50 protein-coding genes, 1 tRNA gene and 1 riboswitch (2 of these 52 only partly in view) are annotated in these 56,688 nt (G+C 64.4%); of the genes, 20 read left to right on the top strand and 31 right to left on the bottom strand.

The window, feature by feature from the left end; genetic code table 11:
* A protein-coding gene (locus tag FYM52_RS04430; RefSeq protein ID WP_042411598.1) for a Na/Pi cotransporter family protein crosses the window boundary here: on the top strand, positions 1–203 show its final stretch. It extends 1,453 nt beyond the left edge of the window; only the last 203 of its 1,656 coding nucleotides appear in the window; its start codon lies off the left edge, out of view; the stop codon is at positions 201–203.
* A 70-nt stretch (positions 204–273) separates the two neighbouring features.
* Here FYM52_RS04430 and FYM52_RS04435 read toward each other — a convergent pair whose 3' ends face one another.
* Together FYM52_RS04435 and FYM52_RS04440 are read right to left on the bottom strand one after the other, a co-directional pair.
* Positions 274–1,077, bottom strand: coding sequence for an NUDIX domain-containing protein (locus FYM52_RS04435; protein ID WP_238826118.1), 804 nt, complete (start codon positions 1,075–1,077; stop codon positions 274–276).
* A gap of 37 nt (positions 1,078–1,114) precedes the next feature.
* Positions 1,115–2,107, bottom strand: a complete 993-nt coding sequence (locus FYM52_RS04440) for a quinone oxidoreductase (protein WP_154163233.1) — start codon at positions 2,105–2,107, stop codon at positions 1,115–1,117.
* A gap of 98 nt (positions 2,108–2,205) precedes the next feature.
* Between FYM52_RS04440 and FYM52_RS04445 the strand changes: the two genes are divergently transcribed.
* Positions 2,206–3,117 carry a DMT family transporter gene (locus tag FYM52_RS04445; protein ID WP_154163234.1) on the top strand — a complete coding sequence of 304 codons (912 nt, stop codon included), beginning with the start codon at positions 2,206–2,208 and terminating at the stop codon, positions 3,115–3,117.
* A gap of 76 nt (positions 3,118–3,193) precedes the next feature.
* On the opposite strand, the gene FYM52_RS04450 is transcribed toward FYM52_RS04445, so the two are convergent.
* The 11 genes from FYM52_RS04450 to FYM52_RS04500 form a co-directional block, all read right to left on the bottom strand.
* Entirely contained in the window at positions 3,194–4,018 is an 825-nt protein-coding gene (locus FYM52_RS04450) for an SDR family oxidoreductase (protein ID WP_154163235.1), read from the bottom strand.
* A 20-nt stretch (positions 4,019–4,038) separates the two neighbouring features.
* Positions 4,039–4,974, bottom strand: a complete 936-nt coding sequence (locus FYM52_RS04455; RefSeq protein ID WP_162524650.1) for a DMT family transporter — start codon at positions 4,972–4,974, stop codon at positions 4,039–4,041.
* Between the two features lie 56 nt (positions 4,975–5,030).
* Positions 5,031–6,344 (bottom strand): DUF3422 family protein, encoded by a 1,314-nt coding sequence (locus FYM52_RS04460; protein WP_043380225.1) that lies wholly within the window; start codon positions 6,342–6,344, stop codon positions 5,031–5,033.
* A gap of 123 nt (positions 6,345–6,467) precedes the next feature.
* On the bottom strand, positions 6,468–8,207 hold the full coding sequence (locus FYM52_RS19095; protein WP_154163236.1) for a methyl-accepting chemotaxis protein: 1,740 nt from the start codon (positions 8,205–8,207) through the stop codon (positions 6,468–6,470).
* 138 nt (positions 8,208–8,345) lie between these two features.
* Positions 8,346–8,436: riboswitch (cyclic di-GMP riboswitch) on the bottom strand.
* 119 nt (positions 8,437–8,555) lie between these two features.
* Positions 8,556–10,067 carry a tripartite tricarboxylate transporter permease gene (locus FYM52_RS04470; protein ID WP_045267405.1) on the bottom strand — a complete coding sequence of 504 codons (1,512 nt, stop codon included), beginning with the start codon at positions 10,065–10,067 and terminating at the stop codon, positions 8,556–8,558.
* Positions 10,068–10,089: 22 nt separating this feature from the next.
* Positions 10,090–10,578, bottom strand: a complete 489-nt coding sequence (locus tag FYM52_RS04475; RefSeq protein WP_042411623.1) for a tripartite tricarboxylate transporter TctB family protein — start codon at positions 10,576–10,578, stop codon at positions 10,090–10,092.
* A 191-nt stretch (positions 10,579–10,769) separates the two neighbouring features.
* A complete protein-coding gene (locus FYM52_RS04480) occupies positions 10,770–12,581 on the bottom strand; it encodes a GspE/PulE family protein (RefSeq protein WP_154163237.1) in 1,812 nt (603 codons plus the stop codon).
* Positions 12,582–12,647: 66 nt separating this feature from the next.
* Positions 12,648–12,980: a FlxA-like family protein gene (locus FYM52_RS04485; RefSeq protein WP_042411694.1), complete on the bottom strand. Its 333-nt coding sequence runs from the start codon at positions 12,978–12,980 to the stop codon at positions 12,648–12,650.
* A gap of 54 nt (positions 12,981–13,034) precedes the next feature.
* Positions 13,035–13,835, bottom strand: a complete 801-nt coding sequence (locus FYM52_RS04490) for a spermidine synthase (protein WP_042411698.1) — start codon at positions 13,833–13,835, stop codon at positions 13,035–13,037.
* A 3-nt stretch (positions 13,836–13,838) separates the two neighbouring features.
* Complete coding sequence (locus FYM52_RS04495; RefSeq protein WP_238826119.1) at positions 13,839–14,402, bottom strand: DNA-deoxyinosine glycosylase; 564 nt, start codon at positions 14,400–14,402, stop codon at positions 13,839–13,841.
* An 83-nt stretch (positions 14,403–14,485) separates the two neighbouring features.
* Complete coding sequence (locus tag FYM52_RS04500; RefSeq protein WP_154163238.1) at positions 14,486–15,322, bottom strand: TatD family hydrolase; 837 nt, start codon at positions 15,320–15,322, stop codon at positions 14,486–14,488.
* Between the two features lie 144 nt (positions 15,323–15,466).
* Here FYM52_RS04500 and FYM52_RS19165 point away from each other — a divergent pair, with 144 nt between their 5' ends.
* Positions 15,467–16,879, top strand: coding sequence for a PAS domain-containing methyl-accepting chemotaxis protein (locus FYM52_RS19165; protein ID WP_154163239.1), 1,413 nt, complete (start codon positions 15,467–15,469; stop codon positions 16,877–16,879).
* Between the two features lie 34 nt (positions 16,880–16,913).
* Here the strand turns inward: FYM52_RS19165 and lolD are convergent, their stop codons facing one another.
* Together lolD and FYM52_RS04515 are read right to left on the bottom strand one after the other, a co-directional pair.
* Positions 16,914–17,591 carry a lipoprotein-releasing ABC transporter ATP-binding protein LolD gene (gene lolD, locus FYM52_RS04510; RefSeq protein WP_154163240.1) on the bottom strand — a complete coding sequence of 226 codons (678 nt, stop codon included), beginning with the start codon at positions 17,589–17,591 and terminating at the stop codon, positions 16,914–16,916.
* Positions 17,584–18,837, bottom strand: a complete 1,254-nt coding sequence (locus FYM52_RS04515) for a lipoprotein-releasing ABC transporter permease subunit (protein WP_043380208.1) — start codon at positions 18,835–18,837, stop codon at positions 17,584–17,586. Before FYM52_RS04515 ends, lolD begins: the two co-directional genes overlap by 8 nt.
* A gap of 87 nt (positions 18,838–18,924) precedes the next feature.
* Between FYM52_RS04515 and FYM52_RS04520 the strand changes: the two genes are divergently transcribed.
* Positions 18,925–19,926, top strand: coding sequence for a phosphoglycerate mutase (locus FYM52_RS04520; protein ID WP_238826120.1), 1,002 nt, complete (start codon positions 18,925–18,927; stop codon positions 19,924–19,926).
* Entirely contained in the window at positions 19,923–21,632 is a 1,710-nt protein-coding gene (recJ, locus tag FYM52_RS04525; RefSeq protein ID WP_154163241.1) for a single-stranded-DNA-specific exonuclease RecJ, read from the top strand. The genes FYM52_RS04520 and recJ overlap by 4 nt, the downstream gene beginning before the upstream one ends.
* Before the next feature lie 205 nt (positions 21,633–21,837).
* On the opposite strand, the gene FYM52_RS04530 is transcribed toward recJ, so the two are convergent.
* Positions 21,838–23,622 carry a methyl-accepting chemotaxis protein gene (locus FYM52_RS04530; protein ID WP_154163242.1) on the bottom strand — a complete coding sequence of 595 codons (1,785 nt, stop codon included), beginning with the start codon at positions 23,620–23,622 and terminating at the stop codon, positions 21,838–21,840.
* A 184-nt stretch (positions 23,623–23,806) separates the two neighbouring features.
* Entirely contained in the window at positions 23,807–25,564 is a 1,758-nt protein-coding gene (locus tag FYM52_RS04535) for a methyl-accepting chemotaxis protein (RefSeq protein ID WP_154163243.1), read from the bottom strand.
* 237 nt (positions 25,565–25,801) lie between these two features.
* Between FYM52_RS04535 and FYM52_RS04540 the strand changes: the two genes are divergently transcribed.
* From FYM52_RS04540 to FYM52_RS04555, 4 genes are all read left to right on the top strand, one after another.
* Entirely contained in the window at positions 25,802–26,671 is an 870-nt protein-coding gene (locus FYM52_RS04540) for a PHP domain-containing protein (RefSeq protein ID WP_154163244.1), read from the top strand.
* Positions 26,672–26,779: 108 nt separating this feature from the next.
* The gene (locus tag FYM52_RS04545) at positions 26,780–27,415 is read left to right on the top strand and encodes an L-threonylcarbamoyladenylate synthase (RefSeq protein ID WP_154163245.1); all 636 of its coding nucleotides are present in this window, start codon (positions 26,780–26,782) and stop codon (positions 27,413–27,415) included.
* A 42-nt stretch (positions 27,416–27,457) separates the two neighbouring features.
* The gene (locus tag FYM52_RS04550; RefSeq protein WP_042411718.1) at positions 27,458–28,126 is read left to right on the top strand and encodes a site-2 protease family protein; all 669 of its coding nucleotides are present in this window, start codon (positions 27,458–27,460) and stop codon (positions 28,124–28,126) included.
* 62 nt (positions 28,127–28,188) lie between these two features.
* Complete coding sequence (locus FYM52_RS04555) at positions 28,189–29,493, top strand: tryptophan--tRNA ligase (protein WP_154163246.1); 1,305 nt, start codon at positions 28,189–28,191, stop codon at positions 29,491–29,493.
* Positions 29,494–30,069: 576 nt separating this feature from the next.
* Here FYM52_RS04555 and FYM52_RS04560 read toward each other — a convergent pair.
* Positions 30,070–30,146 (bottom strand) — tRNA-Arg (locus tag FYM52_RS04560).
* Positions 30,147–30,347: 201 nt separating this feature from the next.
* Here FYM52_RS04560 and FYM52_RS04565 point away from each other — a divergent pair.
* A complete protein-coding gene (locus FYM52_RS04565; RefSeq protein WP_202981134.1) occupies positions 30,348–31,370 on the top strand; it encodes a DNA/RNA non-specific endonuclease in 1,023 nt (340 codons plus the stop codon).
* Positions 31,371–31,436: 66 nt separating this feature from the next.
* Here the strand turns inward: FYM52_RS04565 and FYM52_RS04570 are convergent, their stop codons facing one another.
* Both FYM52_RS04570 and FYM52_RS04575 read right to left on the bottom strand, forming a co-directional pair.
* A complete protein-coding gene (locus FYM52_RS04570) occupies positions 31,437–31,973 on the bottom strand; it encodes a hypothetical protein (protein WP_154163247.1) in 537 nt (178 codons plus the stop codon).
* A 206-nt stretch (positions 31,974–32,179) separates the two neighbouring features.
* A complete protein-coding gene (locus tag FYM52_RS04575) occupies positions 32,180–32,956 on the bottom strand; it encodes a TOBE domain-containing protein (protein ID WP_154163248.1) in 777 nt (258 codons plus the stop codon).
* 81 nt (positions 32,957–33,037) lie between these two features.
* On the opposite strand from FYM52_RS04575, the gene modA reads away from it, so the two are divergent.
* From modA to fdhD, 4 genes are all read left to right on the top strand, one after another.
* Complete coding sequence (gene modA, locus FYM52_RS04580) at positions 33,038–33,793, top strand: molybdate ABC transporter substrate-binding protein (RefSeq protein WP_154163249.1); 756 nt, start codon at positions 33,038–33,040, stop codon at positions 33,791–33,793.
* A 101-nt stretch (positions 33,794–33,894) separates the two neighbouring features.
* On the top strand, positions 33,895–34,581 hold the full coding sequence (gene modB / locus FYM52_RS04585; protein ID WP_154163250.1) for a molybdate ABC transporter permease subunit: 687 nt from the start codon (positions 33,895–33,897) through the stop codon (positions 34,579–34,581).
* 14 nt (positions 34,582–34,595) lie between these two features.
* Positions 34,596–35,678 carry a molybdenum ABC transporter ATP-binding protein gene (modC, locus tag FYM52_RS04590; RefSeq protein ID WP_154163251.1) on the top strand — a complete coding sequence of 361 codons (1,083 nt, stop codon included), beginning with the start codon at positions 34,596–34,598 and terminating at the stop codon, positions 35,676–35,678.
* Between the two features lie 767 nt (positions 35,679–36,445).
* Positions 36,446–37,333 carry a formate dehydrogenase accessory sulfurtransferase FdhD gene (gene fdhD / locus FYM52_RS04595; protein ID WP_154163252.1) on the top strand — a complete coding sequence of 296 codons (888 nt, stop codon included), beginning with the start codon at positions 36,446–36,448 and terminating at the stop codon, positions 37,331–37,333.
* Between the two features lie 289 nt (positions 37,334–37,622).
* On the opposite strand, the gene FYM52_RS04600 is transcribed toward fdhD, so the two are convergent.
* The gene (locus FYM52_RS04600; RefSeq protein WP_154163253.1) at positions 37,623–38,447 is read right to left on the bottom strand and encodes a helix-turn-helix transcriptional regulator; all 825 of its coding nucleotides are present in this window, start codon (positions 38,445–38,447) and stop codon (positions 37,623–37,625) included.
* 136 nt (positions 38,448–38,583) lie between these two features.
* On the opposite strand from FYM52_RS04600, the gene FYM52_RS04605 reads away from it, so the two are divergent.
* The 3 genes from FYM52_RS04605 (at position 38,584) to miaB (ending at position 41,514) form a co-directional block, all read left to right on the top strand.
* Positions 38,584–39,561 (top strand): bile acid:sodium symporter family protein, encoded by a 978-nt coding sequence (locus FYM52_RS04605; RefSeq protein WP_043380138.1) that lies wholly within the window; start codon positions 38,584–38,586, stop codon positions 39,559–39,561.
* 108 nt (positions 39,562–39,669) lie between these two features.
* A complete protein-coding gene (locus FYM52_RS04610; RefSeq protein ID WP_042411776.1) occupies positions 39,670–40,056 on the top strand; it encodes a hypothetical protein in 387 nt (128 codons plus the stop codon).
* A 129-nt stretch (positions 40,057–40,185) separates the two neighbouring features.
* Positions 40,186–41,514, top strand: coding sequence for a tRNA (N6-isopentenyl adenosine(37)-C2)-methylthiotransferase MiaB (gene miaB, locus FYM52_RS04615; protein WP_042411746.1), 1,329 nt, complete (start codon positions 40,186–40,188; stop codon positions 41,512–41,514).
* A gap of 39 nt (positions 41,515–41,553) precedes the next feature.
* Here the strand turns inward: miaB and FYM52_RS04620 are convergent, their stop codons facing one another.
* Positions 41,554–42,183, bottom strand: a complete 630-nt coding sequence (locus tag FYM52_RS04620) for a sulfite oxidase heme-binding subunit YedZ (protein WP_154163254.1) — start codon at positions 42,181–42,183, stop codon at positions 41,554–41,556.
* A gap of 9 nt (positions 42,184–42,192) precedes the next feature.
* Complete coding sequence (gene msrP, locus FYM52_RS04625) at positions 42,193–43,173, bottom strand: protein-methionine-sulfoxide reductase catalytic subunit MsrP (protein WP_045267425.1); 981 nt, start codon at positions 43,171–43,173, stop codon at positions 42,193–42,195.
* Between the two features lie 349 nt (positions 43,174–43,522).
* Here msrP and FYM52_RS04630 point away from each other — a divergent pair, with 349 nt between their 5' ends.
* The 3 genes from FYM52_RS04630 to FYM52_RS04640 are packed head-to-tail and all read left to right on the top strand — an operon-like array spanning position 43,523 to position 47,729.
* A complete protein-coding gene (locus tag FYM52_RS04630; protein WP_154163255.1) occupies positions 43,523–45,832 on the top strand; it encodes a hypothetical protein in 2,310 nt (769 codons plus the stop codon).
* Positions 45,814–47,028 (top strand): hypothetical protein, encoded by a 1,215-nt coding sequence (locus FYM52_RS04635; RefSeq protein WP_154163330.1) that lies wholly within the window; start codon positions 45,814–45,816, stop codon positions 47,026–47,028. Before FYM52_RS04630 ends, FYM52_RS04635 begins: the two co-directional genes overlap by 19 nt.
* Positions 47,025–47,729, top strand: coding sequence for a DUF1266 domain-containing protein (locus tag FYM52_RS04640; RefSeq protein WP_154163256.1), 705 nt, complete (start codon positions 47,025–47,027; stop codon positions 47,727–47,729). The genes FYM52_RS04635 and FYM52_RS04640 overlap by 4 nt, the downstream gene beginning before the upstream one ends.
* Positions 47,730–48,416: 687 nt before the next feature.
* Here FYM52_RS04640 and FYM52_RS04645 read toward each other — a convergent pair.
* From FYM52_RS04645 to FYM52_RS04680, 8 genes are all read right to left on the bottom strand, one after another.
* On the bottom strand, positions 48,417–50,669 hold the full coding sequence (locus tag FYM52_RS04645; RefSeq protein WP_154163257.1) for a S8 family peptidase: 2,253 nt from the start codon (positions 50,667–50,669) through the stop codon (positions 48,417–48,419).
* Positions 50,670–50,672: 3 nt separating this feature from the next.
* Positions 50,673–51,764 (bottom strand): AAA family ATPase, encoded by a 1,092-nt coding sequence (locus FYM52_RS04650; protein ID WP_238826121.1) that lies wholly within the window; start codon positions 51,762–51,764, stop codon positions 50,673–50,675.
* Between the two features lie 415 nt (positions 51,765–52,179).
* Entirely contained in the window at positions 52,180–52,362 is a 183-nt protein-coding gene (locus FYM52_RS04655) for a hypothetical protein (RefSeq protein ID WP_154163258.1), read from the bottom strand.
* Positions 52,363–52,414: 52 nt separating this feature from the next.
* Complete coding sequence (locus tag FYM52_RS04660; protein WP_238826122.1) at positions 52,415–53,662, bottom strand: type II secretion system protein GspD; 1,248 nt, start codon at positions 53,660–53,662, stop codon at positions 52,415–52,417.
* Positions 53,659–54,732: a zonular occludens toxin domain-containing protein gene (locus FYM52_RS04665; RefSeq protein ID WP_154163259.1), complete on the bottom strand. Its 1,074-nt coding sequence runs from the start codon at positions 54,730–54,732 to the stop codon at positions 53,659–53,661. The genes FYM52_RS04660 and FYM52_RS04665 overlap by 4 nt, the downstream gene beginning before the upstream one ends.
* Before the next feature lie 3 nt (positions 54,733–54,735).
* Positions 54,736–55,023 carry a DUF2523 family protein gene (locus tag FYM52_RS04670; protein ID WP_154163260.1) on the bottom strand — a complete coding sequence of 96 codons (288 nt, stop codon included), beginning with the start codon at positions 55,021–55,023 and terminating at the stop codon, positions 54,736–54,738.
* Between the two features lie 10 nt (positions 55,024–55,033).
* A complete protein-coding gene (locus FYM52_RS04675) occupies positions 55,034–56,362 on the bottom strand; it encodes a hypothetical protein (protein WP_154163261.1) in 1,329 nt (442 codons plus the stop codon).
* Between the two features lie 149 nt (positions 56,363–56,511).
* Positions 56,512–56,688, bottom strand: partial view of a hypothetical protein gene (locus FYM52_RS04680; RefSeq protein WP_154163262.1) — the 3' portion only. 63 nt of this gene lie beyond the right edge of the window; the window shows 177 of its 240 coding nt (coding positions 64–240); its start codon lies off the right edge, out of view; its stop codon occupies positions 56,512–56,514.

Consider the following 56,688-nt stretch of genomic DNA (forward strand, 5'->3'; position numbering starts at 1 on the left):
AGCTGGCCTACTCGGCCAACCACCTGGACCGCCTGTCGGAAAACACGGTGCAGAGCATCGAGACCAGCTCGCTGCACATCGACCTGATCAGCGACCTCAAGCGCATCAACTCGCTGCTGTGCTCGGTCGCCTACCCGATCCTGGAATCGACCGGCGCCCTGGCCCCCAGCCGCCTGCGCGAGCCGGTCGGCACCCCGCACTGAACCGCCCCCCTGCCGCCATGAAAAAAGCCGCTGTCTCAGCGGCTTTTTTGTGGGCCATGCACGCTGCGACTCACAGCTGCAGGTACTGCGCCAGGACCAGGCTGGCCTCGGGCGTGAACTGTCCTTGCACCAGCCACTCCATCAGGGTGGCGCGGTCGATGCACTGGAACTGCTGCACCTCGCCATCCTGGTTGACGGGCTGCAGGTCGGCCGGCACCGTGGCGCTGAACCAGTCGATGCGCTCGCGCATGTAAGCCACGCCGCCGGGCACCTCGTCACTGGGGCAGGCCAGCTGCACCTGGCCACCGTGCTGCACGTGCAGCAGCTGCGCCACGTCCAGGCCAGCTTCCTCCAGGGTTTCGCGGGCCAGGGCCTGCTCCAGGGTGTCGGTGGCCGCCACCATGCCGCCCATCAGCGTGTCCCACTTGCCGGGGTGATTCGGCTTGTGGTCGCTGCGCTGCTGCACCCACATGTGCCCATCGGGCGCCAGGCCCACCAGGTGCACAGCGTGTGTGGCCACGCCCAGCACGCGCACGGCGCCGCGCTCCACCGTGGCCACGCGCTGGCCCTGGGGCGTGCAGACGGCGATCTGCTCATCGCGCCAGGGGCCGCTGAGCCCGGTCTCGCGCAGGCGGTGCGCCAGCGCGTTCAGGCCGAAGCTGGCGTCGGGGGCGGTCACGCTCCAGACCTCCCCCAGGCCGGGGGTCTTCTTCTGGGAGATCACGATGCGCTGGCCCAGCAGGCAGTCCACCCCGACCGTATCCAGAAAACCCTGGGCCACCGTACCGATGACCTGTCCGTTCCACAGCAGTGGCATGCGCGGTTGTGCTGGCGGGCGCTGGGCCTCGTCGCGGAGCTTTTCCAACCAATTCATCATCTCTCCTCGTGGAACTACCAAGGGCGCCGGCGCCTTACAGGGTCAGGATCGTCGACCCCGTGGTCTGCCGGGCTTCCAGCGCCTCGTGCGCCGCGCGCACTTCTTCGAGGGCGTAACGCTGCGCTATGTGAATCTGCACCTTACCGCTGGCCACCACCTCGAACAAGTCGTCCGCCATGGCCTGTGTGGCATCGCGGCCATGGGCGTAGACAAACACGCTGGGACGTGTCACGTACAGGCCCTTGGGCGCCAGCGCCGCCAGGCTGATGGGGGGCACCGGGCCCGAGGCGTTGCCGAAGGAGACCATCAGGCCGAAGCGGCGCAGGCAGGCCAGCGAACCTTCCCAGGTGTCCTTGCCAACGCTGTCGTAGACCACCTTGACACCCTGGCCCCCGGTGATGGACTGCACCTCGGCGGCAAAGTCCTGGCTGCGGTAATTGATAGCATGCGACGCACCATTGGCAAGGGCCAACTGGCATTTTTCATCGGATCCTGCCGTGGCGATCAGTTGCAGGCCCAGGGCCCGGGCCCACTGGCAGGCGATCAGGCCCACGCCGCCGGCGGCGGCATGGAACAGCACATGGTCGCCGGGCTGCAGGCCCTGGGCGGGCAGGCACTGCTTGAGCAGGTACTGCGCTGTCAGCCCCTTGAGCATCATGGCGGCGCCGGTCTCGAAGCTGATGCTGTCGGGCAGCCGGCAGACCTGGGTGGCCGGCATCACGCGGCGCTCGCAGTAGCTGCCGGGCGGGTTGCTGGCGTAGACCACGCGGTCTCCGACTTGGAGATGGGTCACCCCGTCACCCACGGCCTCCACCACGCCCGCGCCTTCCATGCCCAGCTGCAGCGGCAGGGGCAGCGCGTACAGGCCGGAGCGCTGGTAGACATCGATGAAGTTCAGGCCGATGGCATGGTGGCGCAGCAGGATTTCGCCAGCACCGGGCTGGCCCACGTCGCGCTGCACCAGTTGCAGCACGTCGGGGCCGCCGTGGTGGGTGATCTGGATGGCTTTGCTGGTTGTGGTGGTCATGCGGGGTTGTCTCCTGTATCTGTATGCATGCGGGCAAGACACCCATCGTGCCACGTCCGGGACCCAGGTTTGTGACACATGCGCGCTACCATTGGTCGATGAGTTCCCCATTGACATTCAGCACGGTGGCCATGCTGACGCTGGCTCCGCTGTTCTGGGCGGGCAATGCCATTGTTGGTCGCCTGGTCCATGACCTGATCTCCCCCTTCACCCTGAACCTGCTGCGCTGGTGCCTGGCCTTTGTGCTGCTGCTGCCACTGGCTGGCCAGGTGCTACGCAAGAACAGTGCCATCTGGCAGTGCTGGAAGCAGTACGCCCTGCTGGGCATGCTGGGCATCGGCAGCTACAACGCCCTGCTGTACCTGGCGCTCAAGACCTCCTCGCCGATCAACGTCACCCTGGTCAGCTCCAGCATGCCGATCTGGATGCTGCTCATCGGCCGCCTGTGGTTCGGCACGACGATCGGTGGCCGCCAGGCGGCCGGGGCCGTGCTGTCGGTGCTGGGGGTGGCCGTGGTGCTGAGCCGCGGCGATGCCCAGCAACTGCTGGCCCTGCAGTTGGTGCCCGGCGACTGGTTCATGCTGCTGGCCACCATCGTCTGGTCGCTCTACAGCTGGCTGCTGGCCCGCAGCAGCGCGACCATGCCCGGCCAGGAGGCGGTGCGCGGCCACTGGGCGGCGTTCCTGATGGCGCAGATGGTCTTCGGCATCGCCTGGTCGGCCGTGCTGACCGGCGGTGAAGTGGCCCTGGGCGGCTTCGTGCTGCAGCCCAACGCCACGCTGGCCGCGGCCATGCTGTTCATCGTGCTGGGGCCGGCCATCCTGGCCTACCGCTTCTGGGGCGAGGGGGTCAAGCGCGCCGGCCCCGCCACCGCCGGCTTTTTTGCCAACCTGATTCCGCTGTTCACGGCCCTGCTGTCCATCCCCGTGCTGGGCGAGGTGCCGCAGCTCTACCACGCCGTGGCCTTCGTGCTGATCGTGGGCGGCATCGTGGTGTCCTCGCGCCGCTAGCCCGTGGCCACCCCGGCCCTGCGCACAAAAAAAGCAGCCTGCGGGCTGCTTTTTGTTGGGAGGGCGTGATGCCGGCTCAGTAGGTGCCGGGGTACAGGCCACCGTCGGGCAGGATGTTCTGCCCCGTCATGTAGCCCGCCTGCACGCTGCACAGGAAGGCGCAGATGGCGCCGAACTCCTCGGCCGTACCAAAGCGCTTGGCCGGGATCTGCGCGGCCTGCGACTGGCGGATGGCCGCCAGGTCCTTGCCGGTCTTGGTGGCCGCGGCCTGGTGGGTGGCAGCCAGGCGGTCGGTGTCGAACTTGCCGGGCAGGATGCTGTTGATGGTCACGCCCTGGGCGGCAATGCCCGAGCGCGCCAGGCCCGCGACAAAACCGGTCAGGCCGCTGCGCGCGCCGTTGGACAGGCCCAGGATGTCGATGGGCGCCTTGACCGCGCTGGAGGTGATGTTGACGATGCGGCCAAAACCGCGCGCGGCCATGCCGTCCACCGTGGCCTTGATCAGCTCGATGGGGGTCAGCATGTTGGCGTCCACGGCCTTGATCCAGGCGTCGCGGTCCCAGTCGCGGAAGTCGCCAGGGGGCGGGCCACCGGCATTCGTGACCAGGATGTCGAAATCCCGGCCCGGGCCACCGGCCACGCTGAACACGGCCGCGCGCCCCTCGGCGCTGGTGATGTCGCAGGCCACGGCCAGCACTTGGGCCGCTGGTTGGCCGCTGGCCTTTGCACGCTCTGCGCCAATTGCTCTCAATTGTGCAGCAGCCTCCTGCAGCGGTCCGTCGGTGCGCGCGTTGATGACCACGTGCACGCCTTCCTGCACCAGGGCCTTGGCGCAGCCGAAACCCAGGCCCTTGCTGGCCCCGCACACCAGGGCCCATTTACCTTGAATGCCCAAATCCATGTTGTTTGCTCCTTCGCGTTTTACTTCGTCATGCCGGGCTTCTTGGCCCAGCGCGTGAACACAAAAATCCCCACCATCACCAGGCTGGTGCCGGCCACCATCCAGGCATTGAGCTGTTCGTCCAGCAGCCACACGCCCATCAGGATGGTGGACAGCGGGCCGATCATGCCGGTCTGCGCTGTCATGCCGGCGCCGATGCGCTCAATGGCCATCATCACCATCAGCACCGGGGCCACGGTGCAGGCCGTGGAGTTGAGCAGCGACAGCCACAGCACCTGCGGCGCGACCTGCATGGCCGACAGCGGGTGGGTCAGCAGGAACTGCGCGATGCAAAAGAAGCACGCCACGCTGGACGCCAGCCCGACCAGCCGCAGTGCGCCCAGGCGCTTGACCATCTCACCGCTGTAGACCATGTAGATGGCGTAGCTGATGGCGCTGCCCAGCACCAGCAGGCTGCCCAGCACGACATCCGTGCCCTGGGCGCCAACCTCGTGGCCGAAGACCAGCAGCACGCCGCAGTAGCTCAGCAGCATGCCCGCGCACTGGCCCCAGGTGATGCCGCGCTGGTAGACCACCCAGCCAAAGATCACCACCAGCGTCGGGTTGAGGTACAGGATCAGCCGCTCCAGCGCCGCCGTGATGTAGGCCAGCCCGGCAAAGTCCAGGTAGCTGGCCAGGTAGTAGCCCGAGAAGCCCAGGCCCAGCACGCCCAGCCAGTCCTTGCGCGTCAGCGGCGGCTGGCCGCGCCCGGCCCACCAGGCCATGAGCAGGAACACCGGCAGCGCAAACAGCATGCGGTACATCAGCAGCGTGACGGCATCCACACCGTAGCGGTAGGCCAGCTTGACGATGATGGCCTTGCCGCTGAAGGCAATCGCCCCCAGCAGGGCCAGCGTCAGCCCCAGCGCTACGCCTTTTTGAGCGCCATGCGCTGGCAAATCAACACTTTCAGACACTTTTAACCTTCAAAACCAATGCGCAGCAGCGCCAGGCGCTACTTTTTTATGCAATTTCAATGCTTGTCACCGAACAGGCGGTGGTGCAGCCGGCGCAGCGACCACCACACGCTGAGCGCCACCACGGGGATGGCGGCGGCGGCCGTCAGCTCGGGCGACAGCGGCCAGCCCAGCTTCTGCGCGCCCTTGCTCAGGTAGGCAATCAGGCCGGTGATGTAGTAGGTGATGGCAGCGACCGACAGCCCCTCCACCGTGGACTGCAGCTTCAGCTGCATGCCCTGGCGGTGGTTCATGGCCTCCAGCACCAGCTGGTTGCTTTGCTGCTGCTCGATCTCCACGCGCGTGCGCAGCAGGTTGCTGACGCGCGAGACGCGTTCGGACAGCGCGTTCTGGCGGCGCGAGGCCCACTCGCAGGTGCTGCGCGCGGGCGACAGGCGGCGTTCCATGAATTCACGGATGGTCAGCAGGCCCGACAGGCGCTCTTCCTGCAGGTCGTGGATGCGGCGGTCCACCAGTTCAAAATAGGCCTTGCTGGCCGAAAAGCGCGAGTGCGTGGCGGCGTATTCGCTCTCCACCTCGCCGGCCAGGCGCGTCAGCCGGTCCAGCAGCAGGGGCTCCTCGTCGCGCTGCGCCTCGCGGATGGCCTTGGCCAGATCGGCCAGTTCCTTTTCCACCGTGCCCAGCACCACCGCCGCCTTGCGCGCGGCGGGCAGGCCCAGCAGCGCCGCCATGCGGTAGGTCTCGATCTCCAGCACGCGCTGCACCAGCCGCCCCAGGCGGCGGGCGCTGACGCTGTCCGAAGGCTTGACCAGGATGCGCGAGTAGCCATCGGCATGGATGGCAAAGTCCGTGCACACCTCGGTGTGGCCCAGGTGCACCGTGGCACCGGCCAGGGTGTCGTCATTGAGCATCTGCTGCACCAGGTGCTTGATGCCCTGGCCCTCGCACTGCGGGTCCTTCACGATCCACAGGTGCACGCTGCTCAGGCACTGGCCCGGCAGGTCCTTGAGCCACTGCTGGGGCACCTCTTCCATCGCTGTCTGGGGGCTGCGGGCATTCAGCACCGCCTCGGTCGGCATGGGCACCATGAAGGTCCAGGTGACGAACTCGGTGTGCAGCTCCCAGCGCAGGCGGAACGCGCCGAAATCCATGCGCAGGTGGGTGCAATCGGCATCCGGCCCGGTGCGGTGGTGGTTGTGCATCAGGGTCGCCAGGTGGGCACGGCTGGCCTCGCGCTGGGCGGGGTCGGTCAGCATCACCAGGTGCGCAATCGCAGCGGGGCCTTGCACCGGCTCCGCCGGGCGGGCATGCACTTCGTTGTGCAGCAAGGCACGCAAGGGGTGTTGGGAAGGCTGGGGCAGAACAGGCATGAAACGGTGCAGGGCAGCAGCAAACAAGCGCTTATTGTGGGGCTTTCCCCAGGCGTGCGGCGGCGCAAACCAAGTAGCCCCGCATCGCGGGGCGCCCTGCAGGCCGCGCACGGGGCTGCAGCGTCAGAAGGTTTCCCAGTCGTCGTCCGGGCTGGCGGCCGGCTTGGCCGACGCCACCGCGCGCGGTGCCGCCACGGCCTTGGGTGCGGCCGGCGCACGAACGGTGGGTGCGGGCGCCACGGGCGCACGCGCGACCACCTGGGGCGCCGGCGTGGACGTGGGCGGAGGTGCAGTCATGGCCTGCCCCGCCGCGGTCGAAGCCCCGACCTGGAAGACCGCCATGGTCTGCATCAACCGCTGGGCCTGCTCGTGCATCGCCTTGGCCGCGGCGCTGGACTCTTCCACCAGGGCGGCGTTCTGCTGGGTCATCTGGTCCAGGTTGCTGACCGCCTGGTTGACCTGGCCAAAGCCGTCACGCTGTTCGTTCGCAGCGGCCGTGATCTCGCCGATCAGATCCGTCACGCGGCGCACGCTGGCCACGATCTCCTGCATGCTCTGGCCGGCCTGTCCCACCTGGTCCGCCCCCACTGCCACCGTGCCGACGCTGGCTTCGATCAGGCCCTTGATTTCCTTGGCCGCCTCGGCGCTGCGCTGCGCCAGGGTGCGCACCTCGCCAGCCACCACGGCAAAGCCGCGGCCCTGCTCGCCGGCCCGCGCGGCTTCGACGGCGGCATTCAGCGCCAGGATGTTGGTCTGGAAGGCGATGCCATCGATGACGCCGATGATGTCGCCGATCTTGCGGCTGGAGGCATGGATCTGGTCCATGCTGTGCACCACCTGCTGCACCACCGCACCGCCGCGCTCGGCGGCCTGCACCGCCGTGGCCGCCAGCTGGTTGGCCTGGCGCGAGGTGTCGGCCGACTGGTGCACCGTGGCCGTCAGCTGCTCGATGCTGGCGGCGGTCTGCTCCAGGTTGGCCGCCGTCTGCTCGGTGCGGGTCGACAGGTCTGCATTGCCCTTGGCGATTTCCGCCGCGGCGTCGGACACCTCGCCCACACCGCTGCGCACTTCGGACACCACCTGGCGCAGGCGCTCGGCCATCGCGTCCAGGGCATTCATCAGGTGGCCGAACTCGTCGCACCGATCGGTCTTGGCCGCCACGTTCAGGTCCCCGCCACCGATGGTGGCGGTCAGTTGCACGGCCTGCTGCAGCGGGCGGGTGATGTTCACCACCAGCCAGCGCGCCATCACCACCGCGACCAGCAACAACAGGCCTGCCACGCCCCAGCCGACCATGACGCTGCGCTGGCGGCGGGCCTCGGCACGCTGCGTGACCACGTCCAGCTGGTCAATCTGGTACTGCACGAACTCATCGAACGCCTGCGAGTACTTCACGCCCATGGCGGCATAGTCCCCGAAGGCGAAATTGGCACGGGCGTTGTAGTCGTCCAGGTCCAGGTTCTGCTCGGTCTCGGCACGCCGGGTCTGCACCGCGTCGCGCGCCTGCAGGACGCGCGCAAATTGCGCCCGGTCGGCCTCGTCGTGCAGGGCGGCCTCCATGGCTTGCAAGGCTTCGGTGGCGGCCACCCGCCGTTGCTCGAAGCGCTTTTCCAGCTCGATCTGCAAGCGGTTCTCGTTGGTGGCGAACTGCGCGATGCCCAGCTCCAGCCCGGTCATGGCCGCGCCGCGCATGTGCTGGGCCAGCGCAATCTTGCGCTCGATCTGCTGCACGTCTTCGCGTGCCTGTTCCAGGGCCTGCTCGGTATTGCTGCGCACCCACAGGTTGGACAGCATCATCACGACCAGCAAACCCAGGATGGTGGCCCACAGCTTGGGGGCCACACGCACGTTGTTCAAATTCATAGTTTTGGCTTCTCTTGTTCCGGCGGTCCGCCCACATGGGGACCTTGCAGCGTGGAACCAAGCGCTCACCGCGCCAGACAGCCCTTGCAGCTGTTGGCAACCATGCGGTGCGGGATGGGCGCGCCCATCCATCGGAGTGTTTGCAGCCCGGCGACCGTTGCGCAGCGACTGCGCGGCAGGCCCGTAGCTTTGCGACCCTGGTTTTCACACAGGTGAGCCCTCGGAGCGCCGATTATTCCGTAACTATTTTTTACAAACAGTGCGACCAACAATACCGGCATGGCCATCCGGGATAAAAAAAGCGCCCCGCAGGGCGCTTTTTGAAGGGACACACACACAGGGTGTGCGTCACTCTTCCACGAAGGCTTCTTCGCGCTTGTTCTTCACCGCGGGCAGCGTCACGATGATCAGCAGGATCACCGCCAGCGCCAGCATCACGGCCGAGATGGGGCGGGTCACGAACACGGACCAGTCACCACGCGACAGCAGCAGGGCGCGGCGCAGGTTTTCTTCCATCATCGGGCCCAGGATGAAGCCCAGCAGCAGGGGTGCAGGCTCGGTGCCCAGCTTGTAGAACACATAGCCGATGAAACCGAAGATACCCACCAGCCACACGTCGAACTCGGAGTTCTTGGTGCCGTACACGCCCACCGCGCAGAACAGCACGATGGCGGGGAACAGCCAGCGGTAAGGCACGGACAGCAGCTTGATCCACATGCCGATCATCGGCAGGTTCAAGATGATCAGCATCGCGTTACCCAGCCACATCGAGGCGATCAGGCCCCAGAACAGTTCGGGGTTGCTGGTCATCACCTGGGGACCAGGCTGGATGTTGTGAATGGTCATCGCACCCACCATCAGCGCCATCACGGCGTTGGGGGGAATACCCAGGGTCAGCAGGGGAATGAACGAGGTCTGCGAGCCGGCGTTGTTGGCCGACTCAGGTGCCGTCACGCCACGGATGTTGCCTTGGCCGAAGGGCACTTCGCCAGGACGCAGCTTGGTCTTCTTTTCGATGGTGTACGAAGCGAAGGCCGACAGCATGGCGCCACCGCCGGGCAGGATGCCCAGGGCCGAACCCAGGACCGTACCGCGCACCATGGCAGGGAACATCAGCTTCAGGTCTTGCTTGGTGGGCATCAGACCCTTGACCTTGGCCGTAAAGATTTCACGTTCGTCTTCAGGCTTGGACAGATTGGCAATGATTTCGCCATAACCGAACACACCCATGGCGATCACGACGAAGTCGATGCCGTCGGTCATTTCGGGGATGTCGAAGCTGTAACGCGCCACACCGGAGTTCACGTCGGTACCGACCATGCCCAGCAGCAGGCCCAGCACGATCATGCCCACAGCCTTCAGCAGCGAACCCGAAGCCAGCACCACGGCGCCGATCAGGCCCAGCACCATCAGCGAGAAGTACTCGGCAGGGCCAAACATGAAGGCCACTTCGGTCAGTGGGGGGGCAAAGGCAGCCAGGATGATGGTGCCCACGCAACCGGCGAAGAACGAGCCGATGCCCGCAGCCGCCAGCGCCGGACCGGCACGGCCCTTGCGGGCCATCTGGTAGCCGTCGATCATCGTCACCACGGACGAGGATTCACCCGGCAGGTTCACCAGGATCGCAGTGGTCGAGCCGCCATACTGTGCACCATAATAAATACCGGCCAGCATGATCAGCGCAGCCACGGGAGGCAGCGAATAGGTTGCGGGCAGCAGCATCGCGATCGTTGCGACGGGGCCCAGGCCGGGCAAGATGCCGATCAGCGTACCCAAGATACAGCCGATCAGGCAGTAGATCAGGTTCTGCGCTGTGAAGGCAACGCTGAAGCCCAATGACAGGTGTTCAATCAATTCCACGATTCAAATCTCCTGCTGGCAATTAACCAACGATGAAGGAAGGCCACACGGGGAACTGCAGGCTCAGTGCCCAGACGAACACCGCGTAGCTGCCCACGGCCAGCACCGTTGCCAAGATCAAGCATTCCTTGAAGTTGGCTTCCTTGCGGGCATAGCTGGCGATCAGGACCAGGGCGTAGATCGCCACGATCAGACCGAAGCCGGGGATGCCCAGGGCAGGCACGCCCACCAGCAAAATGCCGAAGGCAAAGTTGGCGGCCAGGATGAAGAAGACTTGGCGCCAGGCCCACTTGCCCACCGGGTCTCCGTCGCCAGGGCCAGACAGCGTGGCCTTGAACGCGATGACCAGGCCGATCAGGGACAGCATCACGCCCAGAATCAGCGGAAAGTAGCCAGGGCCCATGCGGGCACCGGTGCCGATGTTGTAATCGGTCGCACCGATGGCGAAGGCACCACCGACCACCAAATACATCAGCCCGGCGAAAAAGTCTTTGTGACTCTTGATTTTCACGAAACGTCTCCCATGAGAGGATTTACGACCGGTGGATTCTGTAAGGAAAGTGAAGGTGAATTCATGTGGATTCCACCTACAGCACGCGTTTTTTTGCCTGCAGAATCAAGCACTTTTCTACGCGTTTACCCCTATTCCACAGCCCCTCCGGGCACGTTCCGCAAGGTCGGGCAGCCGGCCTGGACCCACCCCTAGCGCAGGGGGGGCGTGGCCGCCATCACCTCGGCCAGCGTGGTCACCCCTTCAGCCACGCGCAGGGCGCCCGACAAACGCAGCGGGCGCATGCCATCCTGCACGGCCTGGCGCCGCAGCACATCCATGGATGGACTGTGGTTCATGTGCTGGTGCAGGGCTTCGCTGCTGAGCAGCAGTTCGTACAGGCCCATGCGGCCTTTGAAGCCCGTCATGCGGCAGGCTTCGCAGCCCACCGGCTGGTAGGGCTGGAAACCGCCCGTGAGCTTCCAGGGGCTCATCATCTCGGCGACCATCTCGCGCGTGGTCTGCGTGTCGGGTTCCTTGCACTGCGGGCACAGCACACGCACCAGGCGCTGTGCCAGCACCCCCAGCAAGGTGGCGTTGAGCAGGTAGGGCGGCACGCCCAACTCCATCAGGCGGCTCACGGCGCTGGGGGCGTCGTTGGTGTGCAGGGTCGAGAACACCAGGTGCCCGGTGAGCGCGGCCTGCACCGCCATCTCGGCGGTGGCCGTGTCCCGGATCTCGCCGACCATGATGATGTCCGGGTCCTGGCGCATCAGCGCCCGCAGCCCTTCGGTGAAGCCGAAATCCAGCTGCGGCTGCACCTGGGTCTGGTTGAAGGCCGGCTCGATCATTTCGATCGGGTCTTCCACCGTGCTGACGTTGACCTCCTCGGTCGCCACGCGCTTGAGCGTGGAGTACAGCGTGGTGGTCTTGCCCGATCCCGTGGGACCGGTGACCAGGATGATGCCGTGGGGCCGTTGCACCAGCGACTCCCAGCGCGCAGCATCGTGGGGCGTGAAGCCCAGCTGATCGAGCTGCTTGACGGTGTTATCCGGGTCGAAGATGCGCATCACCATCTTCTCGCCGAAGGCCGTCGGCAAGGTGGACAGGCGCATTTCCACCTCTTCGCCACGCGGATTGCGGGTCTTGATGCGACCGTCCTGCGGCCGGCGCTTCTCGACCACGTCCATGCGCCCCAGCAGCTTGACGCGGGCCAGCATGGCATTGAGCACGCCCATGGGCATGCGGTAGACGGAGTGCAGCACCCCGTCGATGCGAAAACGGATCACGCCCTGCTCGCGCCGGGGCTCCAGGTGGATGTCGCTGGCGCGCTGGTCGAAGGCGTACTGCCACAGCCAGTCCACCACGCGGATCACCCCGGTGTCGTTGGCATCGAGCTGCTTGTTGCTGCGCCCCAGCTCCACCAGTTGCTCGAAGCTGGCCGCGGCCGACGCCCCGCCGCTGCGCTGCGCCGAACGCACCGAGTTGGCCAGGGCAAAGAACTCCGCCGTGTAGCGCTGGATGTCCGCCGGATTGGCCATCACACGGCGCACGTTCTTGCGGGTCTGGCGCTCCACCTCGGCCACCCAGTGCTGCACAAAGGGCTCGGCCGTGGCGATCACGATCTCGCTGTGTCCAACCTGCACCGGCAACACCTTGTGCCGCTGCGCATAGGGCGCGCTCATGGCCTCGCCCACGCGCCCCACATCCACCTTCAGCGGATCGATGCGCTGGTAGCCCATGCCAGTGCTGGCCGCGACAAAGGCCGTCAGGCTCTCCAGGTCCAGCGGCACCCCGTCGCTGGCCCGCGTGACGCCCACGCTGGCCAGGCGGATCAGGGGGTGCTGACTGCTCTCGGCCGTGGCGCAGCGCGCATGCACGCGCTCGGCCTCGGCAGCGTCGATCACGCCATCCTCGCGCAGCCACTGCAGCACCAGCCGCCACTCCAGGGCACAGCCGCTGTGGGGGCCGTCCACGGCGCGCAAGGACAAGGAAGAGGCGGAAGGGGCTAGGGATGCGTTCATGGCGTGCCAGGAAGTCGGTCGTCAACGGACATTGTGCCGCCTTGGCCCACTCTGGGGCCGGTCCACTCAGGCGTAGGTATCGACCTGGACGCCCAGTGGGCTGTAGTTGGGGCGTTCCTCGGTGCCCTCGGCAACCTGCGGGGAACTGGCCTTACCCGCCGACTTTTGCTGCGCCTGCTGTTGCTGCAAAGCCTGGATCTGCGCCTGGATGGCCTGGATCTGGGCCTGCAGCATCTTCGCGGTCTGCACCTTCAGCTTGGCCTCCATGTCGGAGTTGGCCGTGTCCTTGAGCTTCTGGGTCAGCTCCTTGAGCTTGCCCTGCAACTTGGCGATCTGGCTGGACACATTGGATGCACTGGTGGCAGCTCCCGGGCTGCTGGAGATGGCGGAAACAGACATATCGGACACCGTAGAAACAAAAAGAAAGCGACCAGTGTAGGTCTTTCGCCGGCCTTAGTCTGCGGACAGATCCGCCGCTGGCTCGATGCGCTTGAACACCTTGAGCCACTTGGTCGCCGGCAGGCCCCAGCGCGCCTGCACGGCCTCGGCCCGGGCCTGCAGCTCCTCGCGCGCCAGCGGTGTGGCCACGCGCTGCGCCAGCACGATGGTGTTGCCCTCGCGCGTCGGTCGGAAGGCCCAGACATGGCCTGCGCCGAAGGCCTCGGTGATCTTGTCCAGGCTGCGCTGGTAGCTGGAGGCCCGACCGAACAGGTTCACCGTCATGCTGCCCTCGGGGGTGAGCATGGCGCGGCAGTCGGCATAGAACTCCACGCTGTCCAGCACCGGTGCGGCCGCGTTGTGGTCGTACAGGTCCACCTGCAGGGCATCGACCGCGCCTTGCCAGCGCGGCTGGAGGATCTCCAGCGAGGCATCGCCCAGCACCACCTCCAGCATGTCGTTGTCCGGCGGCAGCTTGAACCAGCTGCGGCAGATGTTGACCACCAGCGGATTGATCTCGATCGCGGCGGTGCGCATCTTGAGCTTCTTGTAGTGGAACTTGGTCAGCGCGGCCGCGCCCAGGCCCAACTGCACAGCGCGGCGCTCGGCCACGCTGTCGGGGTCGACGAACAGCAGCCAGGCCATCATGCGCTGCACGTATTCCAGGTCGATCTCGAACGGCTCCTTGAGCTTCATCGAGCCCTGCACCCAGGGCGTACCCAGATGCAGGTAGCGGGCCACGCCATCGTCCGAGACGCTGACCTGGGGCAGGCCGTCGTCGCCCGATGTGCTGGAGTTCTTCTTGCGTGCTGCCACGGTTCAATCGTCTTTCTGTAAAAGGCCCGCCGCCTGCATCACCGCGCGCCACGCGGCCAGCTTGCGCTCGAAGCTCCACGCGGCGTTCGCCGGGCTGGTCGAGGGCAACTGGTACACCTGCAGCCCCAGGCCGGCAAGCTGGCGGGCGTGCTTGTAGCTCTCGCCGCCGTTGTGCGCCACGGCCTGCAACTGCGGGCACACGGCGCGCAGGGCCGCAAAGTCGTTGACCTGCGGCACGCGAATGGCGCTGTCCAGGCTGCCGCGGCGCTCACAACTGTCGTACACATCCCACAGCCCCAGGCCCCGCGCCAGCAGCCATTCGCAGCGCGCGCCATAGGCGTCCCGCCCGGGCTGAGGCACGGTGGGCCACAGCGCAGCCAGGAGGGGCCAGAACTTGTTCTGCGGGTGGGCGTAGTACTGCTGCGCCTGCAGCGAGGCCACACCGGGAAAGCTGCCCAGGATCACCAGTCGCGTGCGGCCGTCGGCCACGGGGGCCAGCCCCTGCAGGCGGTCGTTGGGAGAGCAAGGCATCACGGACATGGCGCCCGATTGTGCGGCCAAATGCATGGCGGTGTGCCCTGCACAGGATTAGAAAACATAGCTGGCTGCGCAGAATTGGCGAGGGCTGAAGGCATAAAACATGCAGATTCTCAGTCCGTGGCAGCCACCGGCCAGGCCGGCAGGCCACGCAGCGCCGCACGGGCGTTGCGGCCCGTGGCCTGGGCCAGTGCCGGCAGCGGCAGGCTGCGCAGCCGCGCCACCTCGGCCGCGATGCGCGGCAGCTCGGCACTGGTGTTGCGCCCCTGAGGCTGGCCAGCGGCGCGCTGCTCGGCCGTGGTGTAGAGCCAGTGCGGGGGAATGTCGGGGGCGTCGGTTTCCAGCACCAAGCTGTCCAGCGGTAGGCGGGCCGCCAACTCGCGCAGCTTCAGCGCACGCTCATAGGTCACGGCACCGCCGAAGCCCAGCTTGAAGCCCAGGTCAATGAAGGCCTGGGCCTGCTGCGCGCTGCCATTGAAGGCATGGGCAATGCCCCCCACCACCGGTGTGGCCCGCAAGGTCTTGAGCAGGCGGTCGCTGCTCTTGCGCACATGCAGGATCACGGGCAGGCCGAACTCGCGCGCCAGCTGCACCTGCTGCTCGTAGAACCAGATCTGGCGCGCCGCCTCCAGGCCGGGCACAAAGAAGTCCAGACCGATCTCCCCCACCGCCACCAGGTGCGGGTCGTCCCGGTGCTGCGCCAGCCGGTGGCGCAAGGCGGCAATATCGCCCTCCTGCGCCTGGGGGGTGTACAGGGGGTGGATGCCCAGGGCATAGCTGTCGCCGTGGTGGTGGGCCAGGGCCACCACCTCCGCCCAGTGGGTGCGCTGCACGGCGGGAATCACCAGGTGCGCCACGCCGGCCTGCCGGGCCACGGCACGCACCTCGGCGCGGTCTGGGCTGAATTCCGCAGCATCCAGGTGGCAATGAGTGTCGATCCAGGCAGTCATGGATCGATGATGCCATGCCCCTGCCCGCCCCTCGCGGCGCCGGGTGTGCGCGCTCTCCTACAAATCACAAACAGAAACATGTGCAACATCGTTTTTCACCACCCAAACGATGGTTTCCTGCCTCTCCCCGCACAAGGCCCTTCCATGCCGCACTTTGATTGGAAACAACTGCTCAATCGCCACACCCGCAAAGCCGCAGACCAGCAGGGCCAACTGGCCGCCATCCAGGCCGTGCAGGCTGTGATCGAGTTCGACCTGCAAGGCCATGTGCTGCATGCCAATGACAACTTCCTGAAGGCCACCGGCTACACGCTGGCGGAAATCCAGGGCCAGCACCACCGCATGTTTGTCGATGAGGCCACGCGCAACAGCGCAGAGTACGCCGCGTTCTGGCAGCGGCTGGGGCAGGGCCAGCACGATGCCGGCCGCTACCGCCGCATCGCCAAGGACGGGCGCGAAATCTGGCTGCAGGCCAGCTACAACCCCATCCTCGACAGCCACGGCCAGCCGTTCAAGGTCGTCAAATACGCCACGGACATCACCGAGCAGCAGTACCGCGAGGCCGACGCCCAGGGCCAGTTGCAGGCAATTGCCCAGGTTCAAGCCATCATCGAGTTCGAGCTGGATGGCACCATCCTGCACGCCAATGACCTGTTCCTGCGCGCCACCGGCTATGCCCTGCACGAAATCGTCGGCCAGCACCACCGCATCTTCATGCCCCCCGAGGAAGCCCGCAGCGCCGCGTACCAGGCCTTCTGGCGCAAGCTGGCGCGTGGCGAACACGATGCCGGCGAGTACCGGCGCCTGGGCAAGCAGGGACGCCCGATCTGGATCGAGGCCAGCTACAACCCCATCTTCGACGCCAGCGGCCGCCCCTTCAAGGTCGTCAAATACGCCACGGACATCACGGCGCGCCACATGGCGGCGGCCACGCTGCGCTCGGCGGTGGAAGGCCTGTGCGACAGCGTGCAACGCTCGACCCAGGCCCGCACCCTGGCAGAGCAGGCCAGCCAGGTGGCCGAATCCGGGGGACATACGGTGCACGAGGTCATGGACACCATGGAGCGCATCAGCGCCAGCTCCCGCAAGATCGGCGACATCATCGGTGTCATGAACACCATCGCCTTCCAGACCAATCTGCTGGCCCTGAATGCGGCCGTCGAGGCAGCGCGTGCAGGTGAGCAGGGCCGTGGCTTTGCCGTGGTGGCCGCAGAGGTGCGCAACCTGGCGCAGCACAGCGCAGCGGCGGCCAAGGAAATCAAGCAACTGATCGAGCTGTCCTGCCAGCAGGTGAACTGTGGCGCGAAACAGGTGCGCCAGGCCGGTCAGACCATGCAGGACATCATGGGCGCCTCCAAGCAGGTGACGGCCATCATCCACGAGGTGGCCGAGGCGGCCGTGCACCAGTCGGCCCAGTTGCGCGCCGTGACCGAGGCCCTGGACCATAGACCCCAGGACCCGGCGCCCGGGCCGGAACTGGCACCGCCGCCGGCGGTCAGCAGCATGCCGGTGTTCTCGTTTGCGCCCACCCCGCGCCCAGGCGCCGTGCCGGCCTAGGGGCTGCGCCCCCACAGGCCCAGGGTGGCGGCCCTCAGGCCAGCCGGCCTTGCACCAGACGCACCACGCGGTCGCACTTGGCGGCCAGCGATTCGTCGTGCGTGACCATGACAAACGCCGTGCCGTGGTTGCGGGCCAGTTGCAGCATCAGGGCGAACACGCTGTCAGCCGTGGATCGGTCCAGGTTGCCCGTGGGCTCATCCGCCAGCACGCAGGCAGGCTGGGCCACCAGGGCGCGGGCAATCGCCACACGCTGGCGCTCGCCACCCGACAGTTCAGCAGGCCGGTGCTCCATGCGCTCCTTCAGGCCCACGGCCTCCAGCATGCGGGCCGCCTGGGCCAGTGCTTGCGCCTTGGGATCGCGGCGGATGCGCAACGGCATGGCCACGTTGTCCTGGGCGCTGAACTCGGGCAGCAGGTGGTGGAACTGGTAGATGAAGCCCAGATGCTGGTTGCGCAGCTCGCCCTGGCGTTTCGGGCTCAGGGTGTGCAGGGGCTGGCCCATGAGCTGGACGCTGCCCTGGCTGGGCGCATCCAGCCCGCCCAGCAGGTGCAGCAAGGTGCTCTTGCCCGAGCCCGAGGCCCCGACGATGGCCAGGGTCTCCCCGGCATGGACCTGCAGGTCTACGCCATGCAGCACCTGCACATTCAGGTGCCCGTCCTCGAAACGCTTGGTGATGCTGCGCGCATCCAGAACCAGTTGCTTACTCATAGCGCAGGGCCTCCGCTGGGTTCACGCGGCTGGCGCGCCAGCTGGGATAAATCGTGGCCACGAAGGCCAGAATCAGGGAAATGACGGCAATCGGCACGATGTCGCTGCTTTGCGGATCGCTGGGCATCTTGCTGATCAGGTAGATGTCCTTGGGCAGGAAGGTGGCGCCCAGGGCGTGCTCGATGGCCGGCACGATGACGTCGATGTTCAGCGCCACGCCCAGGCCCAGCAACAGCCCGGCCAGGGTGCCGATCACCCCGACCATGGCGCCCTGCACCATGAAGATGCCCATGATGGACCCCGGCGAGGCACCCAGGGTGCGCAGGATGGCGATGTCGGCGCGCTTGTCGGTCACCGTCATCACCAGGGTGGACACCAGGTTGAACGCGGCCACGGCCACGATCAGCGTCAGGATGATGAACATCATGCGTTTTTCCAGCTGCACGGCGGCAAACCAGGTCTTGTTCTGCTGCGTCCAGTCGCGCAGGTAGAGGAACTCGGTGATCATGCCCGACAGCTCCTGCACCACGCGCGGCGCCTGTTGCAGGTCCTTGAGCTTGAGGCGGATGCCGGTCGGCCCCTCCAAGCGGAAGATGCGCTGCGCATCCTCGTAATGCAGCATGACCATGGCCGAGTCGTACTCGTAGTGGCCCGAATCGAAGGTGCCCGCCACGGTCATCTGCTTGAGGCGTGGCACCACACCGGCGGGTGTCACCTGGCCACTGGGCGCGATCAGCGTCACCACATCGCCCACGCCCACGCCCATCTGGCGCGCCAGCTCCTGGCCCAGCACGATGTTGAAGGTGCCCGGCGTCAGCAGCTTGAGCACCTCGGCATTGGTGGCGGCCAGATCGGTCACCTCGCCCTCGCGCGCGGGGTCAATGCCGCGCACGATGGCGCCTTTCATGTCCTCGCCGCGGGCAATCAGCCCTTGCGCCGCCACAAAGGGCGCGGCCCCGATCACTTCGGGGTGCTGCTTGGCCTGGCGCATGGTGGCGTCCACGTCCTGCAGCGCCTGACCGTTGGGCGCAAAGATCTCGATGTGCGATACCACGCTGAGCATGCGGTCGCGCACCTCTTTCTGAAAGCCATTCATCACCGACAGCACGATGATGAGCGCAGCCACGCCCAGGGCGATGCCCAGCATGGAGACCCCGGAGATGAAGGAGATGAAGCCATTGCGCCGTGTGGCGCGGCCGGCGCGCGTGTAGCGCCAGCCCAAAGCGAGTTCGTAAGGAATTTGCATACGTGGCCCGCATTGTGGCACTGGCCGCCGCCCGGCCTTGTCATACAAGACTGACGCTGGGCAGCGGTTTAGGGACAATACGGCCCCATGTCGCTTTCCCCGCCCGCACTGCCCGCGCCGTTCCTGGCGTCGCCCGCCCCGGCCGCCGCCCACCGCCACCTGGTGCTGCCCTATGCCGCCCTGCTGGACGACAGCTGCCAGCACCTGCTGTCCACCCTCGAGCTGCCCCAGTTGGAGCGCCTGCTGCGCAGCCTGCGCCCTGCCGGGGCAACGCCGGGCCAGCCCGACCAACCGATTCCGCCGCACGAACGCGTGGTGGCGCGCACCTGGGCGCTGGACGCCGAGCGGCCCGCCTGGGCCGCCCTGGCCACGCAGACCGTCGACACGCCCTGCGCCTGGCTGACGCCCTGCCACTGGACTGCCGGGGCCGACCAGGTGCGCATGGACGACCCGGCCAGCCTGCAATTGGAACTGGCCGATGCCCAGGCCCTGCACGCCCTGCTGCAGCCCTGGTTTGCCCAGGACGGCCTGTCGCTGGACATCGTCACGCCGCTGCTGTGGCGCATCGCCGGTGCACCGCTGGCCGACCTGCGCCCGGCCTCGCTGGACCGGGTGCTGCTGCGCGACGTCAGCCCCTGGCTGCCCAGTGCCCAGACTGCACGCACCCTGCACCGCCTGCACAGCGAGGTGCAGATGCTGCTGTACACCCACGCCTTCAACGACCGGCGCGCCGAACGCGGCCTGCAGCCGATCAACGCCTTCTGGCTGCACGGCGCGGGCCGCCTGGATGCGGCTGCGCTGGCGCGCAGCCAGCAGGCTGCCGCCCAGGTCCAGCTGCAGGTGGTGGACGGGCTGCGCCAGGCGGCCCTGCGCCAGGACTGGCCGGCGTGGAAGCAGGCCTGGCTGGCCGCCGATGCCGGCCCCCTGGCCGAACTGGCGCAGCATGTGGCCCAGGGCGGCCCGGCCACCCTGAGCCTGTGCGGCGAACACCACGCCCGCAGCTGGGACAGCCAGCCACGCGGGCTGGTGGACAAGATCAAGAACGTTTTCAGCCCCCAGCGCTTTGCTGGCTTGCACCAAGCGCTATGAAGATCATTGAACGAACGATCCCGGAAAGCACCGTCCAGACCCTGGTGCAATCCGGCATCAACCCCTTGCTGGCGCGCCTGTACGTGGCGCGCGGCGTGCAGTCCTGCGAAGAGCTGGACACCGGCCTGGGCAAGCTGCTGCCGCCTTCCGGCCTCAAGGGCATCCAGGAGGCGGCCCGCGTGCTGGCCAACGCCATCGCGCGGCAGCAGCGCATCTGCATCGTCGCCGACTACGACTGCGACGGCGCCACCGCCTGCGCGGTCGGCATCCGCGGCCTGCGCATGCTGGGCGCCCAGCATGTGAGCTACGAGGTGCCGGACCGCATCACCGACGGCTACGGCCTGTCCGCCCCGATTGCGCGCCGCGTGCACGCCCAGGGGCACGAGCTGCTGCTGACCGTGGACAACGGCATCGGCAGCGTGGACGGCGTGGCCCAGGCCAAGGCCCTGGGCCTGACCGTGGTGGTGACCGACCACCACCTGCCCGGTGAGCAGCTGCCCGCGCCCGACGTCATGGTCAACCCCAACCAGCCCGGCTGCACGTTCGAGAGCAAGTCCCTGGCCGGCGTGGGCGTGATGTTCTACGTGCTGCTGGTGCTGCGCGCCGAACTGCGCGCACGCGGGGTGTTCGACGCCGCCCATCAGCCCAAGCTGGACACCCTGCTGCCCCTGGTGGCCCTGGGCACCGTGGCCGACGTGGTCAAGCTGGACGCCAACAACCGCCGCCTGGTGGCACAGGGCCTGCAGCGCATCCGCAAAGGGCACATGCCAGCCGGCATTCGCGGCCTGTACGAGGCCGCCGGCAAGGAATATTGGCAGGCTAGCACCACGGATTTCGGCTTTGCCCTGGGCCCGCGCATCAATGCCGCCGGCCGCCTGGCCGACATGACGATCGGCATCGAGTGCCTGCTGACCGACGACTACCCCAAGGCCCTGGAGCTGGCGCACACGCTGACGCGCATCAACCGCGAGCGCCAGGAGATGGAGTCCGGCATGCGCCTGCAGGCCTTTGCCCTGGCCGATGAGCTGTTCGAAGACGGCGTGCTGCCGCCGGCGGCCATCAGCGTGTTCGACCCGGACTTCCACGAAGGCGTGGTCGGCATCGTCGCCTCGCGCGTCAAGGACCGCCTGCACCGCCCCACCTTCGTCTTCGCCGCCAGCCAGGCCGACGGCAAGGCGCACGAGCTCAAGGGCTCGGGCCGCTCCATCCCCGGCTTTCACCTGCGCGACGCGCTGGACCTGGTGGCCAAGCGCCACCCCGGCGTGCTGCTGCGCTTTGGCGGCCACGCCATGGCGGCCGGCTGCACCATCGCCGAAGAGCACTTCCACACCTTCGAGCAGGGCTTTGCCCAGGTCGCTCAGGAATGGCTGGACGCCAAGACGCTGACGCGCTGCGTGGAAACCGATGGCCCGCTGGACCCAGCCTTCCGCCAGGCCGAGGTGGTTGAGCAGCTGAACCTGGAAGTCTGGGGCCAGGGTTTTGCCCCGCCCACCTTCAGCGAGGACGTGGAGGTGCTGTCGCAGCGGCTGGTGGGTGAAAAGCACCTGAAGCTGCAGCTGCGCCACCGCGGCGACGTGGTGGACGGCATCTGGTTCGGCCGCACCGAACCCCTGCCCGGCTGGGTGCACCTGGCCTTCCGCCTCGACATCAACGAGTGGCGCGGCGAACGCAAGGTACAGTTCCTGGTCGAAGGCGCCGAAGGCTGAGGCCGCGGCAACCGCAAAAGCAGAGCTGGCAGCGCTGATCTTTAGGCGCTTTCAGCACCAAAACTGCTGAAACTCCAGGATTCACCGGCGCATCCAGCTATAAAAAAAGACCTGCACACGCAGGTCTTGGGATGTCCGCCTGGGCAGCGGGGGCGCTGCCCCCACGCTGCTGCCGCAGGCTAGGCGCCACCGCGCGATGGCGACTTCAGAAGCTTTCCCATTCGTCTTCGCCCCCCTGGGCGACGGCGGCCTTGGGCGCCGCAGCGGGTGCGGGCTTGGCAGGCGCCGGTGCGGCCGCCACCGCAGCAGGGCGCTGGGGCGCCGCCCCACCCAGGGCCGCCGGTGCTGCCCGGACCGGCGCGGCCGGCGCCTTGGTGACCACCGCCACGGGGGCCTTCATGGCCGGCGCAGACGACTGCGGCACGGCGCGTGGCGCCGTGGTGCCAGCGCCGACGTTGAACACCGCCACCACATCGGCTAGGCGCTGGGCTTGCTCGTTCATGGACATGGCTGCCGCGCTGGATTCCTCCACCAGGGCGGCGTTCTGCTGCGTCATCTGGTCCAGGTTGCTGACCGCCTGGTTGACCTGGCCGATGCCGTCGCGCTGCTCGGTGGCCGAGGCCGTGATCTCGCCAATCAGATCCGTCACGCGGCGCACGCTGGCCACGATCTCCTGCATGCTCTCGCCAGCCTGCGCCACCTGGGCAGACCCGGCGTCCACATTGCCCACGCTGGCGGTGATCAGCTGCTTGATCTCCTTGGCCGCCTCAGCACTGCGGCCGGCCAGGGAACGCACCTCGCCGGCCACCACGGCAAAGCCACGGCCCTGCTCACCGGCCCGCGCGGCTTCCACCGCGGCATTCAGCGCCAGGATGTTGGTCTGGAAGGCGATGCCATCGATCACGCCAATGATGTCGCTGATCTTGCGGCTGGAGGCATTAATCTGCTCCATGCTGTGCACCACCTGCTGCACCACCTCACCGCCGCGCTCGGCGGCCTGCACGGCGGTGGAGGCCAGCTGGTTGGCCTGGCGCGCGGTGTCGGCCGACTGGGTCACGGTGGCGGTCAGCTCTTCGATGCTGGCCGCGGTTTCCTCCAGGTTAGCCGCGGTCTGCTCGGTGCGGGCCGACAGGTCCTGGTTGCCGGTGGCAATCTGGCTGGCGGCCGAGGACACTGAATCCACGCCATTGCGCACCTCGCCCACCACGGTCCGCAGCTTCTGCGTCATGGCACTCAGGCTGCGCAGCAGGTGGCCCAGTTCGTCCTTGCGCTCGTCGTGCACGTCCACGGTCAGATCGCCGGCGGCAATCGTGTCTGCCAAATGCACGGCACGGCCCAGCGGCCGCGTGATGGAGCGCACGATCATGCCGGCCAGAGCCACGCCCACCAGCACCAGCACCAGGCTGGCCGCGCCCACCACCCAGTAGGTGCGCTGGCGCTCCTGCAGGGCCTGCTCGCGCACCTGGTTGCGCATCTGCTCCTGCAGCTGCACCAGATCATCTTGGGACTTCACGTACACCGCCGCCGCGGGGCGCAGCGCCTGGACGGCCAGCTCCATCGCCTGCAGCACATCGCCCTCTTCGCGCGAACGGTTGATCTTGGCCACGGCTTCCAGCGCCTTGGCGCGGTTGCCGGCCACCACGGCCAGCTGGGCTTTTTCCTGCTCCGAATCGGCCTGGGCCTCGACCTCTTTCTGCAATTCGCTGATGCGCGCAATGCCCTGGGCGCTGAGCGCTTTCATTTCCTGCACCAGCACCGACTCCGACGACATGGCGCTGACCACCACCCGCTCCACCGACAGTTCGGTCAGCGCCTTCCAGCGCATGGTGGTGGCGATGCGCACATCCGCCGCCTGGGTCTTGGCGTTCACCTGCTCGGCGGTGCGCTCGGCGAACACCAACAGGCTGAATGCCAGCGTCAGCATGGCCCCCATGGACCCCAATACCACCCCCCACAGCTTCACGGCCACAGGCAAATTGTTCAAACGCATGATGATGGCCCTCTCTCCATTCCTTGTTGTTGTCTGCGGACCGGCCCCGTGGCGAGGTCGGCCTGCCTCCCATGTGCAAACACCCTCCGGGGCCTGGCCCCTGGAGGGTGTTTGATTTTTTCACCGCCCCGTGGGCGGGCAGTCCCTGGCAAACCCTGATCGGATAAAGCCGCAGCGCCTAGGGCTAGAAGTCCTCCCACGCCCCCGCGTCGGCCGAAGCCGGCTGGTTCGGCGCATGGCCGCCGGCCTTCGCCGCCGCACCCAGCAAGGGCAATGGCGCAGCCTGGGACCGCAGCGCTGGGGCCGGTGCCTGGCGCGCCGGCGCGGCCGATGCGGCCCGCGCCACGTTCGCCCCTGGGCGGCTGGCTGCCAGCGGGCGGGGGCTGGGCATGCCGGCCTGTCCCACGTTGAAGACCGCCACCACCTGGGCCAGGCGCTGGGCCTGCTCGTTCATGGACATGGCCGCCGCGCTGGATTCCTCGACCAGGGCGGCGTTCTGCTGGGTCATCTGGTCCAGGTTGCTCACCGCCTGGCTCACCTGCGCAAACCCGTCATGCTGCTCGCTGGCGGCGGCGCTGATTTCACCGATGAGGTCGGTCACCCGGCGCACGCTGGCCACGATCTCCTGCATGCTGGCACCGGCCTGGGCCACCTGGGCCGAGCCGGCATCCACATTGCTGACGCTGGCCGAAATCAGGGCCTTGATTTCCTTGGCCGCCTCGGCGCTGCGGCCTGCCAGCAAACGCACCTCGCCCGCCACCACAGCAAAGCCGCGGCCCTGCTCACCGGCGCGGGCGGCTTCGACGGCCGCGTTCAGCGCCAGGATGTTAGTCTGGAAGGCGATGCCGTCGATGACGCCGATGATGTCGCTGATCTTGTGGCTGCTGTGGGTGATCTGCTGCATGCTGGTCACCACCTGCTCCACCACATGACCACCACGTTCGGCCGCCTGCACCGCGGTCGTCGCCAGCTGGTTGGCCTGGCGTGCCGTGTCGGTCGACTGCGAGACCGTGGAGGTCAGCTCCTCGATGCTGGCGGCGGTCTCTTCCAGGTTGGCGGCGGTCTGCTCGGTGCGGCCGGACAGGTCGTGGTTGCCGGTGGCGATCTGCGAGGCCGCCGACGACACCGCCTCCACACCATTGCGCACTTCCGACACCACGTCGCGCAGGCGCTGCGCCATGGCTTGGAGGCTGCGCAGCAAGCGGCCCAGTTCATCTTTGCGATCGTCCTGCACCTCGGCCGTGAGATCGCCCGCAGCAATCGTGTCCGCCAGCGCCACCGCCTGGTCCAGCGGCACCGTGATCTGGCGCACGATGACGATGGACAGCAGCAGGCCCAGCACCACCACCGCCAACAGCGCCGCACTGCCCACCAGCATGGCGGCGTCGCGATCCTGGGCACTGTCGGCCAGGGTCTGGTCCCGCATGCGCTCCTGCAGCGTCACCAGATCGGTCTGCGCCTGGTTGTAGACCGCAACGGCCGGCAGCAACTGGCTGTCGAGCATCTGGCGGGCATGCGCCAGCTCGCCGCGGTTGCGCAGCGCGCTCAGCTGGCCATTGATCTCCAGCACCTTGCTGCGCGCCTGGGCGATCTTTTCCAGCTGCTGGTGACCGTCCTGGCTGGTCAGCACCTGTTCGAGCTGCTGCTGCAGGGCCGAGGCCCCCTCGACCCCTTGCTTTACCTTGCCCGCGGCGTAGCGGCTGACCTCGTCCTCGCTCGACATGGCCCCCAGGACCACGTTGGCAATCGCCAAGTCCGTCACGCCACGCCACTGCACCGCCAGGCGGATGCGGCTTTCATAATTCTGGATTTCCGAGCGCACCTGTGCTTCCACACGCCCGATGTAGGTGGTCATGCCGAAGCCGGCGGCCAGCGTCAAGGCCAGCACGCCAAACAGCAACACCCAGATTTTTTGGGACACCGACCAGTTCTTGAATTGCATACCCCTCCCTCCCTTTGCGCTTTGTTGTTGTTGCGGCAGGGCGCAGCCCAGACGGTGGCTGGTGCAATGCGCCCGACACCTGCCGACGCAGTATCTGGAAGAAGCCCTTTTGCCGACCCAGGATTCACGACAGCTATTGCGCCAAAGCAAACCGCGTTAAAAACACAGTTGCTTTTTGTCTGCGTTTTTGCCCAGGCAGTTTGTACCCACTTACACCCCCCTTGAGACCCCCACCCCATGCCTGCCAGGTTCCATGCCGACCTTCACTGCCATTCCACGTTTTCGGATGGAACCCTCACGCCCGCTCAGCTGGCACAACGCGCCCGCACGGCCGGCGTCACGCTGTGGGCGCTGACCGACCACGATGAACTGGCCGGCATCCCTGCCGCCCAGCAGGCGGCCGCCGCGCAGGGGCTGGACTTTCTGGCCGGGGTCGAAATCTCCGTCAGCTTTGCCCAGGCCTGCGTGCACATCGTCGGGCTGGGCGTTGATCCGGAACATCCCGCGCTGCAGCAAGGCCTGGCCGATCTGCGCAACAGCCGCGGCCCACGCGCCCAGGAGATGGGCCGCCAGCTGGAGGCCGTGGGCATCCCCAACGCCTACGAAGGCGCACTGCGCTATGTGGGCAACCCGGCACTGATCTCGCGCACCCACTTTGCACGCCACCTGGTGGAGACCGGCGTCTGCAAGGACATCCCCGAGGTGTTCAAGCACTACCTGGCCGATGGCAAACCAGGCCACGTGCCCCAACGCTGGGCCAGCCTGCAGGAAGCCGTCGGCTGGATCACTCAGGCACAGGGTGTCGCCGTGATGGCCCACCCCGCCCGCTATGGCTTCACGGCCAACGAAGAGCATGCCCTGTTCAGCAGCTTCTGCGCCTGTGGCGGTCAGGCCGTGGAGGTGGTGACAGGCAGCCATGCGCCGCACGAATACGCGACCTATGCCGCACTGGCCCGCGAGCTGGGCCTGGCCGCCTCGCGCGGCAGCGACTTTCACAGCCCGCAGGAGTCCAAGATCGACCTGGGGGGGCTGCCCGCCGACCTGCCGGGGCTGCAACCCGTCTGGGACTTGCTGCAGGACCGCATCGTGCGCGCCCCGGCGCCCTGAAGCACCGGGACTGCCGCGCCCACGGTGGGCGACAAATTCCACCGGACTGACGACAGACTGGGCCCAGCTGCGCTAGGCTTGCCACCACGGCATCACCAAGGATCGTCCATGGCACAGTATTTCGAGATTCATCCCGACAACCCCCAGCCCCGGCTGCTCAAGCAGGCCGTGGCCCTGCTGCAAAAGGGCGGGGTGCTGGCCATTCCCACCGACTCCAGCTATGCCCTGGTCTGCCAGCTGGACGACCGGAACGCCGTGGACCGGCTGCGCCGGATCCGCCAGGTGAACGACAAGCACCACCTGACGCTGCTGTGCCGGGACCTGTCGGAACTGGCCAACTACGCCATCGTGGACAACAAGCAGTACCGCCTGATGAAGCTGGCCACGCCAGGCCCCTACACCTTCATCCTGGACGCCACCAAGGAGGTGCCACGGCGGGTCAGCCACCCTTCGCGCAAGACCATTGGCCTGCGCGTGCCCGACCGCAAGGGCACCCAGATGCTGCTGGAGCTGCATGGCGCCCCCCTGCTGGCCACCACGCTGATTGCGCCCGGCGAGAGCGAGCCCATGAACGACCCGCAGGCCATCCGCGCACGCTGGGAGCACGAGATTGACGCCGTCATCGACGCCGGTGCCTGCCCCCTGGAGCCCACCACCGTGCTGGACCTGACCCCCATGGGCGCAGGGGACGAGCCGACGGTGTTGCGACAAGGTGCCGGCCTGCTGGACCGCATTGGTTTGTAGGTCCACGCACCAACGGGGCGCCAGGTTTGCGACAATGAGGCGGTGAACGCCTCCGACCTCATACAAACCGTCCTCATCTACGCCCTGCCTGTGCTGTTCGCCATCACAGTGCACGAGGCGGCCCACGGCTACGCTGCGCGCCATTTTGGCGACCAGACCGCCGCGATGATGGGCCGCATCACCCTCAACCCGCTCAAGCACATCGACCCCATCGGCACCATCCTGATGCCGCTGTTGCTGTACTTCTCCACCTCCGGGGCCTTCCTGTTCGGCTATGCCAAACCGGTGCCGGTGAACTTCGGCAACCTGCGCCATCCCAAGCGCGACATGATCTGGGTGGCCCTGGCCGGCCCGGCCTCCAACTTCGTCCAGGCCATCGCCTGGGCCGTGCTGCTGGTGATCCTGGCCGTGGCCGGCACGCAGGAGCGCTTCTTCATCGAGATGGCGCGTGCCGGCATTCTGGTGAACCTGGTGATGTGGGCCTTCAACCTGTTCCCCCTGCCGCCCCTGGATGGGGGCCGCATCCTGGTGGGCCTGCTGCCGACACGCGCCGCCCTCCTGCTGTCGCGCGTGGAGCCATTTGGCTTTTTCATCGTGCTGGCCCTGGTGCTGCTGGGCATCGTGGGCAGCCTGTGGCTGCGGCCGCTGATGGACATGGGCTACACCGTGATCGACTGGATCATCACCCCCCTGCTGGCGCTGCTGCGCTGAGGCGACATTTTTCTGCGCTGTGCCCCCTGCGCAGCCCCCCGACTTTGAACTTGGTTTGAGCTATGAGCACCACCCGTTTCCTGACTGGCATCACCCCTTCCGGCACCCCGCACCTGGGCAATTACGCAGGCTCCATCCGCCCGGCCGTGGCGGCCAGCCGCACGGCAGGCGTTGAAAGCTTTTACTTCCTGGCCGACTACCACGCCCTGATCAAGTGCCAGGATCCCGCGCGCGTGCACCGCTCGACCCTGGAGATTGCCGCCAGCTGGCTGGCCTGCGGCCTGAACCCCGAACACGTGGTGTTCTACCGCCAGTCCGACGTGCCCGAGATCCCCGAGCTGAACTGGTTCCTGACCTGCGTCACCGGCAAGGGGATGCTCAACCGCGCCCACGCCTACAAGGCGTCCCAGGACAAGAATGCCGAAGCCGGCAAGGACCTGGACGATGGCGTGACGGCCGGCCTGTTCATGTACCCCGTGCTGATGGCGGCCGACATCCTGATGTTCAACGCCCACAAGGTGCCCGTGGGCCGCGACCAGATCCAGCACATCGAGATGGCGCGCGACATGGCCTCCAGCTTCAACCACCTGTACGGCGAGCACTTCGTGCTGCCCGAAGCCGCCATCGAGGAAAGCGTGGCCACCTTGCCCGGCCTGGATGGCCGCAAGATGAGCAAGAGCTACGACAACACCATCCCGCTGTTTGCGCCGCGCGAGCAGCTCAAGAAGCTGATCGGCAGCATCGTCACCGATTCGCGCGCCCCCGGCGAACCCAAGGACACCGAAGGCTCAGCGCTGTTCCAGCTCTACCAGGCCTTTTCCACCCCCGAGGACACCGCCGCCATGCGCCAGGCCTTTGCCGAAGGTATTGGCTGGGGCGATGCCAAGCAGATGCTGTTTGAGCGCATCGATGCCGAGCTGGCGCCCATGCGCGCGCGCTACGACGACCTGATGGCCCACCCCGAAAAGGTGGAAGCGGCCCTGCAGATCGGTGCCGAGCGCGCCCGCGCGCTGAGCCGCCCGCTGATCGCCACCCTGCGCGCGGCCGTCGGCCTGCGCAGCCTGGCCACCCAGAACACCGGCGCCAAGCAGGCCAAGGCGGCGAAGGCGGCCCTGCCCAGTTTCAAGCAGTACCGCGAGAAAGACGGCAAGTTCTATTTCAAGTTCCTGGCTGCCGATGGCCGCCTGCTGCTGCAAAGCACCGGCTTTGACCAGCCCAAGGTCGCGGGCCAGACGATTGCACAATTGCAGCAACAGGGCGCCACGGCCCTGGCAGCGCTGGGCACGGCGGTCCAGCTGGCAGACGCCATCAGCAGCGATGACGTCGTGCACGCCCTACACGTCTTGCAGGAAGCCAGCCAGGCCTGAGGCCCTGCGCCATGGCTGTGGCGGCGGGGCTGAGGAACGCGGCCCCACCGCATTCAGTCATGCCAGCACGGCGTCCCATCGCACGGCCTGCGAAGGTCTGTTGTGCCATTCATGGCCCCCAAAGACTTCAGTGCGACGTGCAGCAGCGCGGTGCACTGGTCACTCCATCGTTGGATGGCCCTCAACCCGCCCTGGGGTAGAAGGTTGGGAGCACCAACCGGCGCCAAAGGCTGCAGCGTACTGCGACTGCCTCGCAGGGTTGTCAGGGGGCGTAGAGGCAGAATGACCTTCGCCCAGTCACGGGTCGCACCGAGAAAACGCCAACGTCCTTAGACAGTGGCAGCCGTTGCAAGGCCTCCGTCGTCCACGCGCAGTCTCTGCCACGCGCTGACCGGATGGGCTGGACCACGCACCCATGCCGCAGAAGCGCAAACCGTCTGCTGAGGCAACCGCCAGCCACCTCGTAGTCTTGGCGCCTGCGCGGCGCAGGCCAAAGCCAGCACCAGGCGTGCAAAACAATTTTCTCGGCACCAACGAAAAAGCCTCAGAACTTTGCAGTTCTGAGGCTTGTCGTTTTGGTGCGGCTGGCAGGAATCGAACCCACGACCCCTTGGTTCGTAGCCAAGTACTCTATCCAGCTGAGCTACAGCCGCTGAAGCCGTGATTATAGGCAGGTTTTGGCGGCACAAATCCGAAAAACGGTCTTTTTCCTGTGGGATGCGGCAGATTGCGCTCTCAAATCACTGTATTTGCATACAGTTTTTATCGAAAAATATAGCAGACCGGCCCTAGAATGATGGGCTGCATGCTATCGATGTACAAGCAAACTTTCTTGCCTGGGCATGTGCCGGCCCATGGCGACGCGTAAAAAGAAAATCTTTGCCCCTCTCTCCTGGCTGCGTGCATGGCGCCAGCGCCTGACCAGCCGCATGGCCTGCTTTGTCTGGGGGGCCATCCTGGGCAATGCCGTGCTGAGCCACCCCATCCAGCCCCTGAACCTGCTGCTGGAGCCGCCCGAGCACATGCTCAGCACCGCGGCACGGCAGGGGCTGGACCTGCTGCGCACCGAAGTGCGTCAGCTGGGGAATTCAGTCAGCGCGGCCCTGGGCGAGGCCACCACGCACTGGCTGCGCGCGCGCACCGAGGACACACATCCCCAGGCGCCAGCCGCAGAGCCTGCCACCACGCGCAGCGGTGACTTTGCCGACTGCGCCGACCAGTTCCCGGCACAACGTCCCTTGCACGTGGTGGATACCAGCACCCAGTGGGCGCCCTTGGCCCTGTGCGCCGATGCGTTTGCCGTGCTCTATTCGGGCCTGACCAAGACGCCCCTGGTGGTGGTGGAAAAACTCAACCGCCAACGCCTGCAGCACGCCACCGGGCTGGTACGCACCGACGCGTTCTACGCCGACACCCGCATTCCTTCACCCTGGCGCGCCGACCTGTCCGACTACCAGGGCAGTGGGTATGACCGTGGCCACCTGGCCGCAGCGGCCAACCAGCCAGATGCCCAGGCCATGGCCCAGTCGTTTGCGCTGAGCAACATGGTGCCCCAGGACCCGACGCACAACCGCAGGTTGTGGGCCAAGCTGGAAGCCGATGTGCGCAAGTACGCGCTGCGCACGGCGGGCAATGTCTATGTGTTCACCGGCAGCCTGCACGAGGGGCCGACGCAGACGCTGGGGCGCAATGCCGTGTGGATTCCCAGCCACCTGTTCAAGCTGGTGTACGACGAAAGCCAGCAGCGCGCCTGGGCCTATGTGCTGCCCAACCGGGCCGACGCACGGATCACCCGCCCCATGGATTACGCCGCTTTCGTCGAGCGCACCGGCTGGCCACTGCTGCGAGGGCTGCCAGTGGTGGGCAGCATTCGTTGAGCCCCGCACACCGGGCGTAAAAAAGGCGCCTGCCAAGGCGCCGTATGTGGATGCCAGTCCGCGGACTCAGACCGCAGGGTGCTCGCCCCCCGCGGACAGCTCCTCCGCCGAGCGCATGCGCACCCGCATCCAGAAGCCCCGTGGCTCGCCCTGCTTGACCAGCTTGGTCTCCATCTTCATGCGGTTGAGCAGCGGTGTGGGGATGTGGTAGAGCGAAGGCGCACGCAAGATGGACTCCTGCGAAGGCATCTTCCAGTACTGGTCATAGCCCGCGTGGTAGGCCACTTCCTCGCACCAGCCGGCACGCTGCAGGTCGGCCATCATGCGGGCGGTGAACTCTTCGCCCTCGGCCACCCCGAGATCGGGCACCAGCAGCAGGCGCTGGGTGGCGGGCTGGATGTGCACCCAGAATTCGGCCGGTGCATGCTCCAAGCCCTTTTCGACGACCGCCGGCTCCGACTCGTCGGCCAGGCCATCGCGGCCCATGAAGCGGCGACGCGGCTCCTCCTCCTGCGAGCTGGTGGCCCGGGTCGGCGCGGGGGCTGGTGCGGGCTTGTCTTCCGCCCCTGTCAATGTCGAAATCAACCGGTCAAAAATACTCACTGCGCTGTGTCTTTCCGTTCTGCCTGCCGCATGCGCAGGCCATAACCACTTCGTTCAGGGGCCTATTGTGGCAAAAAGCCACGCAAACCGATGCTGCGCCCCATCCGATAACCTTGGCAACGCCCGATTTTTTAACGATTAGCAACTATCAACGGCTTCATGCACGGCCAGCTTGACCTGCGTCAACGACGCGGCAGTCCAGCGGCTCACGCCAGCAGCGCCAGCACCACGGACGACTCCGGTACCTGCACCACCACCTTGCGCCCAACGCGCAAGCCACTGCCCGCAGCGGCAAAGCCGACCAGTTGCACCCCGGCGGCGGTCTGCACCGCCACCTCATCGCCGATCGCCCCGATGGCCACCCGCTTGACCTTGCCGCTCCAGGCATTCGGTACCGGTCCGGTCTGCGCGGCCAGCTGCCAGGGCTGCACCAGCACGGCCGTGGCCTTGCACAAGGCCAGCACGGGCAATCCGGCCTGCAGGCCCAGCAGTTGGGCGCTTTCGGCCGTGATGCGCGCCGTCAGCTCCAGTTCGGCGTGCTGGCTGCGCAGTTGCACCAGGGCCAGCGGCCCGGCCACCTGCACCTGCTGCACCACGCAGGGCCACTGGTTGCGCATGCTGGTCTGCACGCCCAGGCGCTGCACCGCCACCGGTGCCCGCAGCTGCTGCATGACCGAGCCGCGCACCTGAGCCAGGGCATCGGCGGCCGTCAGCAACTCCTGCCCGGCCGCCGTCAGCCGGGCCCCGCCACCGCCCGCGCCGCCAACGGATTTTTCCACCAGGGCCACGCCCGCCAGGTTGGTCAGCGTGTCGATCGCCTGCCAGGCGGCCTTGTAGCTGACGCCCACATCGCGGGCCGACTGCGAGATGGAGCCACTGCGCGCAATGCCGCGCAGCACCTCCAGGCGGCGGTCGGTTTGCGGGTGGCCCAGCGCCTGCATCCAGACGGGCGCTGCGGAAGAATCGTTCGAAGACTGGGACATGCGCGCATCATGCCGCCAATTGCCCACCGTACCGGCACAGCATGGCTATACTTTCGCTATTCACAAAAGGAATAGCGATCCATGTTCACCCTGCCCACCCTGCGCCGCAGCCTGATCCTGACCGCCCTGCTGGCGGGCGCCGCCCATGCCGATACCGTGTCGGTGGCCGTGGCGGCCAACTTCACCGCCCCGATGCAGAAGATTGCCGCGGAATTCGCCAAGGACACCGGCCACAAGGCCGAGCTGTCGTTCGGTGCCACCGGCAAGTTCTATGCGCAGATCAGCAACGGCGCGCCGTTTGGCGTGCTGCTGGCCGCCGATGACACCACCCCCGCCAAGATCGCCAGCGAGGGCAAGGGCGTGGCCGACTCGCGCTTCACCTATGCCGTGGGCAAGCTGGTGCTGTGGAGCAAGCAGGACGGCTACGTCGACGCCCAGGGCGCGGTGCTCAAGACCGGCAAGTTCCAGCACGTGGCGATTGCCAACCCCAAGCTGGCGCCCTACGGCCTGGCCGCGGAGCAGACGCTGACCCAGTTGGGCCTGCTGGAGCAGATCAAGCCCAAGTTCGTGCAGGGTGAAAACATCGGCCAGACCTACCAGTTCGCCGCCACCGGCAATGCCGAGCTGGGCTTCGTGGCCCTGTCGCAGGTGATGGAAGACGGCAAAATCAAGTCCGGCTCGGCCTGGCTGGTGCCGTCCAGCATGCACGAACCCATCCGCCAAGATGCCATTGTGCTGAACACGGCCAAAGACAACGCCGCCGCCAAGGCGCTGATGGACTACCTCCGCGGCGACAAGGCACGCGCCATCATCACCTCGTACGGCTACGCTTTCTGAAACAGGCAGCGCGCCGTTTCTGAGCACTTCCGCATGTTTGGATGCTGAAGTGCTTGTTTTAGCTGCGCAAGCAGCTCACTTTTTCACCACCCCCTTTGGGCATGCTCTCCACCGAAGACTGGGCCGCCATCGCCCTCACCCTGAAACTGGCCAGCGTCACCACCGTGCTGCTGCTCGTGCTGTGCACCCCGCTGGCCTGGTGGCTGGCCCACACGTCTTCGCGCTGGAAGGGGCCGATCAGCGCCGTCGTGGCCCTGCCCCTGGTGCTGCCGCCGACCGTGATCGGCTTTTACCTGCTGGTCACCATGGGGCCCAACGGTCCCGTCGGGCAGTTCACGCAATGGCTGGGGCTGGGGCGGCTGCCCTTCACCTTCGCAGGCCTGGTGGTCGGCTCGCTGATCTACTCGCTGCCGTTTGCCGTGCAGCCGCTGCAGCGGGCCTTTGAAAGCCTGGGCCAGCGCCCGCTGGAAGTGGCCGCCACCCTGGGCGCCAGCAAGCTGGACACCTTCTTCAGCGTGGTGCTGCCCCTGGCGCGCCCCGGCTTCATCACCGCCGCCGTGCTCAGCTTTGCGCACACCGTGGGCGAGTTCGGCGTGGTGCTGATGATCGGCGGCAACATCCCGGGCGTGACCCGCGTGGTGTCCGTGCAGATCTACGACCACGTGGAAGCCCTGGAATACGCCCAGGCCCACTGGCTGGCGGGCGGCATGGTGGTCTTTGCCTTCGTGGTGCTGGTGCTGCTGCACTGGCTGCAACCGCGCGCGCACCGCCACAGCTCCCCCCTGTAACCCTGGCCTGCCCCATGAATGACCGTGTGATCTCCGCCCGCCTGCAGCTGCAACGCGCCGACTTTGTGCTCGACATCGATCTGCAACTGCCCGGCCAGGGCATTACCGCGCTGTTCGGCCCCTCGGGCTGCGGCAAGACCACCTGCCTGCGCAGCATCGCCGGGCTGGAACGTGCCCAGGGCCAGGTGCGCGTCAACGGTCATGTCTGGCAGGACGATGCCAGCCGCTGCTGGCTGCCCACGCACCGGCGCGGCCTGGGCTATGTGTTCCAGGAGGCCAGCCTGTTCCCGCACCTGAGCGTGCACGACAACATCCATTACGGCCTGCGCCGCACCCCGGCGGCGCGCCAGCGTATCGCGCTGGAACAACTGCTGGAGCTGCTGGGCATTGCGCAGCTGCTGGGCCGCCAGCCGGCCACCCTGTCCGGCGGCGAGCGCCAGCGCGTGGCCATTGCCCGCGCCCTGGCCACCAGCCCGCAGATGCTGCTGATGGACGAACCCCTGTCCGCCCTGGACGCCGAACGCAAGGCCGAAGTCCTGCCCTACCTGGACCGCCTGCAGGCCCACCTGGACATTCCCGTGCTCTACGTCAGCCATGCGCTGGACGAGGTGGCGCGCCTGGCCAGCCACCTGGTGCTGCTGCGCGCTGGCCGCGTGCTGGCCCAGGGTGCGACGGCGACCATGCTAGCGCGCCTGGACCTGCCGCTGTCCCAGGGCGACACCGCCACGGCCGTGATCGATGCCCGGGTCCTGGCGCACGATGCCGCCACCCACCTGAGCACGCTGGCCTTCGCCGGCGGCCACCTGCGGCTGATCACCCCGCAGCCGCCCGTGGTGGGCAGCCAACGCCGCCTGCGCATCCAGGCCCGCGATGTCAGCCTGTGCCTGCACCCCCCCCAGCACAGCAGCATCCTCAACACCCTGGCAGCCACCGTGCAGTCGGTGCGCGAGGACACGCCGGGCTACGCCATGGTGGCGGTGCGCACCGGCCACACCCAGCTGCTGGCGCGCATCAGCCAATACTCGGCGCAGCAGCTTCACCTCGAAACCGGGCAGTCGCTGTTCATCCAGGTCAAAAGCGTGGCATTGCTGGACTGAGCGGCATGCCGCTGGCGCCAATATCGAGCATGCCGATCCCCCTAGGGCAGTGATGGCGGTGATTGACCACCATGTGGACACCCGCACTGCACCGACCCTGAACCTGGGCCTGGTACTGGATGCGCCCGCTTGTGGCCCGAATGCCAAGTCAGATGGTGTGAGGGTGAGGGCCCCCTCCCCCTGCGTGGCCTCGCCTGGTGAACCAACGCCCCGCACACGATGGGGTACTGGCTGGCCATTCGCCCACCACCACATGCGGCATCGCCCAGGTGGTCCGGCAATGTGCGGGCCGTCATCCAGGTCGGGGCAGCGCGTGCCGGGCCATGCTGCCCCGACTCACCCGCTGTGCGCGCACTCCATGCATGGCCTGCCAATCCCACGCCCGCGGTGCTCATGGGAGCGCGCTTGCAGACAACAACGCACGATGCGCCACGGCACAGGACCGTGCGTCACGCTGTACAGCGCCCGTGCCGCCGCGGCATCCCCGGGCTTTGTGGCCCTGGCCACCCTGCCGCGCACCAAGGCGACTTGCAGATGCAGATGCAGATGCAGATGCAGCCGCTGCAGCGCCTACCGGACGGAGGCCAGCACAGACCCCAACCGCCCTGCGATACAAGGAGCAGTGCGCGCTCAATGCACCTGGATTTCCGCATACTTTCGTGCTGAAAACCTTGAAAATCGAGCGCTGACAGCTCCTTTTTTTGATCAAATGGACGGGACAACCCACGCGGCAGCGATGGTTCCACCACGGCAGGGATAATCGCCGCATGACACTGCCTGCCGCCACCGCCTGCACGCTGGCCCCCGCCCCGCCCACCGCCGTCCCCGCGCTGCACACCCAGGCCGTGCAGCTGCACCATGCCGAACGTGGCGTGCTGGCCCAGGACCGGGTGCTGGCCAACGAAGTGCCGATTGCCCTGGTCTTCAACGGCATCGCCCACGCGGTGATGATGGGCACGCCGCTGGACCTGGAGGATTTCGCCATCGGCTTTGCGCTCAGCGAAGGCATCATCGACAGCGCCACCGATTGCTACGGCGTGGACGTCCAGCCCGTGGCCGCGGCCGCCGCCGGCCTGCCCGCCGGCATGGACGGCATGGAAGTGCAGCTGGAGATCGCCTCGCGCTGCTTCGCCCGCCTCAAGGACCACCGCCGCAGCATGAGCGGGCGCACCGGCTGCGGCGTCTGCGGCGTGGAAAGCTTCGCCGCGCTGGACCTGTCGTTCGACGCCCTGCCGGCGCGCGACTGGGTGGCCCGGGTGGACCTGCCCACCGTGCTGCAGGCGATCGCCAACCTGCCGCCCCGGCAGGTGCTCAACGCCCAGGCCGGCGCCATCCACGCCGCGGGCTGGGCCACGCTGGACGGCCAGGTGCACGAGGTGCTGGAAGACGTGGGCCGCCACAACGCCCTCGACAAGCTGCTGGGCCGGCTGGCCCGCACCGGGCGCCTGAGCGAACCCGGGTTTGTCGTCCTCTCCAGCCGCGGCAGCCATGAACTGGTGCGCAAATGCGCCAAGCTGGGCGTGGGTGCACTGGCCACCATCTCGGCACCCACGGCCATGGGCGTGCGCATGGCCGAACTGACCGGCCTGCGCTTCTGGGGCCTGTGCCGCTCACCCCAGGCCGTGCTTTACGCACCCGGCGCGCAGTCGGCCTGAACACCGCCGCGTTGATCCCCCCGAACAGCCACAGCAGAACCCGCAGCCACGCCGAACAGCCCAGCGACGCCACGCCCGACCCGTGCTGCAGGCTGGCCACGGACCATCGCCGGCGCCAGCCACGCGCGAGTGAAACGGGGCCCCCCAGCACACGATGGCCCCGGTTCCACAGTTGCGGCACACCGTGCCGATCCGGGCGATAGCCGAGGGAGCGCGTCCCTACCGTCGGTTTGGACTGGTCGCCCAGCCCCTGCACCGCCCACAGCCCCCCCCCTGCGCAAACACCCCTTCAGGACAAGGAGGAGGCCGCAGCGCGGGTGCGCAGGAACTGGCCGGGCGTGCGTCCGAACAGCTGGCGAAATGCGGCGATGAAGGCCGAGGTCGAGTCGTAGCCGCAGGTCAGGGCCACCTCGGTCACGCTCTGCTGGTCCTGCAGCTGCGGCAGGGCGGCCAGCAGGCGCGCGCGCTGGCGCCATTGGCGAAAGCTCATCTGCGTCTGCTTCTGGAACAGCCGGCCCAGGGTGCGCTCGGACACGCCCAGGGCCCGGCTCCAGGCCCCCAGCTGCAGCGGCGCCTCGGGCACGTCCAGCAGGTGGCGGCACCAGGCGCGCAGGCGCTCGTCCTCGGGCCAGGGCAGGCGCAGCGCGGCCGGTGGTGCGGCATGGATCTGGTCCAGCAGGGCCTGCACGAACCGCCCCTCGGCGCCCTCCTGGGCGTACTCCACCGGCAGGGTGGCGAAGTGGCGGATCATCTCGCGCAGCAGGTCCGAGACCTCCAGCACCACGCAGTCCGTGCCCAGGCCCGGCATGGCCCCGGTCTCGATGTAAAGGCTGCGGATCTGGGTGTGCGGCGCATTGACCACGCTGTGCACGCAGTGCGGCGGGATCAGAATGGCCCACTGCGGCGGCGCAATGAACAGGCCCTGGTGCGTCTGCACCTGCAGCACACCACGGCTGGCATAGGAGAACTGCACCCAGTCATGGGCATGGGCCACGGTGGCGGCCTTGCGCTGCATCTGCTCGGCACGCGCATACACCGGCCGCGGCAGCCGGGCCAGCACAGGCACGGGGCGCGAGGCCAGATCCCGGCGTTTTGTCGTTTCAGCGATATCCATGCGCCTGATGTCGTTAGCAGGAAAGTCGCCAGCGTACTAGAGTGCAGGCCAGCGCGGCCCGGCCGCCGTGGTTTGCCCCTGTTCCCACCCCCTGTTGGCCGCCGTCGGTGGCGGCCACGTTTGCCCCGCCCCTGCCATGCGACGCCCCCGTTTCCTGCCCGACAACTTCATGCTCATCCTGCTGGCCATGCTCCTGCTGGCCAGCGTCCTGCCCGTGCGCGGCGTCTATGCCGGCTATGCCACCACGGTGACCAACCTGGCGATCGCCCTGCTGTTCTTCCTGCACGGCGCCAAGCTGTCGCTGCAGGCCATCGTCAAGGGCATGGGCCACTGGCGCCTGCATTCGCTGGTGTTCGCCTGCACCTTCCTGCTGTTCCCGCTGCTGACCTACGCGCTCAAGCCCGTGCTGCTGCCCCTGCTGGGGCCGGAGCTGTTCCGCGGCATGCTCTACCTCAGCGCCCTGCCCTCGACCGTGCAGTCGTCCATCGCCTTCACCTCGATCGCACGCGGCAACATCCCGGCCGCCATCTGCTCGGCCGCCACCTCCAGCCTGATGGGCATCTTCATCACGCCCCTGCTGGTGCTGCTGATGCTGGGCCAGAGCGCACAGAGCCTGCCGTTCGGCGATGCCGTGCTCAAGATCATGCTGCAGCTGCTGCTGCCGTTTGTGCTGGGCCAGCTGGCGCGCCGCTGGATCGGGGCCTGGGTGGACCGCAACAAGGCCTGGCTCAAGCATGTGGACCAGACCTCGATCTACCTGGTGGTCTACACGGCCTTCAGCAGCGCCGTGGTCGAAGGCCTGTGGTCGCAGCTGCCGCTGCAGCAGATCCTGGCACTGGCCGTGGCCTGCTGCGTGCTGCTGGCCCTGGTGCTGGGCACGACCTGGTGGCTGGGCCGCCGCCTGGGCTTTGACCTGCCCGACCGCATCACCATCCTGTTCTGTGGCTCCAAGAAAAGCCTGGCCACGGGCGTACCCATGGCCCAGGTGCTGTTCGTGGGCGGTGCCATGGGCACGCTGCTGCTGCCCATCATGCTGTTCCACCAGATCCAGCTGCTGGTCTGCGCCGTGCTGTCCAAACGCTTCGCCGACCGCCCGGAGGAGCCGCGGGACTGATGCGCGCGGCCGCCACCGCGGCAGCCCGCCCGGCCATATCTGAGCGCGCTTCGCTGGCGTGGAGTTTTCTTTAGAATGCCGCAGTCTGTCAGCCCCTGGATGAACACCATGAACCGCTGCTCGCTTGCTTCCTGGATGGCCGCGCCCCTGCTGGCGGTGGCCGCCACCTGCGCGGCCCAAGAAGCCCCCAGCACCTTGCCTGCCGTACAAACCATCAAGCCGGTGCCCCACCCCGGCCTGCGCACCTTCCCCAGTACCGCGCTGGTGGGGGTGCTGCGCATCGACCAGGTGCCCAACGCGCAGATCAATGGCCAGCCCATCCGCACCGCACCGGGCTTTCGCCTGTTCAGCGCCGACAACAAGCTGATCTTTGCCCACACCGTGCTCAACCAGGAGCTGCGGGTGGCCTATGTCAAGGAAGCCAGCACCCAGTGGCTGCTGACGGCGTGGATCCTCACCCCCGAGGAACTCGCCCACTATTCGGTCAAGCGCTGACGCGGCGACCGCCTCTGGCCGCGTTTCAACGCTACCCTTTTTAGACCTGTTGCGCCCGCCCTGCTTGCCCGGGCGGCCGTTTTTACTTGGAAAACCAGCTGCCACCACGACGGCTGTGTTGCGACCCCGATGAGCAAAAAAGTCTTTATCAAAACCTTCGGCTGCCAGATGAACGAGTACGACTCGGACAAGATGGCCGACGTGCTGGGCGCCGCCCAGGGTTACGAGCCCACGCAGAACATGGACGAGGCCGACCTGATCCTGTTCAACACCTGCTCGGTGCGCGAGAAGGCGCAGGAGAAGGTGTTCTCCGACCTGGGCCGCGTCAAGCACCTGAAGGAAAAGGGCGTGCTCATCGGCGTCGGCGGCTGCGTGGCCAGCCAGGAAGGCGACGAAATCATCAAGCGCGCGCCCTATGTGGACGTGGTCTTCGGACCCCAGACCCTGCACCGCCTGCCCGAGCTGCTGAATGCCCGCGCCGCCAAGGCCAAGCCGCAGGTGGACATCAGCTTCCCCGAGATCGAGAAGTTCGACCACCTGCCGCCCGCGCGCGTGGAAGGTGCTTCTGCCTTTGTGTCCATCATGGAAGGCTGCTCCAAGTACTGCAGCTACTGCGTGGTGCCCTACACGCGCGGCGAGGAAGTCAGCCGCCCCTTCGAAGACGTGCTGGTGGAAGTGGCCGGCCTGGCCGACCAGGGTGTGAAGGAAGTCACACTGCTGGGCCAGAACGTGAATGCCTACCAGGGCAAGATGGGCGATACGGCCGAGATCTGCGATTTTGCCCTGCTGCTGGAATACGTGGCCGAGATCCCCGGCATCGAGCGCATCCGCTACACCACCAGCCACCCCAACGAGTTCACTCCGCGCCTGATCGAAGCCTACGCCAAGATCCCCCAACTGGTCAGCCACCTGCACCTGCCCGTGCAGCACGGCAGCGACAAGATCCTGATGGCCATGAAGCGCGGGTATACCGCTATGGAATACAAGAGCACGGTGCGCAAGCTGCGCGCCATCCGCCCCGACCTGGCGATGAGCAGCGACTTCATCGTCGGCTTCCCCGGCGAGACCGAGGATGACTTCCAGAAGATGATGAAGCTGATCCACGACGTGCGTTTTGACAACTCGTTCAGCTTCATCTTCAGCCCCCGCCCCGGAACGCCCGCGGCCAACCTGCACGATGACACGCCGCACGAAGTGAAGCTGCGCCGCCTGCAGGAGCTGCAGGCCGTGATCAACCAGAACATCAAGGACATCAGCCTGGAGCGCGTGGGCACCGTGCAAAAGCTGCTGGTCGAAGGCTTCAGCAAGCGCGACAACGGCGAGCTGATGGGCCGCACCGAGTGCAACCGCGTGGTCAACTTCCCCGGCCAGGAACGCCTGATCGGGCAGCTGGTCGACGTCAAGATCACCGAGGCCATGACCTACACCCTGCGCGGCGAAGTCCTGATCCAGGCCTGAGCAGGTGCGCCCGGCCGGCCCACAGGGCCGGTCCAGGCGTCAGCGCGCCGGCTGCCCGGGGGGACCGATGCGCCGCCCCTTGGTGTAGCGGTGCAGCACGCGCGCCAGCAGCAGCGCGGCCACGATGGCCAGGTAGACGCCCACCTCGGCCAGGTTGTTCTTGCCGGCACGCATCCACCAGAAGTGCAGCACGGCCAGCGCCGCCGCCGCATAGACCGCGCGGTGCAGGGCCTGCCAGCGCTTGCCCCCCATGCGACGGATGAGCCGCGGGATGGACGTGACGGCCAGCACCAGCAAAATCGCCCAGGCGAGGGTGCCCACCAGGATGAAGGGCCGCTTGGCCAGGTCCTCCAGCACCGCCGCCCAGTCCAGCCCCATGTCCAGCAGCAGGTAGCACAGCCAGTGCAGGCTGCCGTAGAAGAAGGCATACAGCCCCAGCATGCGCCGGTAAGCCGCCAGCCGGGTCCAGCCCAGCCACACGCGCAGCGGCGTGACGGCCAGCGCCAGGCACACGAAACGCAGGGCCCACAGGCCCAGGTCGCGCAGTAGGGCCTCGGCCGGGTTGGCCCCCAGACCGTCGGTGGCCGCCAGAGTGAACAGCCACAGCACCGGCACCAGGCACAGCAGATGCAGCGCCACGCGCTGCAGACCTTTCAGTGACAACGACATCGCGCCCCGTCAGAAGTGCTTGCGCAGGTCCATGCCCGCATACAGCTGCCCCACCTGGGCCTCATAGCCGTTGAACAGCTGGGTCTTGCGCTTGGGGGCGAACAGGCCGCCCTCGCCAATGCGCCGCTCGGTGGCCTGGCTCCAGCGCGGATGCGGCACATCCGGGTTGACGTTGGAGTAAAAGCCATATTCGTTGCGCGCCGCCTTGTTCCAGGCGGTGCCCGGCTCCCGCTCGACCAGGCGGATGGTGACGATGCTTTTGGCGCTCTTGAAACCGTACTTCCAGGGCACCACCACGCGCACCGGGGCCCCGTTCTGCTTGGGCAGCTCGTGGCCGTACATGCCCAGGGTCAGCAGGGTCAGCGGGTGCATGGCCTCGTCCATGCGCAGCCCCTCGGTGTAGGGCCAGTCCAGCACCGAGCGACGCAACCCCGGCATCACCTTGGGATCGGCCAGCGTGACAAACTCCACATACTTGGCGCTGCCCAGGGGCTGCACCTCGGCCAGCAGCTTGGACAGCGAATAGCCGATCCAGGGAATCACCATGGACCAGCCTTCCACGCAGCGCAGGCGGTAGATGCGTTCCTCCAGGGCGCTGAGCTTGCGCAGCGCATCCAGATCGAAGGTCTTGGGCTGCTGGACCAGCCCTTCCACACGCACCGTCCACGGCCGGGTGGGCAGCGCCTGCGCGTTGCGCACCGGGTCCCCCTTGTCCAGGCCGAACTCATAGAAGTTGTTGTAGCTGGAGGCATCGGCAAACGGGGTCTGCTTGTCCAGGGCCAGCGCCCCCGGCACGCTGGAGGGCAGCGCGCGCAAGGGCGCCAGAGCGTCCGGTGTGTCCGTCTTGGCAAAGGCGGCTCCCGACGCCACGCCCATACCGCCCAGGGCGGCCCACTGCAGCAATTCGCGCCGGCGCAGGTACACGCCTTCCGGGGTGATCTCGCTGCCATGCGGGTGGGTAAAACCCGAAGCGCCAGTCTGAATCAGCATAGTCATATCCTTGAATAAGGTTCACAAGCCCTGGTTCAGAGCACACAGTAGCGCCGAAGTTCCACGGCGCCCGCGCGCCCTGCCGTAAGCACCATGGCCAGCAGGGGCTCAGCCCCAGGCCCACATGCACCAGGCCCACGCATGCATTCCCCCGCAGCCATCACCCAGATGCGGTAGGTCACCAATCCGCGTCGATTCGGTCTGCATAGGGCCAGTCTCCGATAGAGTGCGGGGCATGCGATGCCGCGCGACCAAGCGCCACCCAGGGAAAGCGGGACCATCCACCCAGTCCGACCCCAGACCGTGCACCGGCACCGACCCCACGCCGACAGATTGCCCTTTGGACACCATGACCCCCACTGACGCACTTCAGGGCGAAGCCCTCTACGCGTTGCTCGATCAAGCCCGAGACCTGCTCCACGACTATGGCGAAGACCGCCACACCACCATCCATCCCCAAGAGCGGATGGCCGCAGCGGCCGAGCTGCTGAACCAACAACCTTTAGCACCCGCCAGTGCCGATGAACTGGAGCTGCTGCACGACTTTTGGTTAAAGCTGGAGCAGCCTGCCACGGCCAACGCGGCTCTGCAGCAGCACCGCGAGCGCGTACTGGCCACGGAAGGCCACGCCCGCGCGGAAGCGACCATCCGGCTCAACCTCAGCGACATTCACAGCCGCATGGGGTTTGACCCCGACGCCGCCCGCGCCTTGCTGCCCCCGACGGCCCAGGCGATCGACGCGCGCTTCCGTGAGAGTGACGACGACCGGTATTGGCAGAGCTGGAACTGGCTCGCCCACCAGTTGCACGCGTGGGAGGCCGTGGCAGATGCGCTCCCGCTGCAACGCGCGCAAGAGCGTTGCAACCCGGAGCTGGCCGAAGATGCCGCCTACCTCGACGCCTTGCTGCTGGTGCGCACAGCCGACTACCGGCACAAGGCGGGGCGCCACGCCGAGGTGCCGGCCCTGGTGCAAAGCGCCATCCACACCTTGCGCGATGCCCCCGCCGACCAGCATGTGGACTTTGACCGCTGGATGACGCTGGCGGAACATGTCTTGCATTTGGCCCCGCACAGCCTGCCAGCCCTGCTCATGGATTGCGAGCACAAGTTGGCACAACTGGAGAGCCCCCCGCCCTCCCAGGCGGTGCAGGCCCACCGCCAGGTCAAGATCACCCGCCTGCAAGCGCAGGCCTGTGCCCAGGCCGGGCAACTGGACGCTGCGTTGCAGCTGGCGCCCAAGGGCCGCGTCAGCCTGACCGATGACAACACGGATGCCTTCAGCGCCCTGTCTCTGGGCTGGTTGGTACAAGCCGGCCGCATGCAGGAGGCCGCCGATCTGGCGCTGGAGAGCGTGCTCCACGCCCGCCCGGGCTCGGCCGTCGCCGCCTTCAATCTGGCCAAGCAGCAGTTCCCCGGCGACCCTGCCCATGCCACCACCTGGGCGCTGGTGCTGGCCATCAGCCAGACCGATGAAGACGTCCGCCGCCTGCTGGCCCAGCAAACCCGGGCACCGCACCCGGCCAACTTCTACCTGGACAGGGTGCGTGCCGCACAGCCCCAGCATCCGGTGCTGGCGCTGATCGAAGGCATGCGCCTGGCCAAGCAGCGCCAGCTGGAGCAGGCCCTGCCCTTGCTGGAAATCGGCGTGGGCCAGCACCCCGAGATGGCCGACGGCAACAAGCTGTCCGCACTCTGGGCGGCGCGTTTTGCCGCGCTGCCGCTGGAGGAGGCGCTGGCGCGCCCCTTCCCCACCGCAGAAGGCGCACACTGGTGTTACGCCGCCGGTGTGGTGCTGGACGATGCCGACGACCTGGCCCCGCTGATGGGCGGCAAGAAGAAAGTGCCCGCACAGGCCACCCGCGAGCCGCTGGTCGTGCGCTATTACGAAGAAGGCCTGCGACGCTTTGAGCACTTCTGGGCCACCGGCGAGGGCCGCCACCACGATGCCGACCTGCATGTGTACTCCATGCTGTGCAACAACCTGGCCATCAAATACCGCTTCATGGGGCGCTACGACGAGGCGGCCGAATTGCACCACAAAGGCCTGGCCAGCAGCCCCTTTGCCGAACACCACAACAGCCTGATCTGGTGCTCCGTGGGCATGGACAACGACGCGCAGACCGTGGCAGACGCCGAGCGTCTGTGGCACTACGCCCAGGAACATGGCTACAGCCGCCACGAGCCCACGCGCTATCTGCCCAGTGTGGCCTATGCGCTCTACAGGCTCGACCGCGACGATGAAATCAGCATCTGGATGGAGCGCCTGGACGAATGGTTTGGCGAACTGACTCCGGATGTCCAGCGCAGCGTGCGGCGCAACTACCTGTCGGCCCTGATGTCTTTGCTGGACTTCTTTTCCAGCACCCGTCCCGAGCTGGTGCTGCCACGCCTGCGCGAGCACCAGGACGAAGTGATCGCCCTCAAGGACTGCTATGCACTGCGCCGCCTGGCCTGCGCCCTGGAGGCCTACCCCGAGCTGCTCGAAGAGTGCGTGGCACTGCACCAGCAAGCCCACAGCTACCTGGTCCCGGAGGATGGAGAAGAGGAGGAGCAGATGGTGCTCTCCGGCATCGAGCGCGCCCAGCGCAAACTGGCCGAGCGCGACGCACCGTCCAGCAGCGCCACAACAAACCGTCGACCCTGGTGGAGGTTCTGGTGAGCCAAGCCATGGAGACCCGCCCCGTTGCACCCGCCGTGGCCAGCGCCTACCAGGCGCGCGATGTCATCAATGCGCCCACCATCAAACAGCACATCCAGCAGCGCAGCGCCGCGCGCGGCGATGCTGACGAAGTGGCCGCCTGGCTGGCCAACCATTTCTACCGCCATGTGGTGGGCAATCTGCAGGCAGATGCGCCGGCCGTCCTGCGCATTGACGATGCCCAGCAGTTGCATGAGCTGGCAGGGTTGCAGGAGCCTGCGCGATGGGCATTGGAGCGGCTGGCACGCCAGCAAGCCGGCGAAGCACTGCCTGCGCTGTGGTGGATCCAGCCCGACAGCGCGGCTGTGCTCACACTGGAAACGCGGCTGGTGGAGTTTCTCTCCACCCGCAAAGGCACCTCGCTGGAAGGCAAGCTGCAGCGCATCAACTGCCCGCAGGCACTGGCACGCTGGACGCTGGAGCACCTGGCCTTCGAGAAGAAGCAAAACAGCGGCCGGGTGGCGCACAGCCAGCACGCCGTGCAAGGGCTGCTGCGTGGCCAGCATGGCACGTTTGTGGAGTTCGATGCCCGCAGTCCGCAGCTGCGCCAGGAAATGGCCTATGAAAGCCAGATGATGGGGCACTGCGTCGGCCAGTTCGCCAACCGCCAGGGCTTCAGCGGTGGCTATGGCGAGCACTACGCCACAGGGCTTGAATCTGGCCGCATGCGGCTGTTCAGCTACCGCACCGGCTCGGCCCAGCCGCGCATCACCGTCAACGCCTATGTGCAAACCGACGGCTCACTGCAGATCGAGCAGATCAAGGGCAAGCAGAACCGCCCGCCGATTGCGCGTTATGCCGCCGATGTGGTGGACCTGCTCAATCACCTGCCCCTCAACGACGAAGTGCCGGAGGACGCCCTGGCGATGGGCATCGTCCGCCGCCCCCCCGAACTACTGCAGGCACACCCCGGGCTTGCCCCGTGGTGCACGGTGCAGGCGCTGCGCACCGACGACGAACAGCTGTGGCTGGTGCAGCAGCACCCCCGTCTGCTGCCGCAGCTGGAGCTGCACTCACCGCTGGTGCAATGGATGGTGGCCGCCCGCAAGGATGCCGTCGGCCACGAAGCCCTGGAGCGCATGCACCTCTCGCCGGCGCTGCAGCAGACCCTGCTGCTGGCTAAACAGCGGCCAGGCCGCACGGGAGTGCGCGCATGAACGGCTGGATGATTGTCTTGCTGGTCATCGCCCTGATCTACTGGGTGCTGCGCAGCGGCTTCCAGCGCCTCAAGGCAGCCAAACGGCGTGGCGACATCATCAGCTACCAAGCGGGGAGCGCCGCATACAACTGGGCTTTGGCGCTGGCCCACCCCATGGCCTACCACGCCATGCAAGGGGGCTTTGCCAGCGACCTCGATGGCGCCACCGAATCGCTGGCCAAGCAGTTGCGCCCCATGGTCTTGCACCACGTGGGCCTGCGCACCGACCTCAGCGATGCGCAGGTGCGTCAGCAATTACCGGATGCGCTGCGCCAGCGCTGGTTCATGCTCGACCTGCAGCGCCTTCAACGCCACGACAACGCCCGTGCCGCCATGGCCTTTGCCTGCGCGCGTGTGACCTTCTTTGTGCGCAGTGCGAGATTGCTGGGCTGGCTCGACGATGCCACCCAGTGGCAGGTGCTGATGCTCAATGCCCAGCGCGCCCAGCAGTGCTTTGACAGCTGGCAGGCCTTCGGCCAGGCCTACGCCCAAGGCCGGGCGCAATGGACAGCCACCGGGCGCAGCGATGTGCTGGGCACGGTCTTCACCCCCGAAGACGTGGCGCAATGGGTGACGCAGCCCCAGCACCCCTGGCATGCGATGCGCTGGGATCTGCCGCTGGTCAGCGATGCCGCGACGGAGGCGACACCGGCAGCCTGAGCGGGCTTGCGCTGCGTCGAGTGGGCCTCCGCCTGGCTGGGCCCCCACATCGGCAAGGACCTGCGCCGCGCTTGCCGTGGAGTTGTGCCGATTGCAGCCACCGGCGCCATCCGCGGCCGGCGTCTGCAGCGGGTGGCAACCGCCCAAGAAAAAAGGCCCCACGATTTCTCGCAGAGCCTTGTTTTCATTGGTTATTTCTTGGTAGGGCGTGGCGGACTTGAACCGACGACCAAGGGATTATGAGTCCGCATCGTGAGCCAGCTGTATGTCGCTCTATCAAGCAGATCAACGATTTGTACCGCCTCCCCCCCGCATGAGGTAGGCACTATCCAGCTATCTCGTTGACACCCTGTTGACACCAGATTGCTACCCTGAGCACACCGGCACTATGTGTTGCTAACAAGCCCTAAAAAATTCCAGGTTTGCATTTGAGGTTATGTGTGAAACCTCACAGGCTGCACAAAGCACTACTGGGCACAGGCACGGCAACGACGCACAAGGGCTGTGCAGGCACCTCTCCTCCAACTTGATGAGCCACCCAAAATTCTTCCAAGCCAGCGTAACTGGCATGAAAATTTAATGACTTATGCGAACCGTATCTATCCGCAATCGCTCATGTGTTGCAGCCAACAGCTAAATAAAATCGTATGAGGAAATAAATATTCGCTTGTCGGCTTTACCTCAATACTAACTGTTTGAAATATTAATTTCAACAGTATTCACGGCACTCTCCACATAGTTACCCAACCTATTTGTAAGAGAGTTATATATTGCATCTCCTTGATTGGCTTCATCATGTGCGCTCAAAGTCAATACGAATGAAACTTCACAATTCTTAATATCTTGAGTATTAGCCAAATCAAATTGAAAAAGATCTCGAGGAAAAACTCGAGCGCATAGCCTCATTGAGTTGCCTGAAAATTCAAGCCCGTTGGAGATATCTCTAGCATGGTGCCTAACAGGATTCCACTTCTCCTGCTCTTTCATGTAATGATCCCCATCCTCTTTTTCTATCTTCATAGAACCAAGAAGACTTGTCTCTTTGTTGCTTTTATTCTTGTACTGAAGAGCAACTTGAAGTCGTGTAGAGAAATAATTTGCCGCACCCAACTCTGATACTTTGGGATTCAATATCGCGGTTAGAACAGCTCGCCCCTTCAGCTTCCCTTCCTTAATAAATTCAGGCGGTATAGGTATATCTTCCCAGTAATACCATTGCCCGGCATCAATAGAATCTTTCCATATCAATGTAACCGATCCATCTTTACAAAACCAAGGCAACTCCTCTTTATTAAAAGGAGAACCCCATCCAATTTTATTATCGAATTTTATATTATCTGCACTATTAATCAAAAGTGCTTTCACAAGATCCGGGGATGGGTCTTTCAACATGTGGAATGCATGAGCAGCAACGGAGGACATCAAAGCCGTTGCATAGCTAGTTCCAGTGACAACAGACCCGCCGATCGTTTTCACGGAAGAAAACCATGACAGCTCGGGCTTAGTTAACTTGTCAGGGCCTGGGCCAACTAGGCACGAAGGGCAATGATCTCCAGGTAATTTCTCATCGCTTAGACGGCCGCCAACTGTTAATGCTGCTTCACAGTCAGCAGGAGGATTATATCTAATGCAGTTATTATCATCAACATTACCGATAGATATCACCGGCAGTATTTTATATTCTCTTGCAAGTTTACGAATAAAATGACCAAGCTCACTCATTTCAAGAGGAGCATCTCCGTCAATCGGCTGATTGAAAGAAAAATTCCAAACTTTGGTGTCGTGTGCATGAGCCTTAATGACTTCTTCTAAGTAACTTTTAAATTTAACCCGTGAACTCGGATCTTTACCCATCTTAGCGATTGCTTGAGCAATACCAACACGACATATCAATGATGGTAATGAAAGATGAGGATTCCATCCAGATGCTTGAACAACCAAGGAGGTAATACTATTACCATGCACGCGATCAGCATCCACATCGGATACTAAAGAGGGAGCCTGCCAAGCAACCATATGCTTGTAACTTCCCGCATGAAGTCCGCCGTCCACAATACCGACAATAGGTTGCCACTGTTGGTCAACAAGCGGCCTAATTGGGTCTGGAAGATTCGGAATTTCTGAAGTTACAAAGGGGCGAACAGGTTCAATTTTATATACATTTCCAGACGCAACTATAAGATCAAAGTCTGTCTTTGATCTAATCAGCAATGGCTCATTTACAAAAGGATCATTTCTATATGATTTTAATAAATTATTAAAACTATTCGAACTAGCACTCGTAATTACCTGCAAAGAATTTGAATCTAGCCCAGCATCCCGTGCAACCGAAATTTTTTCGTCCACCCCTGAAAAACAACCCAATGCAGCAAATGCTTCTAACTTTTCTACGACCTCAGCCCTTGCCGAACTATCTTTAAATGGAGGTAACCACACATTAAAGACTTTTCCAGCACCAGAAAAATCTAACGCCTTTTCCCAATTAGCTTCAGAGCTCCCCCTAATTGGAGAATTTTCACTAATAAGTTCTGATATCTCTTCTATGCGAGAAACTAAAACACGTGCTCTCACATCATCACTATTCTCAAGACGGTTTGTGAGGAAATCTATATTTTCATAATTTATTTCTGCTATGTAGCCACCTCTATTTGGAGAAACTAATGTCGAGGCTATATTTTTATGAAATAAATAATCCGGCTCGTATGTGGTAGCCAAAGAGTCACCAAACATCTTAATAGAAACAAGAACTTTATTTCCACGCTTGTTTTTTGGCGCTGACTTAATCCGCTTAATTTCTGCCCCAAGCTTTTGCCTTTGACTTTTCAGCCGATCAGAGACGACTTGCTTTTCATTCAATCCTCGTCCCGTAACAGTTTTTCTACGAGGTTCTTTTTTAAGAACCAAGATCGGATTTACAATTGGATTACGCTCAGGCGACATAGATCATTTCAAATAATTAGAGACAGACTGCCTAGTAACTCCTAGCAACTCAGCCGCCTCGGATTGTTTCAAGCCGTACTCATTAATCAAAGTCATCGCAAATTTTTTCTTATCCTTTAATACCTCCTCCTCAGAAATACCACGCCCCTCTGAAATAATCTTTCTCGCAAGGCTCAAAAAATCGATACCTTCATTATTGATAACAGCCTTTCGTCTAGCCGCTAGCGCATACAACTCAATATCTGCACCACTTAGTCCATCGGATAACGCAGCTAAAACTTTGGACAAATTACTATCATTAGATTCCAGCCCAAGGAAATAATCCCACAATGCGCCTCTTAAGTTGCAATCGGGAACCTTAATTTCAAGCTTGTATGAAAATCTTCTCCAAATTGCCGGATCAAGCATTTGTGAATGATTTGTCGCCGCAACCAAAACCGTGCTTGGATTCAATGAATCAATACCCTGTATCACAGTATTAACGACTCTTTTCAATTCACCCAATTCATTCCTATCATCACGCATTTTTGCAATTGCATCAAGCTCATCCAAAAATAGAACTGCATTTTTACCTGCAATAAAATCAAAAATGCTACGAATATTTTTAGCAGTATCACCTAGCAAAGAGGATATAACAGAATCCAACCTTACAACATAAAGTCGCTTCCCAAGATGGGCGGCAATATGTCCTGCGAGTAAACTTTTTCCAGTTCCGGGAGGACCCGATAGCATTAGTGATAACTTCGATGCAATACCCTTAGATGCAAGAACATCGAAATTTTGAGCATCCCGCAAAAAATCTTGGAAAATATTTTGCCCCTTCTCATCGAGAAAAATCGGGCTATCCGGCCACGCCTGCTCCTCTATCAAAGGCAACCTAGATTTGCTATCGATTGGCAACATCTCAGCATATCCAGATGTTTGAAGTGCAACCCCTCTTTTGTTCAAACAAGACTTAAATCGTCGACCCATTTGCGGATCATGCTCTGAAATCTCACGAGCCAATACTTGGCCAACTTTACGCAACTCGCTGTACTCAGCATTCATAGCTGCCTCTGCGAAACGCAGCAAATTAGAAAAAAACTCGTCTGTCATTCTTGACCTCGTTAGCAATCAGTTCAAAGAATAGCAAGCTATCGACAAGTTAGCACAAGACAGCAAAAAAAACATAACTTACGGCAAAGAATTCGTTGACTTGGTCAAAAAAAACTCAACCATCATCAACTGATGGTTGAGTTTTAGCAAATTCCAAAACACACCTCAAACACCTCTACCAACCAGCGTACATCGGCGCTCACCTCCCATGTACAGAAGCGACCCGTGGCCTAGCAACTGCTCCAAACGACGGTTGTACTAGCTAGCAGCAAGAAGCAGTCGACGCATCCAGCCGCGCATTTACAGCCCATGTGAACGGGATACAACCAACTTCGAGTCTTCGTCAGAGTCTTGCGAAGTAAGGTCAGAAAGACCTCGACCTAAACACGAACCACCAAGCCTCCGCCCAGTTCTTTCACTTCGGCCACTTTGGCTTGTCATCGGCATCGGCGAAGGTGACGAAAGTAGGAATCGGCAGATCCCCCACCTCTTCCTTACTCAAAAAACGAGCCTTCGGACGCCAACCGGGCCCCATTTGAATAGGCACATCTTTGAATGGCAAGTCATCTGCTGTAGAGGGAGTCTTTGGTTGGCTCATCGAGGCAGTCTAGCAATACTCTGAATAAAAAAGATCCCGAAGAGCCGCTTGGTCACAGTCGCTGCACCTGGAGCACCAAAAGTATTTCTGAGGTGCTGACCTCCTTGCCCGAGGTGTGCAGAAAGCTAGGCAGGAAAGACGGCCCATCGCGCGTTTGAGTGTCTTTATTCTCGGCCAGCCCTCCCAGCACGATCACGTCGCCGTCTTGCAGGCCCACCGTGGTCTTCAGCTCACGCTTGGTCAATGTCGGACTGTTGTTCACGCCCGTGGTGGTCTTAACGAAGTCCGAGAGCTGCTGGCTGATCGCTAGGTCAATCACCGCATCGCGCACCGTGGGCCGGATATCGAAGATCACGCCCGAGCTGCGGTACTCGACCGATTGCACGGCCTGGCCAGCCCCTTGCGGGAATGACAGCGCCCCCAGCACCGGCACTTCCTGGCCGACACTGAACACGCCGCGCGTGCCGGACTGAATGCGCAACGATGGCGACGAAATCACCTTGAACCGGCTATCCGTCTCGAGCATGGAATACACGGCATCGAGCGCGGTGTTCTTGAGCTGGATGAAGTTGCCCAGATTGCCTACGCCCGAGCCGATCCCCAGGTTGAGCTTGCCGCCAAGCAGGTTCGCCAGAAGGCCGAAGGCTGAGCCGGATTTGTCGGTACGGCTGACCTCATAGACCACGCCACGCACCAGCACCTCACCCGTGGCCATATCGACCTGCGGTAGCAGCTCTTGCAGCTTTTCAATCTCAGGCTGCGCGCCTGAGAAGAGCAGTACTTCGGCATCTTGGTCTATCAATGAGGCTGCAGAGCCACTGGGCACATTCCCTTCAGGCATGGACTGCCCTGAAGCGCGGACACTACGATTCACCGAGAACGAGCCTTTGAATAGAGGTGCTAGCACACGCGCCAGGTACGCCACGTCGCGGTATTGCGGTCGGTAAAGATGCAAACGTGTTTCGGGCGGTGGTGTCTCTTCGGCCTTGCGCTTGCGTACGAAATCCACCCCACCCTTGCGCTCCACGGTGTAGCCAAGGCTTTCCAGAAAGCCGCCTACAAAGGCCTGCAAATCACCTTGTCCATGTTTGAACCGGAAGGACACCAAACGGGTATCGCTCAGCACTTCGGGATCGAGCACATAAGGCGTGCTCATGACCTCGCCATAGAGAAGTTGGAGCACCTCGGACACATTGGCCGCCTGGAGATCAAAGCTGGCCGTTATGGGCGCAGCACATACCGGAAAAAACAGCGATGCAGCCAACCATGTTGCGGTTATGCATGTGCGCATCTGCTTCATGGCTTGGCTCCTGCTGTGGGTCGAGCACCGCTCCACACGGTTATGCGCTGGCCGTCGATCTCTCCCACCATAGCGCCCCCCGCATTCATGAACGCTGATGGGTGCTCCAAACGAATGCGGCCACCTTGCCCTTCAAGCACGATGAAATGCTTGCCCTGGGCCTGCAGCGAGCCGACAAGGCGCCATGTGTTGGAGATTGAGGAAACGGCGCTTGTTGCCCCCGTAGCACCCGCTGTCGTCGCTTCAGGCTTTTTTGCCAAGGGCGCGGGTGCCGCAGAAGTCAAACCTGGCTGTCCTAACTCTGCCTTTTTCTTAAAGCGCGAGGCGCTAAAAAAGTCGATGACAAAGTACATGCTGAAGCCGAATATGATGACTACGCCGATAGCTCCAATCCAGACCTTTGGACTGCGCAAAACGCTTTGGCGGCTGTCCACCTGCAGCTCCTTGCCAGCCCCTCCCACATAGCTGCTGTACAGCGGAAAAATCTTCGGGTTGTAGCGCTTCACCTCTACCGACACTCGCCCCTTAGCAGTGAGCTTGTAGCCTTCCCACATTTCAACGCGATAGGTTTTGTTCCAGCCCAGCGTTTTGATCTTCGTCGTGCGAAATGTGACCTCGACCACCACACGAAGTGTTCGATGTAAATCACTGATGTCTTGCACCATCAGCACCAGATCGCAGCTGACCTTGGTGTCGGGGTGCACGAAGTGCCGATGTTCACGGAAGAACACCTTGTGCTCAGGCAGCAGCTTGCAGTCAGTACCCCAGAAGCGCCAAGCCTCGTCGATGCAGATGATGTCGCCAGGCTGGCAGAAGGTGTCTACGTCCTGACCATGCGGCAGGAAGCTGGCCTGTGGCACATCATCGTTGGTGCAATGCACGACTTCGCCGAGCTGTTCCATCGGCATGCCGAATTTTTCATGGCAGTAGGCGCGGATCGCATCGCTGTCGATGCCATCCACATTGGTGACCACGCGACGCCCTGCTTTGACGGCAGGCACGATCACCGAGGACACGCATTCATACGATTTGCCAGAACCCATCAGACCGGTATAGGTGTTGATGGGCATGACTTATCCGATCACCGGCATGCGGCGGATGATGAAGCGTGTCGCATAGGCCGACACCACGAGCGATAGCCCCATTGGAAGTTGGAACACATCTAGAAAAAACCATGTCCCCGCTGTGATGCCGGAGAGTGACCCGCTAATGGCACTGCCACTGGGTACCAGGGCCGCAATGAAGCCGACAAACTCGCTGGTGATGAAGTACAGAGCAAAGAAAAGTGCGAACTTGATCAACAGGGATCGGAAGACCCAAACCAAGACGGAGTTGAGAGCGGAAAGAAGAATGCCAAACATGGTCAAGCCCTCACGCCGAAAGCACAATGAACAGGGCCATTGCAGCCCACGCAAAGGCCATTGCAGCTTGCAAGATATGTTTGTTGTCCTCAATCAGCTTGCAGTGTGCTTCGATCACGATCGGCCCGTACAGATCAATCGTTGGCCGAGGACAAACACCCGTTACCCCTTGAACTTCGAAATGACGCAGCTCAGGCAGAAGCTGCAAGATCGGTTCGGCGATTTGCTGTGCCGTTGGGATTTGCTCCAGCGTCGGGGCACCGATTGCAGGATCAGGGCCGAGATTGACTTGTGGTTGATCTTTGGCCGGGTTGGTGGTCCCTTCATTTGGTTGTGGCGAAGGCGTCAGCTCCGGAGCCGTTGGGTTTGATGGCAATGCCCATGGGTTGGGGTTGCCCATCGTCACGGGATTCGGGCGCACAAAGTCACGTACGGTTGGCCAGTATTCGGGATGCGCTTGTGCCCAGCGAGCAGCCTCCGTAGACGTGATGGGGTTGCTTTGCGGGTACGGCAGCCCGTCATATCCGGGCTGCTGCGCGGCTTGCTGCCAAGCACGGTTCGCCAGAGCCGCGAGAAGCGTAGGGTTTAGCTGCTTGTTCAAGTCGCTCTCAGGCAACCCTTTAATGGCCTCTGCGGGGCTTAAACCGGTTCGAATGGAATCACCTGGGAAGGTCAGCGGAACGCATTGGCTACCCTTGTAGTAGTGACCGCCCGGGCAGCTCACAGCGCCCCTTCCCTTACTCACATAGATAGATAAGCCGGTGTTGGTCTTGAGCGTGTAAACGCCACCAGATGCATCGTAGCTACCTGACACAGCCGACTGCCCTAGATTCGATACAGTTTGCGCAGCCATGGCCTCTGCAGATGCAGCGCAGCCCCCACCGCCTTGATTGGTGCACCACACATCATTACCAAAGAAAGTGCCCGGCACATTAGCAGGGGACAGTGCGCCTGAATGCTCATCGATTTTTCCGTCGCTGAAGAGCCATTTAACCAATGCATCCAGCCCCAAGCTAACAGCAAAGGTAACCACAGCACCAATACCCGCAGCCAGAGCGACCGTTGCCCATGCAGGGGCGGTAACAGCTCCAACCGTCACCGCTGCTGCAGTTGTTCCAGCTACTCCAGTTAATGCCGGGCTGATTCTTGCAATCGTGTTCCCAAACCGAGGATCATTTGCAGCAAAGCCACGCGTCCGCATGGAATCTTGCAAAACGCCTGAAACCGCACGATTGACTTGCTCCGGCTGCGGATTAGGAAGCGCCTGCGACCAAGCAGCACTTGGAAGCATTAGCAGTAGAGATAGCTTGGCGATCAGCCAGGATTTGAAGAGATTCATTCCAGCCCCTTGATGATTGCCAAAGCACACACGATGCCCCATGCAAAAATGAACAAATACCAAAGCGAAGTCATCAAAAACTCCCGTCCAGAAAACAAACGAGCGGGGTGATCAGGCCCGCCCGGTTCACTCAATGCGTGGTGCGCTGGTTAGCCGCCACGAATCCAGCGCAGGGCCATCTTTGCGGCCCACATGGTTGCGTAAACCATCGCCAGGACGGCTGCAACGGCCATCACTGCCGCAATCACGTCTTCCGCCTTGAAAACCCCCGTGATAGGGCTCAGGTCAATCCCTGTGGTTTGTGCGGCAGCAGTACCGCTGACAAC

The sequence above is a fragment of the Comamonas sp. CAH-2 genome, from assembly GCF_009668305.1.
In the GTDB taxonomy this organism is placed as follows: domain Bacteria; phylum Pseudomonadota; class Gammaproteobacteria; order Burkholderiales; family Burkholderiaceae_C; genus Comamonas; species Comamonas aquatica.

Bases quoted from the DNA above. Each gene is read 5' to 3' on its own strand.
- FYM52_RS04565 (WP_202981134.1), top strand. From the start codon at position 30,348: ATGGCGACGCGTAAAAAGAAAATCTTTGCCCCTCTCTCCTGGCTGCGT.
- FYM52_RS04620 (WP_154163254.1), bottom strand. From the start codon at position 42,183: ATGTCGTTGTCACTGAAAGGTCTGCAGCGCGTGGCGCTGCATCTGCTG.
- FYM52_RS04665 (WP_154163259.1), bottom strand. From the start codon at position 54,732: ATGCCCATCAACACCTATACCGGTCTGATGGGTTCTGGCAAATCGTAT.
- FYM52_RS04650 (WP_238826121.1), bottom strand. From the start codon at position 51,764: ATGACAGACGAGTTTTTTTCTAATTTGCTGCGTTTCGCAGAGGCAGCT.
- miaB (WP_042411746.1), top strand. From the start codon at position 40,186: ATGAGCAAAAAAGTCTTTATCAAAACCTTCGGCTGCCAGATGAACGAG.
- FYM52_RS04545 (WP_154163245.1), top strand. From the start codon at position 26,780: ATGGCACAGTATTTCGAGATTCATCCCGACAACCCCCAGCCCCGGCTG.
- recJ (WP_154163241.1), top strand. From the start codon at position 19,923: ATGAAGATCATTGAACGAACGATCCCGGAAAGCACCGTCCAGACCCTG.
- FYM52_RS04450 (WP_154163235.1), bottom strand. From the start codon at position 4,018: ATGGATTTGGGCATTCAAGGTAAATGGGCCCTGGTGTGCGGGGCCAGC.
- FYM52_RS04500 (WP_154163238.1), bottom strand. From the start codon at position 15,322: ATGACTGCCTGGATCGACACTCATTGCCACCTGGATGCTGCGGAATTC.
- FYM52_RS04460 (WP_043380225.1), bottom strand. From the start codon at position 6,344: ATGCCTGTTCTGCCCCAGCCTTCCCAACACCCCTTGCGTGCCTTGCTG.
- FYM52_RS04660 (WP_238826122.1), bottom strand. From the start codon at position 53,662: ATGAAGCAGATGCGCACATGCATAACCGCAACATGGTTGGCTGCATCG.
- FYM52_RS04445 (WP_154163234.1), top strand. From the start codon at position 2,206: ATGAGTTCCCCATTGACATTCAGCACGGTGGCCATGCTGACGCTGGCT.
- FYM52_RS04515 (WP_043380208.1), bottom strand. From the start codon at position 18,837: ATGCAAATTCCTTACGAACTCGCTTTGGGCTGGCGCTACACGCGCGCC.
- FYM52_RS04530 (WP_154163242.1), bottom strand. From the start codon at position 23,622: ATGCGTTTGAACAATTTGCCTGTGGCCGTGAAGCTGTGGGGGGTGGTA.
- FYM52_RS04480 (WP_154163237.1), bottom strand. From the start codon at position 12,581: ATGAACGCATCCCTAGCCCCTTCCGCCTCTTCCTTGTCCTTGCGCGCC.
- FYM52_RS04485 (WP_042411694.1), bottom strand. From the start codon at position 12,980: ATGTCTGTTTCCGCCATCTCCAGCAGCCCGGGAGCTGCCACCAGTGCA.
- FYM52_RS19095 (WP_154163236.1), bottom strand. From the start codon at position 8,207: ATGAATTTGAACAACGTGCGTGTGGCCCCCAAGCTGTGGGCCACCATC.
- FYM52_RS04640 (WP_154163256.1), top strand. From the start codon at position 47,025: ATGAACGGCTGGATGATTGTCTTGCTGGTCATCGCCCTGATCTACTGG.
- FYM52_RS04655 (WP_154163258.1), bottom strand. From the start codon at position 52,362: ATGAGCCAACCAAAGACTCCCTCTACAGCAGATGACTTGCCATTCAAA.
- FYM52_RS04520 (WP_238826120.1), top strand. From the start codon at position 18,925: ATGTCGCTTTCCCCGCCCGCACTGCCCGCGCCGTTCCTGGCGTCGCCC.
- FYM52_RS04535 (WP_154163243.1), bottom strand. From the start codon at position 25,564: ATGCAATTCAAGAACTGGTCGGTGTCCCAAAAAATCTGGGTGTTGCTG.
- FYM52_RS04675 (WP_154163261.1), bottom strand. From the start codon at position 56,362: ATGAATCTCTTCAAATCCTGGCTGATCGCCAAGCTATCTCTACTGCTA.
- fdhD (WP_154163252.1), top strand. From the start codon at position 36,446: ATGACACTGCCTGCCGCCACCGCCTGCACGCTGGCCCCCGCCCCGCCC.
- FYM52_RS04575 (WP_154163248.1), bottom strand. From the start codon at position 32,956: ATGTCCCAGTCTTCGAACGATTCTTCCGCAGCGCCCGTCTGGATGCAG.
- FYM52_RS04670 (WP_154163260.1), bottom strand. From the start codon at position 55,023: ATGTTTGGCATTCTTCTTTCCGCTCTCAACTCCGTCTTGGTTTGGGTC.
- modB (WP_154163250.1), top strand. From the start codon at position 33,895: ATGCTCTCCACCGAAGACTGGGCCGCCATCGCCCTCACCCTGAAACTG.
- msrP (WP_045267425.1), bottom strand. From the start codon at position 43,173: ATGCTGATTCAGACTGGCGCTTCGGGTTTTACCCACCCGCATGGCAGC.
- lolD (WP_154163240.1), bottom strand. From the start codon at position 17,591: ATGAGTAAGCAACTGGTTCTGGATGCGCGCAGCATCACCAAGCGTTTC.
- FYM52_RS04495 (WP_238826119.1), bottom strand. From the start codon at position 14,402: ATGCATTTGGCCGCACAATCGGGCGCCATGTCCGTGATGCCTTGCTCT.
- FYM52_RS04435 (WP_238826118.1), bottom strand. From the start codon at position 1,077: ATGAATTGGTTGGAAAAGCTCCGCGACGAGGCCCAGCGCCCGCCAGCA.
- FYM52_RS04600 (WP_154163253.1), bottom strand. From the start codon at position 38,447: ATGGATATCGCTGAAACGACAAAACGCCGGGATCTGGCCTCGCGCCCC.
- FYM52_RS04630 (WP_154163255.1), top strand. From the start codon at position 43,523: ATGACCCCCACTGACGCACTTCAGGGCGAAGCCCTCTACGCGTTGCTC.
- FYM52_RS04555 (WP_154163246.1), top strand. From the start codon at position 28,189: ATGAGCACCACCCGTTTCCTGACTGGCATCACCCCTTCCGGCACCCCG.
- FYM52_RS04440 (WP_154163233.1), bottom strand. From the start codon at position 2,107: ATGACCACCACAACCAGCAAAGCCATCCAGATCACCCACCACGGCGGC.
- modA (WP_154163249.1), top strand. From the start codon at position 33,038: ATGTTCACCCTGCCCACCCTGCGCCGCAGCCTGATCCTGACCGCCCTG.
- FYM52_RS04645 (WP_154163257.1), bottom strand. From the start codon at position 50,669: ATGTCGCCTGAGCGTAATCCAATTGTAAATCCGATCTTGGTTCTTAAA.
- FYM52_RS04540 (WP_154163244.1), top strand. From the start codon at position 25,802: ATGCCTGCCAGGTTCCATGCCGACCTTCACTGCCATTCCACGTTTTCG.
- modC (WP_154163251.1), top strand. From the start codon at position 34,596: ATGAATGACCGTGTGATCTCCGCCCGCCTGCAGCTGCAACGCGCCGAC.
- FYM52_RS19165 (WP_154163239.1), top strand. From the start codon at position 15,467: ATGCCGCACTTTGATTGGAAACAACTGCTCAATCGCCACACCCGCAAA.
- FYM52_RS04610 (WP_042411776.1), top strand. From the start codon at position 39,670: ATGAACCGCTGCTCGCTTGCTTCCTGGATGGCCGCGCCCCTGCTGGCG.
- FYM52_RS04605 (WP_043380138.1), top strand. From the start codon at position 38,584: ATGCGACGCCCCCGTTTCCTGCCCGACAACTTCATGCTCATCCTGCTG.